Annotated in this window: 53 protein-coding genes (2 of these 53 only partly in view); 15 read left to right on the top strand and 38 right to left on the bottom strand. The window is 63.2% G+C overall.

Going from position 1 to position 56782, the window contains the following annotated elements:
• The 4 genes from FNZ07_RS31255 to FNZ07_RS31240 form a co-directional block, all read right to left on the bottom strand.
• Positions 1 to 515, bottom strand: the start of a protein-coding gene (locus FNZ07_RS31255; RefSeq protein ID WP_091019797.1) for a TIGR03862 family flavoprotein. The gene continues 757 nt to the left of window position 1, outside the view; the window shows 515 of its 1272 coding nt (coding positions 1-515); it begins with the start codon at positions 513 to 515; its stop codon lies off the left edge, out of view.
• 147 nt (positions 516 to 662) lie between these two features.
• Entirely contained in the window at positions 663 to 2222 is a 1560-nt protein-coding gene (locus FNZ07_RS31250; protein WP_091019799.1) for a UxaA family hydrolase, read from the bottom strand.
• A gap of 41 nt (positions 2223 to 2263) precedes the next feature.
• Positions 2264 to 3547: an MFS transporter gene (locus FNZ07_RS31245; RefSeq protein WP_091019801.1), complete on the bottom strand. Its 1284-nt coding sequence runs from the start codon at positions 3545 to 3547 to the stop codon at positions 2264 to 2266.
• A 576-nt stretch (positions 3548 to 4123) separates the two neighbouring features.
• Entirely contained in the window at positions 4124 to 4444 is a 321-nt protein-coding gene (locus tag FNZ07_RS31240) for a type II toxin-antitoxin system HicA family toxin (RefSeq protein ID WP_091019804.1), read from the bottom strand.
• 392 nt (positions 4445 to 4836) lie between these two features.
• Here FNZ07_RS31240 and FNZ07_RS31235 point away from each other — a divergent pair, with 392 nt between their 5' ends.
• Positions 4837 to 5667, top strand: a complete 831-nt coding sequence (locus FNZ07_RS31235) for a class I SAM-dependent methyltransferase (protein ID WP_091019806.1) — start codon at positions 4837 to 4839, stop codon at positions 5665 to 5667.
• A gap of 26 nt (positions 5668 to 5693) precedes the next feature.
• On the opposite strand, the gene FNZ07_RS31230 is transcribed toward FNZ07_RS31235, so the two are convergent.
• Both FNZ07_RS31230 and FNZ07_RS31225 read right to left on the bottom strand, forming a co-directional pair.
• On the bottom strand, positions 5694 to 6257 hold the full coding sequence (locus FNZ07_RS31230) for a DUF1415 domain-containing protein (RefSeq protein WP_177228344.1): 564 nt from the start codon (positions 6255 to 6257) through the stop codon (positions 5694 to 5696).
• Positions 6258 to 6259: 2 nt separating this feature from the next.
• On the bottom strand, positions 6260 to 6934 hold the full coding sequence (locus tag FNZ07_RS31225; protein ID WP_091019810.1) for a TetR/AcrR family transcriptional regulator: 675 nt from the start codon (positions 6932 to 6934) through the stop codon (positions 6260 to 6262).
• Positions 6935 to 7104: 170 nt separating this feature from the next.
• Here FNZ07_RS31225 and FNZ07_RS31220 point away from each other — a divergent pair, with 170 nt between their 5' ends.
• Both FNZ07_RS31220 and FNZ07_RS31215 read left to right on the top strand, forming a co-directional pair.
• On the top strand, positions 7105 to 8388 hold the full coding sequence (locus tag FNZ07_RS31220) for an MFS transporter (RefSeq protein ID WP_091019812.1): 1284 nt from the start codon (positions 7105 to 7107) through the stop codon (positions 8386 to 8388).
• Positions 8389 to 8524: 136 nt separating this feature from the next.
• Complete coding sequence (locus FNZ07_RS31215; RefSeq protein ID WP_091019815.1) at positions 8525 to 9127, top strand: nitroreductase family protein; 603 nt, start codon at positions 8525 to 8527, stop codon at positions 9125 to 9127.
• A 75-nt stretch (positions 9128 to 9202) separates the two neighbouring features.
• Here FNZ07_RS31215 and FNZ07_RS31210 read toward each other — a convergent pair whose 3' ends face one another.
• Positions 9203 to 10681: an MFS transporter gene (locus FNZ07_RS31210; RefSeq protein ID WP_091019817.1), complete on the bottom strand. Its 1479-nt coding sequence runs from the start codon at positions 10679 to 10681 to the stop codon at positions 9203 to 9205.
• Positions 10682 to 10836: 155 nt separating this feature from the next.
• Here FNZ07_RS31210 and FNZ07_RS31205 point away from each other — a divergent pair, with 155 nt between their 5' ends.
• Positions 10837 to 12090: an Hsp70 family protein gene (locus FNZ07_RS31205; protein ID WP_091019819.1), complete on the top strand. Its 1254-nt coding sequence runs from the start codon at positions 10837 to 10839 to the stop codon at positions 12088 to 12090.
• Between the two features lie 75 nt (positions 12091 to 12165).
• Here the strand turns inward: FNZ07_RS31205 and FNZ07_RS31200 are convergent, their stop codons facing one another.
• On the bottom strand, positions 12166 to 12369 hold the full coding sequence (locus FNZ07_RS31200) for a cold-shock protein (protein WP_091019821.1): 204 nt from the start codon (positions 12367 to 12369) through the stop codon (positions 12166 to 12168).
• A 461-nt stretch (positions 12370 to 12830) separates the two neighbouring features.
• On the opposite strand from FNZ07_RS31200, the gene FNZ07_RS31195 reads away from it, so the two are divergent.
• Entirely contained in the window at positions 12831 to 14423 is a 1593-nt protein-coding gene (locus FNZ07_RS31195; RefSeq protein ID WP_091019823.1) for an APC family permease, read from the top strand.
• A 133-nt stretch (positions 14424 to 14556) separates the two neighbouring features.
• Here the strand turns inward: FNZ07_RS31195 and FNZ07_RS31190 are convergent, their stop codons facing one another.
• The 6 genes from FNZ07_RS31190 to hemA form a co-directional block, all read right to left on the bottom strand.
• On the bottom strand, positions 14557 to 15342 hold the full coding sequence (locus FNZ07_RS31190) for a DODA-type extradiol aromatic ring-opening family dioxygenase (RefSeq protein WP_091019825.1): 786 nt from the start codon (positions 15340 to 15342) through the stop codon (positions 14557 to 14559).
• Positions 15343 to 15520: 178 nt separating this feature from the next.
• Positions 15521 to 16135 carry a UbiX family flavin prenyltransferase gene (locus FNZ07_RS31185; RefSeq protein ID WP_091019827.1) on the bottom strand — a complete coding sequence of 205 codons (615 nt, stop codon included), beginning with the start codon at positions 16133 to 16135 and terminating at the stop codon, positions 15521 to 15523.
• Between the two features lie 34 nt (positions 16136 to 16169).
• A complete protein-coding gene (gene grxD / locus FNZ07_RS31180; RefSeq protein ID WP_091019829.1) occupies positions 16170 to 16481 on the bottom strand; it encodes a Grx4 family monothiol glutaredoxin in 312 nt (103 codons plus the stop codon).
• A gap of 81 nt (positions 16482 to 16562) precedes the next feature.
• On the bottom strand, positions 16563 to 17399 hold the full coding sequence (gene prmC / locus FNZ07_RS31175; protein WP_091019831.1) for a peptide chain release factor N(5)-glutamine methyltransferase: 837 nt from the start codon (positions 17397 to 17399) through the stop codon (positions 16563 to 16565).
• 12 nt (positions 17400 to 17411) lie between these two features.
• Positions 17412 to 18494, bottom strand: coding sequence for a peptide chain release factor 1 (prfA, locus tag FNZ07_RS31170; protein WP_091019834.1), 1083 nt, complete (start codon positions 18492 to 18494; stop codon positions 17412 to 17414).
• A gap of 143 nt (positions 18495 to 18637) precedes the next feature.
• The gene (hemA, locus tag FNZ07_RS31165) at positions 18638 to 19924 is read right to left on the bottom strand and encodes a glutamyl-tRNA reductase (protein WP_091019837.1); all 1287 of its coding nucleotides are present in this window, start codon (positions 19922 to 19924) and stop codon (positions 18638 to 18640) included.
• A gap of 625 nt (positions 19925 to 20549) precedes the next feature.
• Between hemA and FNZ07_RS31160 the strand changes: the two genes are divergently transcribed.
• From FNZ07_RS31160 to FNZ07_RS31145, 4 genes are all read left to right on the top strand, one after another.
• Positions 20550 to 20804 carry a hypothetical protein gene (locus tag FNZ07_RS31160; protein WP_091019839.1) on the top strand — a complete coding sequence of 85 codons (255 nt, stop codon included), beginning with the start codon at positions 20550 to 20552 and terminating at the stop codon, positions 20802 to 20804.
• A gap of 19 nt (positions 20805 to 20823) precedes the next feature.
• A complete protein-coding gene (locus FNZ07_RS31155) occupies positions 20824 to 22638 on the top strand; it encodes an aminopeptidase P family protein (RefSeq protein ID WP_091019937.1) in 1815 nt (604 codons plus the stop codon).
• 62 nt (positions 22639 to 22700) lie between these two features.
• Entirely contained in the window at positions 22701 to 23252 is a 552-nt protein-coding gene (locus tag FNZ07_RS31150) for a cysteine hydrolase family protein (protein WP_091019842.1), read from the top strand.
• Complete coding sequence (locus FNZ07_RS31145) at positions 23249 to 23872, top strand: HAD family hydrolase (RefSeq protein ID WP_091019844.1); 624 nt, start codon at positions 23249 to 23251, stop codon at positions 23870 to 23872. Before FNZ07_RS31150 ends, FNZ07_RS31145 begins: the two co-directional genes overlap by 4 nt.
• A gap of 165 nt (positions 23873 to 24037) precedes the next feature.
• Here FNZ07_RS31145 and FNZ07_RS31140 read toward each other — a convergent pair whose 3' ends face one another.
• From FNZ07_RS31140 to ychF, 11 genes are all read right to left on the bottom strand, one after another.
• Entirely contained in the window at positions 24038 to 24850 is an 813-nt protein-coding gene (locus FNZ07_RS31140; RefSeq protein WP_091019846.1) for an IclR family transcriptional regulator, read from the bottom strand.
• Between the two features lie 37 nt (positions 24851 to 24887).
• Positions 24888 to 25616 (bottom strand): SDR family NAD(P)-dependent oxidoreductase, encoded by a 729-nt coding sequence (locus FNZ07_RS31135; RefSeq protein ID WP_091019848.1) that lies wholly within the window; start codon positions 25614 to 25616, stop codon positions 24888 to 24890.
• A gap of 42 nt (positions 25617 to 25658) precedes the next feature.
• The gene (locus FNZ07_RS31130) at positions 25659 to 26960 is read right to left on the bottom strand and encodes an MFS transporter (protein WP_091019850.1); all 1302 of its coding nucleotides are present in this window, start codon (positions 26958 to 26960) and stop codon (positions 25659 to 25661) included.
• Between the two features lie 67 nt (positions 26961 to 27027).
• A complete protein-coding gene (locus FNZ07_RS31125) occupies positions 27028 to 27555 on the bottom strand; it encodes a 2,4'-dihydroxyacetophenone dioxygenase family protein (RefSeq protein ID WP_091019852.1) in 528 nt (175 codons plus the stop codon).
• A gap of 123 nt (positions 27556 to 27678) precedes the next feature.
• Positions 27679 to 28815 (bottom strand): DUF748 domain-containing protein, encoded by a 1137-nt coding sequence (locus tag FNZ07_RS31120; RefSeq protein WP_091019940.1) that lies wholly within the window; start codon positions 28813 to 28815, stop codon positions 27679 to 27681.
• A gap of 156 nt (positions 28816 to 28971) precedes the next feature.
• Positions 28972 to 30636: an energy-dependent translational throttle protein EttA gene (gene ettA / locus FNZ07_RS31115; RefSeq protein ID WP_091019854.1), complete on the bottom strand. Its 1665-nt coding sequence runs from the start codon at positions 30634 to 30636 to the stop codon at positions 28972 to 28974.
• A gap of 263 nt (positions 30637 to 30899) precedes the next feature.
• A complete protein-coding gene (locus FNZ07_RS31110; RefSeq protein WP_091019857.1) occupies positions 30900 to 31988 on the bottom strand; it encodes a sn-glycerol-3-phosphate import ATP-binding protein UgpC in 1089 nt (362 codons plus the stop codon).
• Positions 31989 to 32073: 85 nt separating this feature from the next.
• Positions 32074 to 32919, bottom strand: a complete 846-nt coding sequence (gene ugpE, locus FNZ07_RS31105; RefSeq protein ID WP_091019859.1) for a sn-glycerol-3-phosphate ABC transporter permease UgpE — start codon at positions 32917 to 32919, stop codon at positions 32074 to 32076.
• Positions 32916 to 33800, bottom strand: coding sequence for a sn-glycerol-3-phosphate ABC transporter permease UgpA (ugpA, locus tag FNZ07_RS31100; RefSeq protein WP_091019861.1), 885 nt, complete (start codon positions 33798 to 33800; stop codon positions 32916 to 32918). Before ugpA ends, ugpE begins: the two co-directional genes overlap by 4 nt.
• Before the next feature lie 114 nt (positions 33801 to 33914).
• Positions 33915 to 35240, bottom strand: coding sequence for a sn-glycerol-3-phosphate ABC transporter substrate-binding protein UgpB (gene ugpB, locus FNZ07_RS31095; protein ID WP_091019863.1), 1326 nt, complete (start codon positions 35238 to 35240; stop codon positions 33915 to 33917).
• 275 nt (positions 35241 to 35515) lie between these two features.
• Positions 35516 to 36610 (bottom strand): redox-regulated ATPase YchF, encoded by a 1095-nt coding sequence (ychF, locus tag FNZ07_RS31090; protein ID WP_091019866.1) that lies wholly within the window; start codon positions 36608 to 36610, stop codon positions 35516 to 35518.
• A 298-nt stretch (positions 36611 to 36908) separates the two neighbouring features.
• Between ychF and FNZ07_RS31085 the strand changes: the two genes are divergently transcribed.
• The 4 genes from FNZ07_RS31085 (at position 36909) to FNZ07_RS31070 (ending at position 41747) form a co-directional block, all read left to right on the top strand.
• Positions 36909 to 38081, top strand: coding sequence for a UbiH/UbiF family hydroxylase (locus tag FNZ07_RS31085; RefSeq protein WP_091019868.1), 1173 nt, complete (start codon positions 36909 to 36911; stop codon positions 38079 to 38081).
• Between the two features lie 153 nt (positions 38082 to 38234).
• Complete coding sequence (locus FNZ07_RS31080) at positions 38235 to 38960, top strand: DsbC family protein (RefSeq protein WP_091019870.1); 726 nt, start codon at positions 38235 to 38237, stop codon at positions 38958 to 38960.
• A gap of 158 nt (positions 38961 to 39118) precedes the next feature.
• Positions 39119 to 40909, top strand: a complete 1791-nt coding sequence (locus FNZ07_RS31075) for a M61 family metallopeptidase (RefSeq protein ID WP_091019872.1) — start codon at positions 39119 to 39121, stop codon at positions 40907 to 40909.
• A gap of 238 nt (positions 40910 to 41147) precedes the next feature.
• Positions 41148 to 41747: an FMN-dependent NADH-azoreductase gene (locus FNZ07_RS31070; protein WP_091019874.1), complete on the top strand. Its 600-nt coding sequence runs from the start codon at positions 41148 to 41150 to the stop codon at positions 41745 to 41747.
• A 179-nt stretch (positions 41748 to 41926) separates the two neighbouring features.
• Here the strand turns inward: FNZ07_RS31070 and FNZ07_RS31065 are convergent, their stop codons facing one another.
• From FNZ07_RS31065 to rpe, 8 genes are all read right to left on the bottom strand, one after another.
• Positions 41927 to 42745, bottom strand: coding sequence for a uracil-DNA glycosylase (locus FNZ07_RS31065; protein ID WP_091019876.1), 819 nt, complete (start codon positions 42743 to 42745; stop codon positions 41927 to 41929).
• A 62-nt stretch (positions 42746 to 42807) separates the two neighbouring features.
• Positions 42808 to 43434, bottom strand: coding sequence for a CYTH domain-containing protein (locus FNZ07_RS31060; RefSeq protein WP_091019878.1), 627 nt, complete (start codon positions 43432 to 43434; stop codon positions 42808 to 42810).
• Positions 43435 to 43472: 38 nt separating this feature from the next.
• Entirely contained in the window at positions 43473 to 44258 is a 786-nt protein-coding gene (gene trpC, locus FNZ07_RS31055) for an indole-3-glycerol phosphate synthase TrpC (RefSeq protein ID WP_091019881.1), read from the bottom strand.
• A gap of 18 nt (positions 44259 to 44276) precedes the next feature.
• Positions 44277 to 45308 (bottom strand): anthranilate phosphoribosyltransferase, encoded by a 1032-nt coding sequence (gene trpD, locus FNZ07_RS31050; protein ID WP_091019943.1) that lies wholly within the window; start codon positions 45306 to 45308, stop codon positions 44277 to 44279.
• Between the two features lie 17 nt (positions 45309 to 45325).
• Positions 45326 to 45919 (bottom strand): aminodeoxychorismate/anthranilate synthase component II, encoded by a 594-nt coding sequence (locus FNZ07_RS31045; protein WP_091019883.1) that lies wholly within the window; start codon positions 45917 to 45919, stop codon positions 45326 to 45328.
• 13 nt (positions 45920 to 45932) lie between these two features.
• Positions 45933 to 47426: an anthranilate synthase component I gene (trpE, locus tag FNZ07_RS31040; protein ID WP_091019885.1), complete on the bottom strand. Its 1494-nt coding sequence runs from the start codon at positions 47424 to 47426 to the stop codon at positions 45933 to 45935.
• 399 nt (positions 47427 to 47825) lie between these two features.
• On the bottom strand, positions 47826 to 48554 hold the full coding sequence (locus tag FNZ07_RS31035) for a phosphoglycolate phosphatase (protein ID WP_091019887.1): 729 nt from the start codon (positions 48552 to 48554) through the stop codon (positions 47826 to 47828).
• Positions 48554 to 49237 (bottom strand): ribulose-phosphate 3-epimerase, encoded by a 684-nt coding sequence (gene rpe, locus FNZ07_RS31030; RefSeq protein ID WP_091019890.1) that lies wholly within the window; start codon positions 49235 to 49237, stop codon positions 48554 to 48556. The genes FNZ07_RS31035 and rpe overlap by 1 nt, the downstream gene beginning before the upstream one ends.
• 230 nt (positions 49238 to 49467) lie before the next feature.
• Between rpe and apaG the strand changes: the two genes are divergently transcribed.
• Both apaG and mltA read left to right on the top strand, forming a co-directional pair.
• Positions 49468 to 49842, top strand: coding sequence for a Co2+/Mg2+ efflux protein ApaG (gene apaG, locus FNZ07_RS31025; RefSeq protein ID WP_091019892.1), 375 nt, complete (start codon positions 49468 to 49470; stop codon positions 49840 to 49842).
• 100 nt (positions 49843 to 49942) lie between these two features.
• Positions 49943 to 51172, top strand: coding sequence for a murein transglycosylase A (gene mltA / locus FNZ07_RS31020; protein WP_091019945.1), 1230 nt, complete (start codon positions 49943 to 49945; stop codon positions 51170 to 51172).
• A 79-nt stretch (positions 51173 to 51251) separates the two neighbouring features.
• On the opposite strand, the gene paaK is transcribed toward mltA, so the two are convergent.
• The 5 genes from paaK to paaN form a co-directional block, all read right to left on the bottom strand.
• Positions 51252 to 52556: a phenylacetate--CoA ligase PaaK gene (gene paaK / locus FNZ07_RS31015; RefSeq protein WP_091019894.1), complete on the bottom strand. Its 1305-nt coding sequence runs from the start codon at positions 52554 to 52556 to the stop codon at positions 51252 to 51254.
• Positions 52557 to 52621: 65 nt separating this feature from the next.
• Positions 52622 to 53089: a hydroxyphenylacetyl-CoA thioesterase PaaI gene (paaI, locus tag FNZ07_RS31010; RefSeq protein WP_091019896.1), complete on the bottom strand. Its 468-nt coding sequence runs from the start codon at positions 53087 to 53089 to the stop codon at positions 52622 to 52624.
• 1 nt (position 53090) lies between these two features.
• Positions 53091 to 53882, bottom strand: coding sequence for a 2-(1,2-epoxy-1,2-dihydrophenyl)acetyl-CoA isomerase PaaG (gene paaG / locus FNZ07_RS31005; protein WP_091019898.1), 792 nt, complete (start codon positions 53880 to 53882; stop codon positions 53091 to 53093).
• Between the two features lie 29 nt (positions 53883 to 53911).
• On the bottom strand, positions 53912 to 55114 hold the full coding sequence (pcaF, locus tag FNZ07_RS31000; protein ID WP_091019901.1) for a 3-oxoadipyl-CoA thiolase: 1203 nt from the start codon (positions 55112 to 55114) through the stop codon (positions 53912 to 53914).
• Positions 55115 to 55229: 115 nt separating this feature from the next.
• Positions 55230 to 56782, bottom strand: partial view of a phenylacetic acid degradation protein PaaN gene (paaN, locus tag FNZ07_RS30995; protein WP_091019903.1) — the 3' portion only. It continues 139 nt past the right edge of the window; 1553 of the gene's 1692 nt are visible here — the last part of the coding sequence; the start codon falls outside the window, past its right edge; it ends in the stop codon at positions 55230 to 55232.

Here is a 56782-nt window from a genome sequence, read left to right as displayed (position 1 = left end):
AGGACGAGCGCATCGGCGGTGATGTTTTGCGCGCCCTCGGGTGTCGTGAAGCGCAGCGCGTGACGTGCTCCGTTCGTAGCACCGTCCTCGCTCCAGCCAACCCATTTGTGCCGCATATGAAAACGCACGCCGCGTTCCTTCAACCTATGCAGCCAGGCACGCAGCATCGGCGCGGCTTTCATATCGGTGGGGAATACGCGGCCCGAACTTCCGACGAAGGTCCCCACGCCGAGATCGTAGAGCCACGCACGCAGCGCATCGGGACCGAAGCGGTCGAGCAGCGGCGCGATCTGTGCGCGTCGTGCACCGTAACGCTCGACGAAGCGTTCGAGCGGTTCCGAGTGCGTGATGTTCATGCCGCCCTTGCCGGCCATCAGGAATTTGCGTCCCGCCGATGGCATCGCGTCATACACGTCGACCTGCACGTGCTCGCGGCTCAGCGCTTCGGCGGCCATGAGACCAGCCGGGCCAGCGCCGATGATGGCAACAGAAGTGGAATCGTGGGGAGCGGGCATGGGCGGTATCGAGGGGAGGGAAGGAAAGCGGCGGCGGGCAGCGTGCGCCAAGGCTCGCCGCGGTTCGCCATTGTCACACCCATACCGGTGCACAGCAAACCTTGCGATACAGCGCTTCGTCAACGAACCGTTGTATGTGCTACCGCTTCAGGTAATCACGCCAACCTGCCACGGCACAAACTCGCTTTGCCCATAGCCATGCAACTCGCTCTTCGAGCGCGTACCCGACGCGCAATCGAGCATCATCTGGAAGATCGCCTCGCCGAGTTCATCGATGTTCGCCGTGCCGTCGATCACCCCACCGCAATTGATGTCGATATCGTCCTGCTGCCGCTCCCACAACGCCGTATTGGTTGCGAGTTTCAGCGAAGGCGATGGCGCACAGCCGTAGGCCGAACCGCGGCCGGTCGTGAAGCAGATCAGGTTCGCGCCCGAAGCTACCTGGCCGGTCGCCGACATCGGATCGTAGCCGGGCGAGTCCATGAAAACGAAGCCTTTCGCGTCGATTGGTTGAGCGTATTCGTAGACGTCGACGAGATTCGTCGTGCCGCCTTTCGCGACCGCGCCGAGCGATTTCTCGAGAATCGTCGTGAGACCGCCAACCTTATTTCCCGCCGACGGATTGTTATCGAGCGCCGCGCCATTGCGTGCGCAGTAGTCCTGCCACCACGCAATGCGCGCAAGCAGCTTCTCGCCGACCTCGCGGCTTACCGCACGGCGCGTCAACAGATGTTCTGCGCCGTAGATTTCCGGTGTTTCCGACAGGATCGCAGTGCCGCCGTGTCGCACGAGCCGGTCGACTGCCGCGCCGAGCGCCGGATTGGCCGAAATGCCCGAGTAGCCGTCGGAGCCGCCGCATTGCAAACCGACCATCAGATGCGATGCGGGAACCGGTTCGCGGCGCACGCGGTTTGCATCGGCGAGCATTTCGCGGACCGTCGCGATGCCGTGTTCGATCGTTCTGCGTGTACCGCCGCTGTCCTGGATCGTGAAGCTGCGCAGTCGCTTCGGGTCGTCGCCGAATCCGCCTGCTTCGAGCACGCCGCCGATCTGATTGGTCTCGCAACCGAGACCGACGAACAGCACCGACGCGAAATTCGGATGGGCGGCGTAACCGGCGAGCGTGCGACGCAGGATCGCGAGGCCTTCGCCGTGCAGATCGATTCCGCAACCGAGGCCGTGCGTGAGCGCGATCACGCCATCGACGTTCGGGTAGTCGGCTAGCGCCTCCGGGTGCACGTCGCGGCGGAAGTGATCGGCGATCGCGCGCGCAACCGTGGCCGAGCAGTTCACGCTCGTCAACACGCCGATATAGTTGCGCGTGGCGATGCGCTCGCCGTTCTTCGCGGCAGCCGGTCGACGGATGCCCATGAAATGCGCGGGCTGCGCGACGTATGCCGTCGGATGCAGGTCGATACCGAACGCATGCTCGCGTGCGAACTCGGCCATGCTCAGGTTATGGACGTGCACATGCTGGCCCGGCGCGATGGCATCGCGTGCCACACCGATGATCTGGTTGTAGCGCTTGACTGGCTCGCCTTTCGCGATCGCGCGCGTTGCGAGCTTGTGCCCTGGCGGGATCAATCCCGCGACGACAACGCGTTCGGACTCGATCGCCGTACCGGATACGAGCTGACGCGTGGCGATCACGACATCGTCGTGGGGATGCAGCCGGATCGCGGCGTGAGCGGCGGTGAGAGTCGACATGGGTTCCTCGAATGCAAAAATGAGCACGTCCGTTAGAGCGGTCAGACCGGCGAACGCACCGGCTCCGGATCATCGCGATGCGCGGAGTCGCCAGACAGCGGCTCGATCCGTCCGACGATCACCAGATAGCTGAACGCGCCGAGAAAGCAGAAGCCGCCCGCGACGATCAGTGGAATCGTGAACGAGCCTTTCGTCATCGCGACCATCACGCCAGTGAACGTCGTGATGACGATGCCCGCCAGGTTGGACGCGAAGTTCTGGATACCGCTGATCGAAGCGACGTGGCGCGGCGAAGGCGCGACATCGGCGGGCAGCGACCAGATACTGGCGGCGGCAAACGCGAGGCTGCCGTACGCGATGCCGAAGAACGCGAGCATCAGGTAGATGTTCGACGTGAACGCAGACAACGTGATCACCGACGACATCAGCATGCCGCCCACCATGCACGTCTTGCGCGACGCGGTGAGACTCCAGCCGCGCCGGTAGAGCGCATCGGAGATGTAGCCGCCGAGCCAGCCGCCCGGGATCGAGATCAGCGCCGGGACCATACCGAGCGTGCCGAGCGATTTCAGCGAGAAGCCGCGCGTCTGCACGAGATAGCTCGGAAACCACGTGATGAAGAAATAGATGACGAAGTTCAGGCAGAAGAAGCCGATCATCATTCCCCACATCGTGCGGTGGCGGAACAGCGAAGCCCATGTTGCATCGCTGGCGCTGCGTACGTGCGGCTGCGGCACGACGTCTTTCTCGCCGGTCATGTCGCCGTGCGCTGGGCTGCGATAGATCGCAAACCAGCCGAGCATCCACACCGCGCCGATCAACCCGGTGATCACAAACGAAGCCTTCCATCCAAGCGTACCGATGATCAGCGCGACGACGGGAATCGACAGTGCGGAGCCGACTCGCGAACCGCTATCGAAGATGCTGGTCGCGAGCGCGCGCTGCGCCGGCTTGAACCACTGGCTGACGAGCTTCGCACACGATGGATAGGCGCCCGCTTCGCCGATGCCGAGCATCAGCCGGCAGCCGAACATCCCCGCCACGCTCGAGGTTGCCGCGGTCGCGGCGGTGAAGAGCGACCACCAGCCCACCGCGAGCGGCAGCGCGATGCGTGCGCCGACCCGGTCGATGAACCAGCCGAACGGCATCTGCATCAGTGCGTAGGTCCAGAAGAAGCCGCTCAGGATCAGGCCCATCTCGGCGGGGCCAATGCCGAGCGCCTTTTCGATCTGCGGTGCCGCGACAGCGAGATTCGCGCGATCGATGTAGTTCACCGCGATCGCGAGGAAGCAGAACAGGATCACCACCCAGCGCATTTTCCTCATGCTACGTCTCCTCCAGTGGCGGCATCGATTGTATGGATCGTGCCGTCCGCTGCGATGCCAGGCAGGCGGGCGGTCTGTCCTGTGCGTTCCGCTCTGGTGGCGGAACTGCTTTGGGGCTAGTGCGCTACGTTCAGGCGACAGTGGTCTCAGGCCGCGCGCGACACGGTGGTGTGCCTAATCGGACCTCGATGCGGTGAAGAAGACGTTGACGTCAGGAGTCATGGCCCGCCACCTTGAGCATGTTTCTGTTGTTGGAGCCATCGACGTTGGCAAGGAGGCCGCCCTTGCGCGTCGTTTTCATGTCGAGCGGCTCTCCTTGATGTCGATACGGATTCACGCATCATAGCGGATGCCGACTTCGGAGTTTCCCGCAATCATGGGGCTGTGAACAGGCAATTGGGAGGGGGCTACAGCGCGCCGCGTTGGCGACGAGCGGATGTGGAGCGGCGTGCGGGCGCAAGCCGCCGTGCAGCGTCACCTAAAGGTGTCACACGCGCAGTACATGAGACAACTGCGCCACTGGGCACAACCCAGCGCCCACCCGGGCACCTGGCGCGCAGTCAGCCCGCGAACCAGCTACCCCGGATAAGCCTCATCAACCTTCAACCCCGCCAGCTTGAAAATCACCCGCAAGGTCTGCGGCTTGATATCGCGCCGCGACGCGAGCGTCGTCATCACGAAGTCGAGCACCTTCGCGTACTTGAGCAGCGTCAACGAGCTTTCGAGGTCGACGCTGCCATCGCGCATCGCCTCGGCGAGCCGCAACATCTCGGTGGAAATGTCGCGTGCCATTTCCAGTTCGAGTTGCTGCTTCTCCGTCCATGCTGGCGTCGCCGTCAGCTTCGCAAGCAGTTCCTGAAACTTCTGCTCTGCGCTTCCGTTGGGTATCGCATCCATTGCCGCCTCTTCATCGTCTGAGTGCGCTTCCGGTTGAGATCGCGGCGCACTGCAGGTTACGTAACGTTCGAGCCCGTGTTCCGGGTCCGACCTCCCACACGCTTGACGGTCCGCACGATCGAAAGCGGCGTCCGGCAGCCTGTCCTTGTTGTTCTGCGGGCCTCGACAGGCAGGCCCGCATTCAGCATGACGGCGCGGCGATTGCCCCGCGCCGCGCCTGGCGTAATCAAGAGCAGGAAGTATTCCAGGTTGCTGCGTCTGCGGCCGCTTGTACCGCTAAAAGTGCCGGTAAAAAACTCGCTCGCTCGCGCTTTCGGTAAACTGGCAGCAACTTTTCTCTTTTTCCGTCGCCTGTCGCACGTTCGCGATGCAATCGGCGGCGGTTTCAATCGATGTCCGGCAAAACTCACGAAATCCGTCCCAACCAGTCCGTCGAACTGCTGAAGGAGCTGCATATCCTGACGCGCGACGGCAAGATGAATCAGGACAGCCGTCGCAAGCTGAAGCAGGTCTATCACCTGTTCCAGTTCATCGAGCCGCTGCTGAAAGAATTGAAAGCAGCGCAGGGCGACATGACGCTCGTCGACCACGGTGCGGGCAAGTCGTATCTCGGCTTCATCCTCTACGACCTGTTCTTCAAGGAACAGCATGACGGGTCGCACATCTACGGCATCGAGACGCGCGAAGAACTGGTGGTGAAATCGCAGGAGCTGGCGACGCGGCTGGGCTTCGGCGGGATGTCGTTCCTGAATCTGTCGGTGGCGGACTCGATCGTGTCGGACCGCCTGCCGCCTTCGATCGACATCGTCACCGCGCTGCACGCCTGCGACACCGCCACCGACGACGCCATCCGCTTCGCGCTGCAGAAGCAGGCGAAGTACATCGTCGTGGTGCCGTGCTGTCAGGCCGAAGTGGCCGGCGTTCTACGGCGCAACAAGGGGAAGTCGCTTGGGCAGGCGCTCGCGGAGATGTGGCGCCATCCGCTGCACACGCGCGAATTCGGCAGTCAGATCACCAACGTGCTGCGCTGTCTGCAACTGGAGGCGCACGGGTACCAGGTGAGCGTGACCGAACTGGTCGGCTGGGAACACTCGATGAAAAACGAGCTGATCATCGCCCAGTACAAGGACTTGCCGCGGCGCCGTCCGGCGGAGCGGCTCCATGAAGTGATGGATACGCTGGGTATCGCCGAGATGCGCGAGCGGTTTTTCGCGCCGGCCTGAACTTCGTTGTGCGGGCTGGCGCAGCCTTAGTCCTGCGCGGGTTCATTCATCCAGTCGAGCCAGCCCGCGTGACCCAGGCGCCGGAGCGTTTCCTGATTGCGTTCGTAGATATCGGCGGCGTCGGGAAACGCATCGACTGCACGCTCGATGCTCGCCTCGCGCAGCAGATGCAGGATCGGATACGGCGCGCGGTTCGTGTAGTTCTCGATATCGTCTGCTTCGCTGCCTTCGAACTGATATCGCGGATGAAAGCTCGCAATCTGCAGTTCGCCTTCGAGGCGCAACTGCCGCAACAGCCGGTCCGCGAAGAACAGGCAGTCGTTGTAGTCGGTGAAATCGGCGAGCGCGTGCGGGAGGATTAGCAGCGTTGTGTCGATTGTGGCGGGATCGGCGGCGGTGAGGATTTGCAACTCCGCTTCGAGATCGCTCAGCACGCCTTCAAGGCTCGTGGCTTCGCTGATCGCGTAGCGGATCTGCTGCTTCACATGCACGGCCTTGGCGAACGGACACAGGTTCAGGCCGATCACCGCACGCGTGAGCCAGTGGCGGGTAGCGGCCAGCACGTCGTCGTGCGAGAGAGGCAACGCCATCGTCACGGCTGTGGTTTCGATTGCGACGGCGACGAGAACGATGCGGCTGGTGTCCCCGCGCAAGCCGCGGCGATCAACAGTGCCGCCACGCGCGGCGCCGTGCGTATCGGTCCACAACCCGGACCGTAGGTCTGGCTCGCCGCATAGATTCCCTCGATCAACAACCCAAGCGCATCGGCGAGCGCTGCGGGATCGTCCGCGCCAGCTTCGCTCGCGAGTTCATTCAGCCGCGCCATCAGCTTTGTTTTATTGCGCAGCACGCAGAGTCGCGCCGGGTGCGATGCATCCGGGAATTCCGTCGATACGTTGACGAACGGGCAGCCGCGATAGTCATCGACGGATGCACGCCCCGAAAGATCTTCGAAGTACTGCACGAGTTGCTTTGCCGGCTCACCGGGGTGGCGGGCGACACTCTGTTCGAAGCGCCGGAAGAACCCTTCATCCGACCGCTCGAGGTAAGCGACGACCAGATCGTCCTTCGACGAAAACTGCCGGTACAGGCTCATCTTGTTGACGCCCGCGAGTTCGACCACCGCGTCGACGCCGACGGCCCGCACGCCTTCCCGATAAAAAAGCTCCTCGGCCGCATTTAACAGATGTTCCTGCGCCTCGGCGCCGGCCATCTGCGTACGGCTGCGGCGAACCGCTTCGGGCTTGACGGTCGTGCTATCGGTCATGGCATTCCACCTTCGGTTCATCAATGGCTTGACATGTTACCGACCAGTCACTAAGATCGCAACTCCATTGTGACAGATCGGTCACAAGTCCTTTACCGGATCGGTAACAATCCGGCACTCATTGAAAGCGGCGTCCCGTCCATGGCGGAAGCAGGCCGACTGGAGAACCGATGAACTGGGCAGCAAGAAGAATCGGCGGGCGTTTCCATTACGGGTGGCTCACGGTCGCCGTCGTGTTTCTGGTGTTGCTGGCCGCGGCCGGCACGCGCGCCACGCCGAGCGTGATGATGGTGCCGCTCGAACATCAGTTCGGCTGGAGCCGTGCGACGATCTCGCTGGCGATCTCGGTCAACATCGCGCTCTATGGCTTGATGGGGCCGTTCGCAGCCGCGGCGATGCAGCGCTTCGGCATACGACCCACCGTGCTGGTGGCGCTTTCGACGATGGCCGCCGGCGTGGCACTGTCGTCGCTGATGACGGCGCCGTGGCAGATGATCCTGATCTGGGGCGTGATGGTGGGCGGCGCGACGGGTGTCGCGGCGCTGTCGCTGTCGGCAACCGTGGTGAACCGCTGGTTCACGACCCATCGCGGTCTCGTGATGGGCATCCTGACCGCCAGTTCGGCAACCGGCCAGCTCGTGTTCCTGCCGCTGCTCGCATCGATCGCGGAGCATCACGGCTGGCGTCAGGTCGTGTGGGTCGTCGCGGGGGCCGCGGCAATCGTCCTGCCGCTCGTCGCATTCCTGCTGCCCGAGCGCCCTGCCAGCGTCGCACTGCGCCCGTTTGGCGAAGCACCTGGCGCACCGGTCGCCACTCGCATCGAGACGAAGAATCCGTTGCAGATTGCATTCGGCACGCTTGCGTCGGCAAGCAAGACGCGTGACTTCTGGTTGTTGTTCTTCAGCTTCTTTATCTGCGGCGCGAGTACCAACGGCTATATCGGCACCCACCTGATCGCGATGTGCGGCGACTACGGCATGACCGAAGTGCAGGGCGCATCGCTGCTCGCCGCGATGGGTATCTTCGATCTGTTCGGCACGACGCTGTCGGGCTGGCTGTCGGACCGCTTCAACAGTCGCGTGCTGCTGTTCTGGTACTACGGGCTGCGCGGCCTGTCGCTGATGTACTTGCCGCACGCATTCGGCATCGACTTCTACGGCCTGCCGATCTTCGCACTGTTCTATGGGCTCGACTGGATCGCGACCGTGCCGCCGACCGTGCGCCTCGCTACCGATGTCTATGGCAAGGAGGCCGCGCCGGTCGTGTTCGGCTGGATCGTCGCGGGCCATCAACTCGGCGCGGCATTTGCGGCACTGGGCGCGGGCATGCTGCGCTCGAGCCTCGGCACCTACACTGTTGCATCGATGATTTCGGGCGGCTTGTGTCTCGTCGCATCGGTGCTGGTGTTGCGCATCAACCGGCGCGACCGGCCGGTCGCGGCACAGGCAGCGTGAGTGCGTTCGCACCGGCATCGACGACGTTCGTTGCGTTGAACAAGCGAGCGCTCAAGCGCGTTTTGCGATGCCCGGGTTATGCTATGTGCCCCCGGGCGTTCGCCCGTCGACATATAACCTCGACTGAGAGAAGCGCATGACCACCAAACACGCACCGACCGACGTTTCCATTCACGAGTTGCTCGCTGGGCGCTGGAGCCCGCGGGCCTTTTCGAATGAGCCGGTGAGCCGCGAGCACTTGCATTCGGTTCTCGAGGCCGCGCGCTGGGCGCCGTCGTCCTTCAACGCACAGCCGTGGCGTTTCCTTGTATTCGATCGCAGCACCGACGAAGCCGCATTCAAGCGCGCCTTCGCAACGCTCGTGCCGTTCAATCAAGGCTGGAATGGATCGGTGCCGGTGTTGATCGCCGTGACCACGCAGACGCTGACGAGCAAGGGTGAAGTCAATCGTTGCGCACCCTACGATGCAGGTGCGGCCGCGATGGCGCTGGTGCTGCAGGCTCATGCACTCGGCCTCGCTGCGCATCAGATGGCTGGCGTCGACGTCAATGCATTCCGCAGCGCGTTTGCGATTCCGGACGATGTCGAAGTGATCGCGATGATCTCGCTCGGACACTATGGCGATGCGGCGAAACTCGACCCGGCGTTGCGTGACCGCGAGAAGGCTGGGCGTACGCGTTCGCCGCTCGGCGAAATTGCCTTTGCCGGCGCGTGGAAGAAGCCTTTCGTGGCAGCTTGAGTACGCGGTAGGGCAACATGTGGCGCGCGGCTTTTGCCGCGCGTTTTTGTTTATGGCGTCGATTGCGCAACAGCCTCAATCGTCATCGGCGACTGCCGACAGCGGTGTCGCCACACTTTCCAGCGATTTCCTTTCCGCATCGACACCCCAGATCCCCGCGATTACCGCCGCAACGAGCATGAGCGCCGAGCCGAGCAGGTAACCCGCGAAGACTTCACTGCGCTGCTGCGTGTCGATCAACCGGCCGAACAACGCCGGTCCTGCAATGCCTCCGAGCGCGGTGCCAAATGCATAGAACACCGCGATCGCAAGCGCGCGGATTTCGAGCGGAAACGATTCGCTCACCGTCAGATATGCAGAACTCGCCGCCGCCGAGGCAAAGAAGAAGATCGTCATCCACGCCAGCGTCTGTGTCGTCACGGTAAGCCACTGCTGTTCGAACAGATAGCCGCTCACGGCTAGCAGGATGCCGGATAGCGCATAGGTCGTCGCGATCATCACGCGACGGCCGATCACATCGAACAGCCGGCCAAGCACGAGCGGTCCGAGAAAGTTGCCGAGCGCGAACGGCAGCAGGTACCAGCCGATGTGGTCGCCTGGCACGTGATAGAAATCGCTGAGGACCAGTGCGTAGGTGAAGAAGATCGCGTTGTAGAAGAACGCCTGCGCGGTCATCAGCGAGAGGCCCACTAGCGAGCGCCGTCGATGCAGCCTGAACAGCGTATCGAATACTTCGCTGAGCGCCGTATGTTTGCGCACGCGCAACCGCAGCGGGCTCGCGGTTGTATCGACGGGCGGCAGCGTGGCGCCGTTGTGGTGAAAACGCGCTTCGATACCCTCGACGATCGTGCGTGCCTCGTCGGCTTCGCCATGCGTCAGCAGCCAGCGCGGACTTTCCGGCACCCATGCGCGCATCGGCAGGATGGCGAGGGCGAGCACCGCGCCGATCAGGAAGCACGCGCGCCAGCCCCAGTCCGCCGGCAGCAGGCCCGGATCGAGCAGCACCAGCGAGCCCGTCGCACCGAGCCCCGCGCCCACCCAGAACGTCCCGTTGATCGCGAGATCGGTCCAGCCGCGCACGCGTGCGGGCGTGAACTCCTGGATCGTCGAGTTGATCGCCGTATACTCGCCGCCGATGCCAGTACCGGTCAGGAAGCGGAACACGATGAAGCTCGCGAGATTCCACGACAGCGCGGTGGCGGCGGTCGCGGCGAGGTAGAGCGTGAGCGTAATGAAGAAGAGCTTGCGGCGCCCGAGCCGGTCGGTGAGCCAGCCGAAACCGAGCGCCCCAAGCACCGCGCCCGCAATGTAGGCGCTGCCTGTCAGCCCGACGTCCGCGTTGGAAAAATGCAGCGCCGGACTCGTCTTGAGCGCGCTCGCGACGGCGCCCGCCAGCGTCACTTCGAGCCCGTCCAGCAGCCAGGTGATCCCGAGCGCCGCGACGATCAGCGAGTGGAAACGACCCCACGGCAGGCGGTCGAGCCGCGCAGGCAGGTCGGTGACGACGATCGCGGGCGATGTATCGCGCGGTACGGCGGTGGACGGCCCGGTCATTTCGGCTTGTCTCCTGGCGTGGCGTGATTGGATGGTATAACCGCCTATCGCGAGCAATTTCCGTTCTGCGCACCGGTTGCCGTGCGCGGCGCTTCGTGATAAAAAGCCCGTCCTCTCTTTCTGTCAGCGCCCGCCGCGAGCGGCGACTCCCTGCGATGACTTATTGTGCGATTGACTTCGGCACGTCGAATTCGGCGGTCGCGTTGCCTGACGCCGCTGGGGCGATGCGCCTCGCGCCCGTCGAGCGTGACTACACGACGCTGCCCACCGCCGTGTTCTTCAATGTCGACGAGAATACCCGCGAGTTCGGCCGCGCGGCGCTGGAAGCGTATATCGACGGCTTCGACGGGCGTTTGATGCGCTCGATGAAGAGCATTCTTGGGTCATCGCTGGCAGAAACCACCACCGATCTCGGCGACGGGTCTGCGATCCGCTATACCGATGTGATCGCGCTGTTCGTCGAGCATCTGAAGCGCTCTGCGGAAGCGGCCGCGGGCGCGCCGATTCATCGTGCGGTGCTCGGCCGGCCGGTGTTTTTCGTCGACGACGATCCCCGCGCCGACCAGCTTGCGCAGCAGCAGCTCGAGGCGGCGGCGCGCTCGGTCGGCTTGCGCGAGATCCACTTCCAGTACGAACCGATCGCCGCCGCATTCGACTACGAATCGCATCTCGAGGCGGAAGGGCTCGTGCTCGTGGCCGATATCGGCGGCGGTACGTCGGACTTCTCACTGGTGCGCGTCGGGCCGCAGCGCATGCATCGGCTCGAACGGAAAGACGACGTGCTCGCGCATCACGGCGTGCACGTGGCCGGGACCGATTTCGACCGCCGCGTCGAACTCGCGACGATCCTGCGAGAACTCGGCTATCAGACGTTCGACCCCGAAGGTCGCGAGATCCCGAACCGCGTGTATTTCGATCTGGCTACGTGGCATCTGATCAACACCGTCTATTCGCCCAAGCGCGTGAGCGAACTGTCGCTGATGCGGCATCTGTATCCGGATCTGCGGCATCACGACCGGCTGATGCGGGTCGTCGAGCGGCACCTTGGGCACGCCTTGGCCGCGCATGCAGAAGAAGCGAAGATCGGCGTGGCGGCGGGCGGCGAGACGGTGATCGACCTCGATGAAGTGGAGGACGATCTGCGGCTTGCATTCGACGAAGCCCAACTCGTCGAGGCAGGACTGGAAGAGACGCGGCGCATCGTCCTCGCCGCACGCGATACCGTGCAGGCCGCAGGCATCGCCCCACGCGATGTGACCGCGGTCTACTTCACCGGTGGATCGACGGGACTGCGGTTCTTGTCGGGCGCGCTGGCAGCCGCATTTCCGGATGCACAGCCGGTGTTCGGCGATCGCCTCGCGAGCGTCGCGACCGGGCTCGGCATTCACGCGCAACGTCTATTCATTTGAAATAAACCCCCGCGCTAAAAACAAAAAACCCCGCCAAGGCGGGGTTTTGTGCGTCCAGAAAAGGAAGCGTGCAGCTTACACCGGCTTGATGTTCGCAGCTTGCTTGCCCTTCGGGCCGGTCTTCACTTCGAAAGACACTTTTTGGTTTTCTTGCAGCGTCTTGAAGCCTTCCGTGCGGATTTCCGAGAAATGCGCGAACAGATCTTCGCCGCCGCCGTCGGGAGTGATGAAGCCAAAGCCCTTTGCGTCATTGAACCACTTGACGGTACCGGTTTCCATATTACTTGTTCCTAAAGATGATGAATAAGGCCGAAGCCCGTGGGGTGCATGAAAATCAAGGAAGGGGGTAATGGGACCAACCGGAGTACCGTTGATGGGCGAACTACGAAAGACCAATTCACTCGCCGCTTGAAATCCTGCCCGTCCGTTATACGGACATTTCGAGAGAAGGTCAATCGAAACCCACGGCGGCGCAAGGTTTTTGGCACCTGGCCCAAGTATTGCTTACAAAGCTTTCTATTCTTCGGGATTTTTTCCAGGGACAACCCGCATTTTCACTGCAATGATCCAGGGCAACCGTTAAACTACGCGCCGCGTGATGGTTGCGCCCGGCCCCGGGTTCGCACACCACGCACGGCGGTCGGTCGCCGTTAAGAACAAATCCCGCTTCAACAGCTCTTTTTGCAGGGCGCCGCGGCGATACGATAGAGACCGGCAGGCTCTCGAACACAGGAGAAGACGTGAAAAGTTCTATTCAACGGAACATCGGGCCGGTGGCGCTGATGCTGACCGGTCTCGGTTCGATCATCGGTTCGGGCTGGCTGTTCGGCGCGTGGAAAGCGGCAAAAATTGCAGGTCCGGCGTCGATTTGTGCATGGATTATCGGTGCGGTCGTGATTCTCGCTATTGCGCTCACTTATGCCGAACTGGGTGCGATGTTTCCGGAGTCGGGCGGCATGGTGCGCTACGCGCGCTACTCGCACGGCGCGCTGGTCGGTTTTATCAGCGCATGGGCCAACTGGATCGCCATCGTCTCGGTGATTCCGATCGAAGCCGAAGCGTCGATCCAGTACATGAGTACCTGGCCATACCAGTGGGCGCACGATCTATTCGTCAACGGGTCGCTAACCACGTTAGGGTTACTGCTTTCCGCAGTGCTCGTGATCATCTACTTCCTGCTGAATTACTGGGGCGTCAAACTGTTCGCCCGCGCTAATTCGGCGATCACGGTCTTCAAGTTCCTGATTCCCGGCGCTACGATCCTGGGCCTGATGCTGACGGGCTTTCACCACGAGAACTTCGGTGAAGCCAGCACGTTTGCTCCGTACGGCTGGTCGGCGGTGTTTACCGCGGTCGCGACGAGCGGCATCGTGTTCGCGTTCAACGGTTTCCAGAGCCCGATCAACCTGGCGGGCGAAGCGCGCAATCCGGCGAAGAGCGTGCCGTTCGCGGTGATCGGCTCGATCCTGCTGGCACTCGTGATCTATGTGCTGCTGCAGATCGCCTACATCGGCGCAGTGAATCCGACCGATGTGCTGAAGGGCTGGAGCCATTTCAACTTCGCCTCGCCGTTCGCCGAACTCGCGCTCGCGCTGAACCTGAACTGGCTCGCCATCCTGCTGTACGTCGATGCATTCGTTAGCCCGAGCGGTACCGGCACGACGTACATGGCGACGACGACCCGCATGATCTACGCGATGGAGCGCAACAACACGATGCCCAAGATGTTCGGCAACGTGCATCCGCTCTATGGCGTGCCGCGTCAGGCGATGTGGTTCAACCTGCTCGTGTCTTTCATCTTCCTGTTCTTCTTCCGCGGCTGGAGTTCGCTGGCGGCGGTGATTTCGGTGGCGACGGTGATCTCGTACCTGACGGGCCCGATCAGCCTGATGTCGCTGCGCCGCGCGGCAACCGATCTCGACCGGCCGCTGCATATTCCCGGCATGAAAGTGATCGCGCCGTTCGCCTTCGTCTGCGCATCGCTGATCCTGTTCTGGGCAAAATGGCCGCTGACCGGCGAGATCATCCTGCTGATGATCGTCGCGCTGCCGGTGTACTTCTACTACCAGACGAAGGCGGGCTTCGCCGGCTGGGGCCGCGATCTGAAGGCGGCGTGGTGGCTCGTCGCGTATCTGCCGGTGATGGCGATCCTGTCGCTGATCGGCAGCAAGCAGTTTGGCGGTCACAACATCCTGCCGTACGGCTGGGACATGCTGGTCGTGATCATCTGCTCGCTGATCTTCTATTACTGGGGTGTGCATACCGGCTATCGCACCGACTACCTCAACGAGCGTGAGAACCCGGACGAGATTCTCGAAGGGATCGGCGCTTGAGGTATCGCATGCACGGTCTGCGCGCCTGAATGGTGGCAGACCGCGTAGTACAACAGACGCGGTAAACGACAAGGCCCGCCTTGACTGATTCAGGTCAAGGCGGGCCTTGTCGTTTGCAGCTACGGCGTTGCCGTTATGCGCTGCCGAATACGTAGTTCGTCATCGCCAGGGTGCGCTGGTACGTGCCCAGCGACTGGACCGATAGCGTGTAGTCGTCGTCCGCCGCGCCCAGGGCGGCGAATACCGGCAGCAGGTGCTCGTCGGTGGGATGCATCAACACCGCGTGCGGCGCGCGGCTGCGATAGTCGAGCAACGCATCGATATCGCGTGCGGCCAGCCGCTCTTCGAACCAGTCGGTGAATTCGGCGACACGTGGATCGGCGTCGTTCGGGCCCGCCGAGAAATCCGCGCTGCGCAGGTTGTGCGTGATCTGGCCGGAGCCGATCACCATCACGCCGTCATCCTTCAGCGCGCGCAATGCCCGGCCTACACGGAAGTGATGCGCGGCGTCCATGTGAGGCTGGATCGACAACTGGGCGACGGGGATGTCGGCGGCGGGGAACATCAGCAGCATCGGCACCCACGCGCCGTGATCGAGCCCGTGCGACTGCGTCGTCGCGAGCAGGCCCTGCTCGCTCAACTGAGCGGCGGCGCGGCGTGCCACGTCGGGTGCACCGGGTGCCGGATAACGGATCTCGTAGAGCGCGCGCGGAAAGCCGTAGAAGTCGTGGATCGTCTCGGGTTGTTGCGCCGTGCTAGCCACCGGCGCTGCCGTGCCCCAGTGGGCGGAGAGCATCAGGATCGCGTTGGGGCGCGGCAACTGGGTCGACAACGCCGCGAATTCGCCCGACGGCATGGACGGATCGATCGGCAGGGTTGGCGCACCGTGCGAGAGGAAAAGAGCAGGTAGACGGGTCATCGCAGCGAGGCCGCGGCAAAAGCGGCTGGAAGGTTTCGTTGCGTTGAATATAGAGGCGAACCAGCCGTGGATAAACACGCGGGCGCGGATTTAACTGCGTCGCCGCTGTTGCTAATCGATCTGGCGCGGAGTGGCCTGCGCGACCCCACTGAACCCAGGCCGGTGCAAACGCCGCAGATCACTCTTCCGTACTACGCAGCCCGCCCCAGACCGGTGCGAGACCCGGCCCGCCGAGTGCGAACAGGTCCAGCACGCGCGCCACCGTGTGATCGACCATTTCGTCGATCGATGCCGGCGCGTTGTAGAACGCCGGCAACGGCGGAAAAATCACGCCGCCCATTTCGGTCACGGCCGTCATGTTGCGCAGATGCGCGAGATTGAGCGGCGTCTCGCGCACCATCAGCACCAGCCGGCGCCGCTCCTTCAGCGTGACGTCGGCCGCGCGCGTGATCAGGTTGTCGGAGAGCCCGTGCGCGATACTCGCGAGGGTTTTCATCGAACACGGCGCGACGATCATGCCGTCGGTGCGAAAGGACCCGGACGCGATGGTTGCGCCGACATCGCGCACCGAATGGACCACATCGGCGAGCGGATGAATGTCTTCTCTCGACAGCTGGAGTTCGTGCCGGATATTGAGCCAGCCGGCGCTGGAGATCAGCAGATGGGATTCGACGCCACCCAGCCGCCGCAGCGTTTCAAGCAGCCGGATGCCGTACACAGCACCGGTCGCGCCGGTGATCGCGACGATCAGCCGGTGCGGTGCCGCCGCACGTGGGTCGAGGGAGGGCGGCACTATCGTACGGACGAGCGGTTCGTGAGGATGCCGCTCAGGCGGCAGCGAAGAGCTGCTGCAGCTCGCCCGACTGATACATCTCCATCATGATGTCCGAGCCGCCGACGAACTCACCCTTCACGTACAGCTGCGGGATGGTCGGCCAGTTCGAGAATTCCTTGATGCCCTGACGGATGCCGTCGTCCTCGAGGACGTTGACGGTCTTCAGTTCGTCGACGCCGCACGCCTTCAGGATCTGGATGGCGCGGCCCGAAAAACCGCACATCGGGAATTGCGAGGTGCCCTTCATGAAGAGCACGACGGTGTTTTCGTCGACGATTTGCTTGATGCGTTGTTGCGTGTCCATGAGGCTGACCTTGCGGTTCCAGAGTGATGTGGGGATAGGTTGAAATGATAGCGGATTTCGCGTAAGGCGGCCTTGCGGGCCTCAGCCGGGCATCTGGGCGCCGCTGATACGCTCGATGCCGGCAAGATCGCGGGCCGAACTGGCGGCGAGCAAACCGCGCTCCGTGAGCAGTGCGCGTACGGCGGCTGCCTGGTCGTAGCCGTGCTCGATCCAGAGCGCGCCGCCGGGCACGAGGTGGCGCGGGGCGCCCGCGACGATCGTGCGGATCGCCGCCAGGCCGTCGGCCTCGTCGGTTAATGCACCGCGAGGTTCGAAGCGGAGATCGCCCTGGCTCAGATGCGGATCGCCGCTGGCGATATACGGCGGATTGCTGACGATGACGTCGAAGTGCAGCGCGGTATCGAGCGCCGCGTACCAGTCGCCCTGTGCGAACTGTAGCGGCCCGCCGGGACGCGCCGGATCGAGCAATCGAGCGGCGTTGCGCGCCGCGACGCCGAGCGCTTCGGCCGAGCGGTCGGTGGCCCAGATGCGCGCATCGGGCCGCTCCGAGGCAATCGCGACAGCAATTGCGCCGGTGCCGGTACCCAGATCGAGGACACGCGGCACCCGGCGCCCAACGAGTGCCGCCAGCGCCGTTTCAACCAGCAGTTCGGTTTCAGGCCGCGGAATCAGCACGTCCGGTGTGACCTCGAAGTCGAGCCCGAAGAATTCCCGCGAGCCGATCAGTTGCGCCACCGGCTCGCCCGCGACGCGACGTGCTTCGAGCGTACGGAAACGCGCGACAAGTGCTGCATCGAGCGGCTCATCGCTGCGCGTAATCAACTCGGTACGGCGCCAGCCGAGCACATGCCCGAGCAGGATGCGCGCTTCGAGTGGCGCTAGTGGCGAGACACGCAACAGGGCGGCGACGGTATCCATGCGAGCCTGCCGTCAGTCAGCGTCGCCCAGCGACGCCAGCAGTTCCGCCTGATGCTCGCTGACGAGCGCCGCGATCAGTTCGTCGAGATCGCCGTCCATGATCGAGTCGAGGCGGTACAGCGTCAGGTTGATCCGGTGATCGGTCAACCGCCCCTGCGGAAAGTTGTAAGTGCGGATACGCTCCGAGCGGTCGCCGGAGCCGATCAGGCTCTTGCGCGTCGCCGCTTCTTTCGCCTGCTGCTCGTGAGATTGCTTGTCCTTGATGCGCGCGGCCAGCACCTTCAGCGCGCGATCCTTGTTCTTGTGCTGCGAGCGATCGTCCTGGCACTCGACGACGATGCCGGTCGGCAAGTGAGTGACACGCACCGCCGAGTCGGTCTTGTTGATGTGCTGACCGCCCGCCCCGGACGCGCGGAACGTGTCGATGCGAAGATCCGCCGGATTGATTTCGACTTCGCCGATCTCATCCGCTTCGGGCATCACGGCGACGGTGCAAGCAGACGTGTGAATGCGGCCCTGCGTTTCGGTAGCCGGCACGCGCTGCACGCGATGACCACCCGATTCGAACTTGAGCTTCGAATACGCGGCTTCGCCCGCAATCCGCACGATCACTTCCTTGTAGCCGCCAAGATCGGATTCGCTCGCCGACATCATCTCGACCTGCCAGCGGTTGCGTTCCGCGTAGCGCAGGTACATCCGCAGCAGATCGCCTGCAAACAGCGCCGATTCGTCGCCGCCCGTGCCCGCGCGGATTTCGACGAAGATGTTGCGCTCGTCGTTCGGGTCTTTCGGCAGCAGCATCTTCTGCAGTTCGGCGGCGAGCTGTTCCATGCGCTCGCGTGCCGCGCGGATTTCTTCTTCCGCGAAGTCGCGCATCGACGCATCGGCGAGCAGTTCCTGCGCGGTCGCCGCATCGCCGGCCGCGTGGCGCCACTGCGCGTACTGCTCAACCACCGGGCCGAGTTCGGCATGCTCGCGGGTGAGCTTACGGTATTGGTCGAGATTCGCCGTGATGTCTTCGCGGCTCAACAGATCGTTTAGTTCGGCCAGTCGGGTAGTGAGCTGGTCGAGCTTGCTTTGCATGCTCGTTTTCATCGGTCGGTCGGAGCGTGTTCCGGAAAGGACGGCGGGATAGATAAGGATCGGAGGAACGGACTGGGCGCGAGCCCTGAGGCGGGCGCCGGGCGGGCTCGCGGGGAAACGGCAAGCGGGCCCGGGGCGCGGTGGCGGCAGTGCCGCTAACGCTCCGTAGAACCGGAGTGTTTGTAGAAGCCGCCCATCAGGTCGATGAGCGCGTCGCGGTCCGGACCGCTCGCGCGATTGAGCGCATGCGTGGGGCCGTGGATCAGCTTGTTGGTGAGCGCCTGCGACAGCGCTTCGAGCACGGCAGCGGGATCTTCGCCGCGCGCGAGCATCTTCTGCGCGCGCTCCACTTCAGCGCGACGCAATGCATCCGCCTGGGTGTGCATGTGGCGAATGACCGGCACGATGCTGCGCGCATCGAGCCACTGCATGAAGTTCTGTACGCGCGTTTCGATGATCGCTTCGGCCTGGGCGACCGCGGCCTGGCGCGAGGCATTGCCTTCGCGGACGATCGCGCCGAGGTCGTCGACGGTGTACAGGAACACGTCTTCGAGCTTGCCGACTTCGGGTTCGATGTCGCGCGGTACCGCGAGGTCGACCATGAAAATCGGCCGGTGGCGGCGGGCCTTCACGGCGCGCTCGACGGCGCCGAGCCCGATGATCGGCAGCGTCGATGCCGTACACGACACGACGATGTCGAACTCGTGCAACCGCGTGGGCAGCTCGGCGAGCGGAATGGCGCGACCGTTAAAGCGTTCGGCGAGCCGCGAGCCGCGTTCGGCGGTACGGTTCGCGACCACCAGTTCGCGCGGCTGCTGGGCGGCGAAGTGGGTCGCGCACAGTTCGATCATTTCGCCGGCGCCGATAAACAGCACGCGCTGGTTCGCGATCTTGTCGAAAATGCGTTGCGCGAGCCGCACGGCGGCGGCGGCCATCGAGACCGACTGCGCGCCGATTTCAGTGGTGCCGCGCACTTCCTTCGCCACCGCGAAAGTGCGCTGGAACAGCTGGTTCAGGTAAGTCCCGAGCGCGCCGGCTTCCGATGCCGTGCGTACCGCGTCTTTCATCTGCCCGAGAATCTGCGTTTCGCCGAGCACCATCGAGTCGAGCCCCGACGCAACGCGAAACGCGTGGCGCACCGCTTCCGACTGCGGCAGCGCATAGACGTGTGGCGCGAGTTCGTCGACGGGGAGGTTGTGGTACTTCGACAGCCAGTGGATGGCGGCTTCGCGGGCGGCCTGGTCGTCGGTGGCGCAGTAGAGTTCAGTGCGGTTGCAGGTGGACAGGATCGCGGCTTCGGGGGCGGTGGGGGCCATGCGCCCCAACCAAAGGTCCTTGAACGTCGCGAGGGCGGGCTTGATCTGTTCGAGCGGAAACGCCACACGTTCGCGCAAGGCGACGGGTGCGGTGTGGTGATTGATTCCGATCGTTAGAAGCTGCATATGCGGGGCTATGGTTGCGGCCAATATTATAGCGTTTTCACGATTCTTTCAGTCCGTCCGGCATATTCGGGCTATTACGTACGGCCCGGGGCGGCCGGCACCGTGGGGTTGTCGTGCGGCTTCAGGGGTCGCAGCCGGGGTGGCAAAGCGGTGTCGGGCAACGGTGAGGAGGCCGCTTTCTGGCAGTCTGGCCGGTGAATATGGCAGATGAGGGGAGGTCAGAGCGGACATCTGTACGTTTCCGCACCCGCGACCTTACGCCACGGCGCGATTTTGTCCGTCCGCTTCGGGCGCGGCGGGCCGAGTGACAAACTGGACTGGTTACCGGAGCGCCGGTCGTGTAAAAATCACGGGTGCGCGGAATAAACGGTAAATAAAAGCCAGACAACTTACCGTAATTCCGGCTTCGCGCGACCGAAACTGATTCGTAGAACCATAGCCGTCCGAATGGTCAAAACGTAGGCAGAATGCGGATTACGCGGCTTGCCATAGATTATTGTGCCCCGTAAACTCAGTCGACGGACCCAGGCAGCAATGCCGGTTCTCAGTAAAACGGAATAAAAATGCTCCTTGGGGAAACGATTTTCGCCCACACAATTAATCTGATTCATGGCGAGGTCGACTGATGGGTTGGTTCGGCATTATCGTGCTGGGCGCCGCAGTCGGTCTGGCGGGTGCATGGTTGCATCCCCTGCGGCGCGCAACCCGCGCTCGCTGGTGGCTCGCTGTCGTGGCCGGTATCGCCGGCGCGGCGCTGGGTCTGATGGCCGGCAATGTGACCGGTCTCTTTCATGACGGCGACACGCTCGAATGGCCCTTTTGCACGGCCTTCGCGTTCATCGCCGTCGCCCTGACGGTCGGCTTGTTCTCCCGTCGCTGAATGTTTGCAGGTGAATCTGATGAATGCCCGTCTTCCTGAAACCTCCACGATCCCCGAGCGGATCGCCGCCCTGCGCGCAGCGATGTCTCGCGAGGGACTGGCCGCGTACCTCGTGCCGTCGGCGGATCCGCATCTGTCCGAATACCTGCCGGGCCGCTGGCAGAGCCGCGAATGGCTGTCCGGCTTTACCGGATCGGCCGGCACACTGGTGGTCACCGGCAGCTTTGCCGGCTTGTGGACCGACAGCCGCTACTGGTCGCAGGCCGAAGCGCAACTGGCCGGCACCGGCGTGCAATTGATGAAAATGCTGGGTGGCCAGCAAAGCGCGCCGCATTTCGAATGGCTTGCGCAGAACGTGGCAAGCGGCAGTGCGGTTGGGGTGGATGGCGCGGTGCTCGGCATTGCCCCAGCGCGCGCGCTGACCGACGCGCTGACCGCGCGCGGCGTGCAACTGCGTACCGACGTCGACCTGCTCGATACGATCTGGCCACAGCGGCCCGCGTTGCCCGTCGATGCCGTCTATGAGCACATCGCGCCGCACGCGAGCGTCACCCGTACCGACAAGCTCGACCAGGTGCGTCGCGCGATGCAGGAAAAGGGCGCGCAGTGGCATTTCATCTCGACGCTCGACGATCTCGCGTGGCTGTTCAATCTGCGCGGTGCCGACGTCAGCTATAACCCGGTGTTCGTTGCGCACGCACTGATCGGTCTGGACAGCGCCACGCTGTTTGTCTCGAACGGCAAGGTGCCCGAGGCGCTTGCGGCATCGCTGGCTCGCGACGGCGTGCGCGTCGAACCGTATGCGCATGCGGTACCCGCGCTCGTCGCGCTGCCCGCTGGCACCACGCTGCTGATCGATCCGCGTCGCGTCACGCTTGGCGTCATGAAGTCGTTGCCGTCGACGGTGAAGGTGATCGAGGCGGTCAATCCGTCGATCTTCTTCAAGTCGCGCAAGACCGAAGCCGAAGCCGAACACATTCGCGCGACGATGGAGCAGGACGGTGCGGCACTGGCCGAATTTTTCGCGTGGTTCGAAGGCGCGCTCGGCCATCAGACGATCACCGAGCTGACCATCGACGAACGTCTCACCGCAGCGCGCGCGCGGCGCCCTGGTTTCACATCGCTGAGCTTCGCGACGATTGCGGGGTTCAACGGCAACGGTGCGATGCCGCACTACCGAGCGACCGAAGCATCGCATGCGACGATCGAAGGCAATGGTTTGCTGCTGATCGATTCGGGCGGCCAGTATCTGAGCGGCACGACCGACATCACACGCGTCGTGCCGATCGGTACGATTAGCGATGCACACCGGCACGACTTCACGACAGTGCTGAAGGGCACGATGGCGCTGTCGCGTGCGCGCTTTCCGCGCGGCATTCGCTCGCCGATGCTCGACGCGATCGCGCGCGCGCCGATCTGGGAAGCAGGCGCCGATTACGGTCACGGCACCGGTCACGGCGTCGGTTACTTCCTGAACGTGCATGAAGGTCCGCAGGTGATCGCGCATTACGCCGCCGCCGAATCGTGGACCGCGATGGAAGAAGGCATGATCACGTCGATCGAGCCGGGCCTGTACCGGCCGGGCAAGTGGGGCGTGCGGATCGAGAATCTCGTGCTGAACCGTGCCGCGGAGCAAACCGAGTTCGGCGATTTCCTGCGGTTCGAGACGCTCACGCTGTGCCCGATCGACACGCGCTGCCTCGCGTTGCCGCTGCTGCGCGACGACGAGCGTGCGTGGTTGAACAGTTATCACGAGACGGTGCGCGCGCGCGTGTCGCCGCATGTATCGGGCGATGCGAAGGCGTGGCTCGAGGCGCGTACGCAGCCGGTTTGATGGCGCGTTAACGCGTGTGCGGGACGATTGATCTGCCTTCGATGTGACAGCGGAGACACGGTATGGCGGGCGTAGCGGTTGTGGTCATCGATGTGCAGCGGGCCTTCTTCTTCGGCCCCGACGCAGCGTATCGCGGTGACGAAGTGGTCGCAGAGATCAACCGGCTGACCGGCGCCGCGCGTGCCGCCGGTGCGCCGGTGTTCTTCGTGCAGCACGACGGCGAAGCCGGCGACGAAGTCGAGCCGCACACCGAAGGCTGGCAATTGCATCCGGGGTTCGTGCGCAGTGATACGGACGTTGTCGTTAACAAAGCGGTCGGCGATTCGTTTCACGAGACGCCGCTCGCGGACATGCTCGCGCGGCGCGATGTCGACAGCCTGCTGATTTGCGGCTACGCGACCGAATTCTGCATCGACGCCACCGCGCGCCGCGCGGCGTTTCTCGGCTATCGGACGACGGTCGTCAGCGATCTGCACACCACGCAGCACACGTCCTCGCTCACGCCGCAGCAAATCGTCGATCACTACAACCAGTTGTGGCCACGCGCTTCGCTGTCCGGCAACCGCGTCGCCGTGCGCCCGCTCGCCGACGTGCTTGCCGCGGAGTTTGCATGACCATCAAGGCGGTCGTGTTCGATTTCGGCGGTGTGCTGATCGACTGGAGTCCCGAGCATCTGTATCGCAAGCTGATTCCGGACGAGGCCGAGCGCCGCTGGTTTCTCACCCACGTCTGCACGATGGACTGGGTGGTTCGCCAGGACGGTGGCCAGCCGCTTGCCGAAGGCACCGCCGAACTGGTCGCGAAGTTTCCCGAACACGAGGCGCTGATCCGCGCGTTCTACACGCGCTGGCACGAGATGATCGGCGGGCTGCACGAAGACACGATGGCGATCGTCGAGACGCTCGAAGCCGCGGGCGTGCCGCTCTACGGGCTCACGAACTGGTCGGACGAGACGTTTCCGTATGCATGGGAGCACTTCCCGATGCTGCGGCGTTTCCACGATATTGTCGTGTCCGGTCGCGTGAAACTCGTCAAACCCGATCCGGCGATTTTTGCGGCGATGCGCGAACGGATTGAAGTGCGCTTGCCTGGTATTGCACCGGGTGAACTCGCTTTTATCGACGACAACCGGAAGAATGTCGAAGCGGCAACCGCACTCGGCTGGCACGCCATTCATCACACGAGCGCTGCCATAACAGCCGCAGCGTTGCGTGAACTAGGCCTGCCGGTCTGACACTGTCGCAAGACGCGATCTTAGTGCTCCCTCAAACCTTTAAGCTCCGCTGAGCGACATCGCCGCGGGCCGTTCTGCGACTACGTGGCAGGCGTCTCGCAGTTGAACTCCACCGCACGACATCGGCATAGGTCTTTCCGCGACTCCGCGGCAGGTGTCACGCATTTAAACCCCACCGCGCGACATTGGCGTGAGTCTTTCCGCAACCGCGCGGCACGCATCGCGCAGCGGTGCAATGTAGGTTTCCTGCGGCGTCGCGCTACGGCGAAACAGCGGAATACTCACGCTGATGCACGCAACAGGCCGACCATCCGGGTCCGGAATCGCACAGCCGTAGCAAAATATCTGCGCCTCGTTCTCTTCGCGATCTTCCGCGTGGCCGCGTTCGCGTGTCGTCTCGAGTTCGGCGGCGAGTACTGCGGGCTCGACAATCGTGTTCGGCGTCAAGCGTTCGAGCGCGACACCGCGCAGCAGCGCAGTGCGCGTGCCGGTATCGAGCGCGGCGAGGTACGCCTTGCCCACCGAACTCGAATAGAGCGTCACGCGTGTCCCGATGCGCGACGCCATCCGCACCGCATGCGGACTTTCCAGTTTCTCGATGAAGACCATTTCCGAGCCGCTACGCACTGCGAGATGCACGGTTTCCTGTGTGATGTCGCGCAGCGTCTGCAGCGCATCGATGGCGGCGACGCGCAGGTCGGAGCGCTCCCAGCTGCGACTCGCGAGAGTAATCAGCCGCGGACCGAGTTCGAACGTGCTGCCGCGCAGACTATCGACGACGAGACCTTCCGCGATCAACGCGCCGACGATCCGGTACACCGTCGGCCGCGGATAGCCGCTTAGCGCGGCAAGCTGCGCGATGCCCAGTGGCGAGGCGGCGTCGGCGATCAGTTGCAGCACCGTCATGAACTTCGAGAACGCCGCGGTGCCGGTGGCGCGGGCGTCATGGTTATCGGCGGTATCGGCGGAAATCGTCATGGTGTCGATCAGGAGGTAACGGTAGAGCGGATGCAGTTCACGCGGCGAGATAGCCGCCGTCGACAGGCACGATCGTTCCGGTGATGAACGCGGCGGCCGGCGAACACAGAAAAGCGACGGCCTGCGCGATATCGTCGGGCTCGCCCCAGCGGCCGAGCGGCGTGCGTTCGAGAATCGCCCGCGAGCGGACGTCGTCGTCTTGCAGCGCCTGCGTGAGCGGTGTCGCGATCCAGCCCGGCGCAACCGCATTCACGCGAATGCCATCGCGCGCGTAGGCCAGCGCAAGCGACTTGGTCAATTGCGCGATGCCGCCTTTACTCGCGCTGTAGGCCGGTACGAGACCGCCGCCGAAAAAGCTCAACATCGACGCGGTATTGACGATCGTGCCGCGGCTCGCCGCGAGCAGCGCACGCGCGACCGAACACGCGCGCATGGTGCCGGTCAGGTTCACATCGATCACCTGCTCGAACACCTCGATCTCGTGTTCGTCGCCGCGGCGAATCATGCCTGCGCAGTTCACGAGAATATCGAGCGACGTCAGCGGAGCGAACAGCGCGGCGACTTCGTCGTTCGAACTGACGTCGAGCGCGACGACTTCGATACCGGCGCCGAAACTCGCGCGTTGCGCATCGGTCGGCGTGAGACCGGCTGCGACGACGCGTGCGCCGAGCGCCGCCAGACGATGCGCGATGCCCGCGCCGATGCCTTGAGTACCGCCGGTGACGACGGCCGTTTTACCTGCGAAAAGATCGTGTTGAAAAGTCATGATCGACGAATGAGTGCCAAGCGGACATAAGACGAAGAGTGATCACGCGAGACGAGCCGCAGCGCCCTGATCGACGCGTTCCGCGATCGGCACGCGCACGACGAACATGTACACAAGCGCCGCCACGACCGACACAGCCGCGCTGATCAAAAACGCGTTGACGAACGAATGCGTCCGGTCCACCACAACGCCCGTAATGAACGGCGCAAACGAGCCGCCGAAATAACCGCCGAAGTTCTGGATGCTGCCCAGCGACGCCACCAGATGCCGCGGCGCCGCGACACTGACAAGCGCCCACGCACCACCGCTCGCGAGGTTGATGAAGTACATCGCCAGCGACAGATAGACGATGGCGAGCGTGGTGTTCGGCGTGTACGCAGCGGGCACGGTGAAGATCGCCGCGAAGATGAGTCCGGTGCAGATCGGCCACTTGCGGCTACGGATCGGCGCAACGCCGCGGGCCATCAGACCATCGGCGACGAAGCCGCTCGACAGCATGCCCAGCGTGCCGAACAGATAGGGGATCGAGACGATCCAGCCTGTCCGCGCGATCGACAGATGGCGCTCGTGTTCGAGGTAAGCGGGCAACCACGTCAGGTACAGCCACACCATGTAGACCACGCCCATGAAGCCAAAGATCAAACCCCACGTAGTCGGTGCGGCGAACAGGCCGCGCCATTCGGCGAACGTCACCCGTCGTTCGGCGCGCGCATGCGGTTCTTCTTCGGTCAGATGCACGAGTTCTTCGGGAGCGAGTGCGACTTCGCTGCGGTTCCGGTAGACCGCATACCAGCCGAGCGCGACCGCGATGCCGAGCACGCCCATCACGATGAACATCCAGCGCCAGCCGAACACGAGCAGCAGCGAGGTGAGGATCGGCGGCGCGAGGGCGGGGCCGATCGTCGACGACGCGACGAAGATACCGCTCGGTCGGCCGCGTTCGCGCAGCGAGAACCATTCGCTGACGACTTTCGCTCCGGCCGGAAACTGCGGCGCCTCGCCGATACCGAGGCAGATTCGCGCGGCGAGAAATTGCGGCAACGTGTGCACGAGCCCGCCGAACAACTGCGCCACCGACCAGACGAGCATCCCAAGGCCGAGCATGATCCGCGCGCCGAAGCGATCGAGCAGCACACCGACTGGCAGTTGCGAGAACGCGTAGGAAAACGAGAACGCCGACAGCAGCAAACCCATCTGCGATGCGCTCAGTCCGAGTTCGCCGCTGACCGAATGATTGGCGATGGATAGCGTGCTGCGGTCGAGGTAGTTGACGATACCCGCCAGCATCAGGAATGCGAGCGCTACCCACTGGATGCGCCTGAGGCGCGGTGTTTTTGCCTGCATGGTTGTCTCCTCCGATGCTCTTTTGAGTCTATGGATGGATGCGGCGGCGTGCAGCGGCGTGTTGTGGTTACCGCACGAACTGATCGACGAAGCCGCCGCCTAACCCGACCCGTTCGAAATGCGCGCGGCACATCTCCAGCTTGGTGAACACGTCTTCGTAGCCGGTGAAGTTGCCGTAGGGGTCGCAGTAGTACATCACGCCGTTCACCTGGAAGTAGGTGATCATTTCTTCGACGTCTTCGGGAACGTACAACGTGTGCGTTTCGCCGGGCGGCTCGAAGACGTAGCTGCCTTCGGTCGCGACCCAGTCGTGCTCGAGGTAGCGCCATTTGCCTTTCAGCACCATGCCGTGCACCGCCTGCGGATGACGGTGGCGGCTCAGCACACCGGACTTGCGCACACGCAGCAGGTTCATCCAGTAGCCGCTTGAGACGTTCAGGCACAGCGGCCGGAACCAGACGTTCTCGGCTTGCGGTACCCACAGACGTTCATCTTTTGGAACCGCGGATTCGACGACGATCTCGCGCAGCGCTTCGGGCGGATTGGGGAGTTGATAGGGCGTCAGTGCATCGGCGCCTGTGGTGGGAGCAGCCATTGTGTCTCCGATCCCATGCAACGCAGTTGCACAGTGTCCATTATGTGGATTTTTACTTCGTATTATGGACAAATCGTCGTGCTTTATGCGGCACGTGTCAAGCTCGCCCACCTTGTCGCGCGACTACTGCCCGATCAGATTCAGCAGCGCGTTACCGAGTCCCTTGACCGTCTGCCCGGCACCCTTCGCCACGCCTTCGGCGCTGACGCCGAGCACCTTGGCCAGACCTGCGCGCAGCTCAGTCGCGAAGTTGTCGTCGAGCGTGAACTTCGGATCCTTCAGATTGCCGTCGAGCACGAAGTGCAGCGTGATAGCGCCGCTGTGCAGTTTGAGTGCGGCAATCGCGACGCGCGTGGGAATCGACATGAACGTGTCGAGCGGATCGTCGCTCGGTGCGATCTGCAGGTCATGCAGTGTCAGCGTGCCGGGCGCGTGTAACTGGTAATCGCGTACGGTCGAATCGATGGAGAGGTCGAGCGTGCCGCCATTTACGCGCGCCTTCGCGCCGGCTTTCTTCAACAGATAGGGATCGAGGGTGACGACGTCGACGCCGCGCAGCGTGGTGGTGGTCTGCGAATCTTTGCTCGCGATCTTGATCCAGCCGCCGAACGACACCGTACCGGTGTGCTGCGGACCCTTGATCGAACCGGTGACGGCGACTGTCGTCGGCTCGGACAGCGCGGGCAGATGCAGGTGGTCGACGGTTGCGTTCGCGTCGCTGACGGTGACGCGGTAAGCCGGGTCGCTGACCGACAGATCGTAGAACTCGAACGTGCCGTGTTCGAAGACGATGTGATCGATGAGTTTTTCGGCGGATGGGCTCGGCTTGGAAGATGCGGATGTGCTCGCTGCTCCTGCTGCCTGCGCATTACTGGAGGATTGCCGCAGGTTCGGCAGCAAACGCAGCTTGCCGTCCTTCGTGCGCAGTACCGTCAGATCGAAGCCGCTCACGACGATATCGCGCAAATGCACGCGCCGCGCGAGCAGGTCGCGGATGTCCGGTGTGAGTGTGATCTGGTCTGCACGCAGCACGTCGGGTGTGGGCCAGCCCGATGGCGCCTTGAGCCGCACCTTGACGAGTCGAACTGAGGACAGTCCAACGTCGATACGCTCCGCGCTACCGAGCGGTCCAAGCACTTCGACGATACGCGCCCGGACTTCGCGTTGCACGAAGTACAAGCCGGCAAGTGCAATGCCGGCCAGTGCCGCCACCACGCATACCGCCGCAATGACTACACGTTTGCGGATCGATGTCGCCATGCCTGGATCCTCGTCGTCGTGCCTCTTGCGCGGTGTTGCCGTGCGCATCGTACCGATCGCATGACCGCCGTCGCGATGGTCTTCGCGATAGCCGCCGAACACCCGCTCGCGAGGTACACAGCAAGCCGCGTACCTCGACCACAGCGCTTAGCCCGTTTAACGAGCGATCGGCTTGTAACGCAGACGCTTCGGCCGTGCCGCTTCTTCGCCGAGACGCTTGATCTTGTCGGCCTCGTATTCCTGATAGTTGCCGTCGAAGAACGTGATCTGCGAATCGCCTTCGAACGCAAGGATATGCGTCGCGATACGGTCGAGGAACCAGCGATCGTGCGAGATCACCATCACAGAGCCCGCGAATTCGAGCAACGCGTCTTCGAGTGCACGCAGCGTTTCGACGTCGAGGTCGTTCGACGGTTCATCGAGCAGCAGCACGTTGCCGCCCGCGATCAGCGTCTTCGCGAGATGCAACCGGCCGCGCTCACCGCCCGACAGATTGCCGACGTTCTTTTGTTGATCGCCGCCCTTGAAGTTGAAGCGGCCGATATACGCACGCGACGGCGTTTCGTATTTGCCCACCGTCAGCACATCGGCGCCGCCGGAGATTTCCTCGAACACCGTCTTCGAACCGTCGAGCGCATCGCGGCTCTGATCGACATAGGCCAGCTTCACAGTCGGCCCTTGCACGATTTCACCCGAGTCCGGCTGCTCCTTGCCGGTCAGCATGCGGAACAGCGTCGACTTACCGGCGCCGTTCGGCCCGATGATCCCGACGATCGCGCCCGCAGGCACCTTGAAGCTCACGTTATCGAGCAACAGACGATCGCCATACGCCTTGCTGACGTTCTTGAATTCGATCACTTCATTGCCGAGCCGATCGCCGACCGGAATGAAGATTTCCAGCGTTTCATTGCGCTTTTGATAGTCCTGGCTGTTCAATTCCTCGAAGCGCGCGATCCGTGCCTTCGATTTCGCCTGACGGCCCTTCGGGTTCTGCCGCACCCACTCCAGTTCCTTCTTGATCGCTTTCTGGCGGGCCGATTCCGACGATTCTTCCTGCTTCAGGCGCTCTTCCTTCTGATCGAGCCAGCTGCTGTAGTTACCCTTCCACGGAATGCCATGGCCGCGGTCGAGTTCGAGAATCCATTCGGCGGCGTTGTCAAGGAAGTAGCGATCGTGGGTGACGGCGACAACAGTGCCCGGAAAGCGCGTCAGGAACTGCTCGAGCCATTCCACCGATTCCGCGTCAAGGTGGTTGGTCGGCTCGTCGAGCAGCAGCATGTCCGGCTTTTCGAGCAGCAGCTTGCACAGCGCGACGCGGCGTTTCTCACCGCCCGACAGATTTTCGATCTTCGCGTCCCATGCGGGCAGACGTAGCGCATCGGCGGCGATTTCGATCTGTTGTTCGGCGCTGCCGTCGGCGGTAGCGAGGATCGCTTCGTACTTCGCCTGTTCGGCGGCGAGCGCATCGAAATCGGCGTCCGGTTCTGCGTACGCTGCGTAGATTTCGTCGAGCTTCTTTTGCGCGCCGAATACTTCGCCGAGACCTTCCTCGACGGCTTCACGCACGGTCTTCTGCGGATCGAGCTGCGGTTCCTGCGGCAGATAGCCGATGTTCAGGTTCGGCATCGGCGTGGCTTCGCCTTCGATGTCCTTGTCGACGCCCGCCATGATGCGGATCAGCGTCGACTTGCCCGAACCGTTCAGGCCGAGCAGACCGATCTTCGCGCCGGGGAAGAACGACAGCGAGATGTCCTTGAGAATTTGACGCTTGGGCGGCACGATCTTGCCGACCCGGTTCATGGTGAAGACGTATTGGGCCATTTGCTTGTAGTCAGGACGTTGACGCCGCAAGCCGCGCAAGGCGCGGGCGACGTGGGTGGATAGGAAGCCGGGCGGGGCCGGTGCGCCGGCGCGGAGATAGACGGACTGCGCGCGCCGGTGCAGAACGCGTCATTGTACTTCGCTGTGGCGCGCGAGGGCCTGGTGGGCGGGCCCTCGCTGCCGCGGCTGTCCCGGTTAGCCGCCCGGTTTGCCTGCTGGCCGGATCGAAGAAACGTAGATGCTTTACCGGCTGCGGTGCGATATCAGTTCGCCCGTTGCCCGCTGGCCGGATCGAAGAAATGCAGATGCTGTGCCGGCAGCGCAACCTGCAGCGCTTCGCCCGCAGCAGGGCGATGCGTGTGCGGCAGCCGCGCGGTGACGTCGTGCTTGCCCCAACGCCCGTGCGCGAGATTGTCGGCGCCCAGCAGCTCGCACGAATCGACGGTGAGCGTGGTGTGCGCCGCGCCTGGCTGACCTGGCGTCATGTGCTCGGGCCGAATGCCGACGATCCACTCGCGTCCCGCCGCCACCTCGCGACCAATCGACGGTGCGCCTGCGATCGGCAACGCCGGACCGCCTTCTGCGACTTCAAACGTCGCACCGTCGGCGGAAACGCGGCCGTGCAGCAGATTCATCCCCGGCGAGCCGATGAAGCTCGCGACGAAGATCGTCGCGGGTCGTTCGTAGACCTCCGTCGGCGAACCGATCTGTTCCGCGTAACCGCGGTTCATCACGATCACACGCTGCGCGAGCGTCATCGCTTCGACCTGATCGTGCGTGACGTACAGGCTCGTCGTCGCAAGACGTGCATGCAGCCGCTGGATTTCGAGCCGCATCTGCACACGCAGCCGCGCGTCGAGATTCGACAGCGGCTCGTCGAACAGAAACACGGCTGGTTCGCGCACGATGGCGCGACCCATCGCGACACGCTGCCGCTGGCCGCCCGACAACTCGCGAGGCTTACGCTCGAGCAGCGGGCCGAGTTCGAGGATCTTCGCCGCGGTGTCGACGCGCCGCGCGATCGTTGCCGCGTCCGTGCCCGCGATCTTCAGCGCGTAGCCCATGTTCTGCGCGACGCTCATATGCGGATACAACGCGTAGTTCTGGAACACCATCGCGATGTTCCGGTCTTTCGGTTCGAGCCGGTTCACCACCTTGCCGCCGATCGAGATCTCGCCATCGGAGATGCTCTCCAGCCCGGCGACCATCCGCAGCAATGTCGACTTGCCGCAGCCCGACGGACCCACCATCACGACGAACTCGCCGTCGTCGATGTCCACGTCGATACCGTGCAGCACGAACTGTTTGCCGTCGTACGTTTTCTTGACAGCCTTTAGCGTCAGCGCAGCCATTCCACTCGCCCTTCAGTGCAGAGGCGGCCGGCGCGAAATGCGCCACCGCCGTATATGTTCATTGACGAAACCCGGACCGGCCGGCTCATTTTTCCGCATCGACGAGGCCGCGCACGAACCAGCGCTGCATCGTCAGCACGACTGCGAGCGGCGGCAGCATCGCCAGCAGCGTCGCGGTCATCACAAGGTGCCATTCGGTCGCAGTGTCGCCGGACGCGATCATGCTCTTGATGCCGACCACCGCCGTGGTCAGCGACTGCTGGCTCGTGATCAGGATCGGCCACAGGTACTGATTCCATCCGTAGATGAAGGTGATCACGAACAGCGCAGCCAGGTTCGTCTTCGACAGCGGCACCACGACGTCCCAGAAGAAACGCAGCGGTCCGGCACCGTCGATGCGCGCGGCTTCCATCAGTTCGTCGGGCAGCGTCATGAAGAACTGGCGGAACAGGAACGTCGCGGTCGCGGAGGCAATGAGCGGCAGCGTGAGACCCGCGTACGTATTGCTCAGATGCATCGACGACACGACCTGCACGGTCGGGAAGATACGCACCTCAACCGGCAGCATCAGCGTGACGAAGATCAACCAGAACGCGGTGTTGCGAAACGGAAAACGAAAAAACACGATCGCGTACGCGGAGATCATCGAGATCGCGATCTTGCCGATCGAGATGATGAGTGCCATCACGAGGCTGTTGAACAGCATGCGGCCGAACGGGCTGGCCGCGTTACCGCTGCCATGCGACCAGACAGCAGCAATATTTTCGAACAGATGCGTGCTCGGGATCAGCGACAGCGGCACGCTGAACACCTCGTGCTCGCTCATCGTGGCCGCGCAGAACGCGACGTACACGGGGAAGACCACCAGCACGACGCCGATCAGCAGCACCGCGTGGCAGAAGAGGTCGAAACCGCGGCGATTCTCGATCATGAGTATTGAACCCTCCGCTCGATGAAACGGAACTGCACGACGGTCAGCCCGACGACGATCACCATCAGCACGACCGACTGCGCGCCCGAGCTGCCGATGTCGAGGCCCTGAAAACCCTCAGCGAAGATCTTGTAGATCAGCGTGCGCGTGGCTTGTGCGGGACCACCGCCGGTGGCCGCGTCAATGACCGGAAACGTGTCGAAGAATGCGTAGGTCAGATTGACGACGAGCAGGAAGAAACTGGTCGGAGAGAGCAGCGGCAGTGCGATCCCGAAGAAGCGCCGCACCGGACCCGCTCCGTCGATCGCCGCCGCTTCGATCAGCGAGCGCGGAATCGCTTGCAGGCCCGCATAGAAGAACAGGAAGTTGTAGCTGACCTGCTTCCACACCGATGCGAGCACGACGAGGAACATGGCCTGGCCGGCATTCAGTGCGTGATTCCACACGATGCCGTACTTCGCGAGCGCATACGTGACGATCCCGATGCTCGGATTGAACAGGAACGACCACAGCACCGCGGCGATCGCGGGTGCGACTGCGTACGGCCAGATCAGCAGCGTTTGATAGGCTTTGGCGCCGCGCGTCACGCGGTCGGCGCAGGCTGCGAGCAAGAGCGAGATCACGAGACCGAAGACCGTGACGAGCGCGCAGAAGATCAGCGTCGTGGTCAGCGACGACAGGTACAGCGGGTCGGCGAACAACTGCTTGAAGTTCGCGAGACCGACGAATTCGCTCGACGTGCCGAACGCGTCCTGCGATTGCGTCGATTGCCATAGCGCGGCGCCGGCAGGCCACAGGAAGAACACCGCGGTGATCAGGAGTTGCGGCGCGACCAGCAGGTAAGGCAGTACGCCGGTGCCGAAGCGGGAGCGTTTTTCCATCGAGATTTTCCAGCTGCGATGCTTGAGATGCAGGGAGACGCGCGGATTGCTGCGTCTCTACGTCAAGCCTGCGACGACCGGCCGGTGAGGTCGATCGTCGCGGCTCGGGACAGCTTAGCTACCGGCCTTTTCAAAGCGACGCAACAACTCGTCGCCGCGCGACGCCGAGGAGTCGAGCGCATCCTTCGGCGATTTCTTCTGCGCCCATACCTGTTCGAGTTCTTCGTCGATGATCGTGCGGATCTGCGGCATGTTGCCGAGACGCAGGCCCTTCGTGAACGGCAGCGGCGGTTTGTTCAGCATCTGCTTGATCGCCGTGTCGCTGCCCGGGTTCTTGTCGTAGAAGCCCTGTTGCTGCGTCAGCTGATAAGCCGCCGTGGTGACGGGGAGATAGCCCGTGTCCTGATGCCACTTCGCGGCGACAGCCGGCGAGCTCAGATACGCCAGAAACTTCGCGACACCTTTATAGGTAGCGGCGTCTTTGCCCGACAGCACCCACAAACTCGCACCACCGATAATCGCGTTCTGCGGCGCGCCCTTCACGTTCGCGTCGTACGGCATCATGCCGGTGCCGAAGCTGAACTTCGCGTACTTCTTGATCGTGGCAAGCGAGCCCGACGAGTTCGTGATGATTCCGCAATCGCCGCTATAGAACTTCGAGACCGGTTCGTCCTTGCGGCCGACGTAGGTGAACGTGCCTTCCTTCAACATGGTCTGCAGGAACTGGATGTGCGCGATCTGCAGCGGCTTGTTGAATTCGAGCACCGCATCGGCACCGTCGAAGCCGTTATTCTCAGACGCGAACGGCACACCGTGCCATGCACTGTAGTTCTCGAGCTGAATCCAGCTCTGCCAGCCCGACGAGTAACCGCACGACATGCCCGACGCCTTCAGCTTCTGCGCGTCCTGCTGCAGTTCCTGCCAGGTCTTCGGCGGCTTGTTCGGATCGAGGCCGGCTTTCTTGAACGCGTCCTTGTTGTAATAGAGCACCGGCGTCGAGCTGTTGAACGGCATCGAGATCAGCTCGCCGGTCTTCGCGTCGCTGTAATAACTTGCAATAGTCGGTACGAAGGCTTTTTCATCGAGTGGCACACCGGCCTGCTTGAACACATCGGAGACCGGGATCACCGCTTTCTTTGCCTGCATCATCGTGGCGGTGCCGACCTCGTAGACCTGCAGGATGGCCGGTGCATTACCGCTGCGGTACGCTGCGATACCGGCGGCGAGCGTCTGGTCGTAGCTGCCCTTGAAGACCGGAACGATCTTGTAGTCGCTTTGCGACGCGTTGAACGCGGTCGCGATGTCGTTCAGGTGTTCGCCCAGTGCGGCTTCCATGGCATGCCAGAACTGGATCTCGGTGGCTGCGTGCGCGCTCTGCGCCACGCCGAGGGCCAGCACGGCCGCCACGGAAAACGAACGAAACAAGGGTTTGAATTTCATCGATAGGTCTCCAGGGTCTAGATTCGCGCAAGTTGCGAGTACGCGATTGTAGTTGTGGTCGATGACAGAAAATAAAGTGTGGGAGTCCTTTCGAGCGGTCGGACGATGCCACGTTGTTGCTTTGCTGCATTGCACAGGTAAGGTGCATTCGTGGTGCCGTCACCCATTCTTATACCCATTTACACCCATTTCAACACGGCAGAGCACAAACGGACACCCGAAAACAAAAAAGCCCTTGGCAGCAAAGCCAAGGGCTCAGATTCAGCCAGTCACGCTCAAACGTTGAACAGAAAGTTCATCACATCCCCGTCGTGCACGACATATTCCTTACCTTCCGCGCGCATCTTGCCGGCTTCCTTCGCGCCGTGTTCGCCCTTGTACGCGACGAAATCCGCAAAGCCGATAGTCTGTGCACGAATGAAGCCGCGTTCGAAGTCCGTATGAATCACGCCGGCAGCCTGCGGTGCCGTGTCGCCGATATGGATCGTCCATGCGCGCACTTCCTTCACGCCCGCGGTGAAGTAGGTCTGCAGGCCGAGCAGCTTGAAACCCGCGCGGATCACGCGGTTCAGGCCCGGCTCGTCCATACCCATGTCGGCCAGGAAGACTTCCTTGTCCTCGTCGCCGAGTTCGCCGATTTCAGCTTCGATCGCAGCGCACACCGCGACGACCGGCGCATTCTCGGCTTCGGCGTGTTTGCGCACCGCGTCGAGGTGAGGGTTGTTTTCGAAGCCGTCTTCCTTCACGTTCGCGACGTACATCGTCGGCTTGGCGGTGATTAGACAGAACGGTTTGAGCAGCGCGTTTTCGTCGTCCGACAGATCCAGTGCCCGCACCGGTTTCGCCTGATCAAGTTGTGCGCGCACCTTCTCGAGCACTGCGGCGAGCTTTCCCGCTTCCTTGTCGTTGCCCGATTTCGCCGCCTTCGAATAGCGTGTCAGCGATTTTTCGACCGTTGCGAGGTCGGCGAGCGCGAGTTCGGTGTTGATGACTTCGATGTCCGACAGCGGATCGATCTTGCCTGCAACGTGAATCACGTTCTCATCGTCGAAGCAGCGCACGACGTGCGTGATCGCGTCGGTTTCGCGGATGTTCGCGAGGAACTGGTTGCCGAGCCCTTCACCTTTGCTGGCGCCTGCCACGAGCCCCGCGATGTCGACGAACTCGACGATGGCCGGCACGATGCGCTCCGGCTTGACGATGTCGGCCAGTGCCGTGAGGCGCGCATCCGGCACTTCGACGATGCCGACGTTCGGCTCGATCGTGCAGAACGGGTAGTTTTCGGCGGCGATGCCGGCCTTGGTCAGTGCGTTGAACAGGGTGGACTTGCCGACGTTAGGCAGGCCGACGATGCCGCATTTGAGGCTCATGGAATTTCTCTAATAAACGGGTGGTGACGGGGCTTCGTCGCGCGCGGCGGGGCATGCTGCCTTCGGCTCGACGCACGCGCCGGCTACGGCCCGATGGAGAAGGGCGGCAGACGGCACGGTGCAAGCGGTACGTCTTGCCGGTGGTCGTAATCACCGGAAAAGCGTAATTGTAACCCTGTCGGAGGTGCCGGTTCGAGCACCGCAGACCGGTGGTGGGCGGTGCGCATGCCCGTGGCGCACCGATTACAGCACTGGCGGACGGGCCCGGACGGCGTGGCCCCGCGGCTATAATGCCCGCATGAACGCTCACCACCAGACCTTTGACGTCGCCGTGATCGGCGGCGGGCTTGTCGGCAAAACCGCGGCGCTGGCATTGACGCAGGGCGGTCTGCGCGTCGCACTGCTCGCGCAGCCGTGCGTGCCACCGCCCGCCGATGCCGCCTTCGATGCGCGCGTCTACGCGTTATCCGCGAGTTCGCAGGCGCTGCTCGAGCGTCTGCGGGTCTGGCAGGCGCTCGATCCATCCCGTCTGTCGCCGGTCTACGACATGCGCGTATTCGGCGATGCGCACGCCGAACTGCATTTCTCCGCGTTCCAGGCATCGGTGCCGCAGCTCGCATGGATCGCCGAATCGTCGCTGATCGAGCAGGCGCTCGATGCCGCGCTGCGCTTCCAGCCGAATCTGACATGGCTCGACGCCCGCGCCCAGGCGCTCGATGTGAAAGCGTCCGGCGCGACCATCGCGCTCGCAAACGGCCGCACGATCGAAACCGATCTGGTGGTTGGTGCCGACGGCGCCCATTCGTGGGTGCGTGCGCAGATCGGTTCGAAGGTTCTGCGGCGCGACTATCAGCAGACCGGTGTCGTCGCCAATTTCAAGGCGGAGCGCCCGCACGGCGAAACGGCGTATCAATGGTTCAGCGGCGGCGAGATTGTCGCGTTGCTGCCGTTGCCGGACGGTCACGTGTCGCTGGTCTGGTCGGCGCGCACCGAACATGCCGATGCGTTGCTCGAACACGATCCGGCGAAGCTCGCAGCGGAAGTCGAGCGCGTGACGCAAGGCACCTTGGGCGCGCTCGAATGCGTGACGCCGGCGAAGGGCTTTCCGCTCGCGCTGCAAACCGTCGACCGTTTGATCGCGCCGCGCGTCGCTCTCGTCGGCGACGCCGCGCATCTGATCCACCCGCTTGCGGGTCAGGGGATGAACCTCGGGCTGCGCGACGTCATGTCGCTGGCGGAAGTCGTTGCGCAGAAGGAAGCATTCCGCGATCTCGGTGACACGGTGCTGTTGCGCCGCTACGAGCGCTCGCGTCGCGAGGACATCCGCGCGCTGATGCTCGCCACAGATGGCCTGCAAAAGCTTTTCGCCGTGCCCGGTCCGCTTGCCCGCGTAGTGCGCAACGCAGGCATGGCGATGATCGGTGCGCAACCGCTCGTCAAGCGCTGGCTGGTGTCGGCGGCGCTCGGTTGAGCAAGAGGGAAGAAGAAGTGTGCGGTCGTCGCGGATGCCGCGAATGCAAGCCGCAGCGCATTCGGGCACACTCGAACGACTACGCAGTACGCCAGACCACAGTCGAAGCAGGCGCGCGCATCCGGCGCGCGTGAACGAATCAGGGAATCCAGCATGAAAAAGCCTATCCGAATCGTTGCGCTTGTCCTTGCCGTCGCCGCTGCGACGCTCGGTTGCACCGCGCAGGCCGATCAGACCACCGACAAGCTGAAGGCAGCACTGCAAACGCGCCTCGCCGACGCGACGATCAAGAGTATCGAGAAGTCGCCGATCGCCGGGCTGTACGAGGTGAATCTCGGCTCGCAGATCATCTATAGCGACGCTACCGGCGACTACCTGATCCTCGGCGATCTGATCGATGCGAAGAATCACAAGAATCTCACCGAAGCGCGCCTGTCGGAAACCAACCGCATCAACTTCGCGAGCCTGCCGTTCGCGAATGCGGTGAAGGTCGTGAAGGGCAACGGTAGTCGTCAGATCGCGGTGTTCTCCGATCCGAACTGCCCGTACTGCAAGCAACTCGAAAACACGCTGAAATCGGTGGATAACGTCACCGTCTATACGTTCCTGTACCCAGTGCTGTCGCCTGATTCCGAGGTGAAGTCGAAGTCGATCTGGTGTTCGACCGACCGCGCGAAGGCATGGGAATCGTGGATGCAGAACCGTACCGCGCCGACCGCCGCCGGTACCTGCGATACCGCTGCCATCGACAAGAACCTCAAGCTCGGTCATGAGATGAACGTGACCGGTACGCCGACGGTGTTCCTCGCAGACGGCCGGCGCCTGCCCGGTGCAGTTCCCGCCGACGAGCTGAACAAACAGATCTCGGCAGTGCGCTAAACATGCCGGTACGGCGGGCGGCGGCGCGTTGCCAACGGCGGCGCCTCCTTCCGTCGTACCGTTACTCGCGCTGACACGGAACACGGGCGTCGCCCGAACCCGCCCGTTATGCACCGCCCCCTGTCCTCCCTATCCCAGCGCTTACTCGCGCCCTGCAGATGAAGCCGATCCGCTACACCATCGTCCCCAGCCAGCCCGCCGCACACCTGTTCGAAGTCACCGTCACCGTCGCCGATCCCGATCCGGCCGGACAGCGTTTCATGCTGCCCGTGTGGATTCCCGGCAGCTACATGGTGCGCGAGTTCGCGCGCAACATCGTCACGCTGCGCGCGTTCAACGATGCGGGCCGCAAGGTCCGAGTCACGAAGACCGACAAGCACACGTGGCAGGTCGCGCCGGTCAAAGGTGCGCTGACGCTGCGTTACGAGGTCTACGCGTGGGATCTGTCGGTGCGCGCTGCCCATCTCGACGACACGACCGGTTTCTTCAACGGTACGAGCGTGTTTCTCGCGGTGCCGGGTCATGAAGACGCACCTTGCGTCGTCGAAATCCAGAAGCCGGCCGGCGCGCAGTATCGGCAATGGCGCGTCGCGACTGCACTGCCCGAAGCGCGTGGCACGAAGCGCTATGGTTTCGGCGAATATCGCGCGCAGAACTACGATGAGTTGATCGATCATCCGGTCACGCTCGGCGAGTTCGCGCTCAAGACCTTCAAGGCGCACGGCGTACCGCACGACATCGTGATTTCCGGGCGCGTCGTCGGGCTCGACATGGAGCGGCTCGCCGCCGACCTTAAGCGCATCTGCGAAGCACAGATCGCGCTGTTCGAACCGAAGTCGAAGAAAGCACCCGTCGATCGTTATGTGTTCATGACCCAGGCGGTCAGCGATGGCTACGGTGGGCTCGAGCATCGCGCGTCGACGGCGCTGATCTGCAATCGCGGCGATCTGCCGGTGACCGGCCGCGAGCCGATGACTGAAGGCTACCGGACCTACCTCGGCCTGTGCAGCCACGAGTACTTCCATACGTGGAACGTGAAGCGGATCAAGCCCGCTGCGTTCGCGCCGTACGATCTGACGCGCGAGAACTACACGTCGCTGCTGTGGCTGTTCGAAGGCTTCACGTCCTATTACGACGATCTGATTCTCGTGCGCAGCGGCGTCATCACGCAGGACGATTACTTTGGCCTCGTCGGCAAGGTGGTCGGCGGCGTGCAGCGCGGGAGCGGTCGCCTGAAGCAGACGGTCGCCGAAAGCTCGTTCGATGCGTGGGTCAAGTACTACCGGCAGGACGAAAACGCACCGAACGCGATCGTCAGCTATTACACGAAGGGTTCGCTCATCGCGCTGGCATTCGATCTGACGATTCGCGCGCAAACCCGCAACCGCAAATCGCTCGATGACGTGATGCGCCTGCTGTGGCAACGCTACGGCCGCGATTTCTACCGCGGCAAGCCGGTCGGCGTCGAGGAAGCGGATGTCGAAGCGCTGTTTGCCGAAGCGACCGGCGCAAACCTCGCGGAACTATTCACCGACGGCGTGCGCGGCACGGTCGACCTGCCGCTGGCGGCTCTGCTCGCGCCGTTCGGCGTGTCGCTGAAGCCCGAAACCGATGTGGGAGCGAAGCCTTCGCTCGGTGCACGCGTGCGTGGCGGCGCGGATTGCACGCTGGCGGCCGTTCACGACGGCAGCGCCGCGCAGAAAGCAGGGCTGTCGGCGGGCGACGTGCTGGTCGCGATCGACGGGTTGCGTGTCACTGGTGCCAACCTCGATGCGTTGCTCGCGCGCTATCTGCCGGGCGCGAAAGTGGAGGTCCATGCGTTCCGGCGCGACGAACTGCGGGTTGTTCAGCTGAAACTGGATGCCCCGGAGGTCGCGCGCTACGTGCTTTCCGCCGCCGATTCCCGTGCTGCCGGGACCCGTGCTCGTGACCGCTGGCTGAAGGCCTGAAAGCGCAAAGCCCCACCGTGGAACGCGCTGCGACGGAGTGCCCACTCGCTCGCAGGCGCTCCGCAGCTTTCGATTGCCTGTCGGGGTCGATACAATGCGAAGGTTGTATGTCCGCTCAGACAGTCGATTGTTCTACTGATGCAACAATCCGTCGCTGCCGCGCTACTTTTTCGCGGCCCCGCAAAAAAACACAATGGCTCCACTCGCGCAAAGCTGCGCGCCCCAACTGGAGTCAACCATGACCACGATCCTTCAAATCAATTCGGCGGCCCGCTCGCAAGGCGCGCAGTCGACCCTGCTCGCCGACGAACTGACGGCGAAGCTGCAACAGTCGAACCCGGGCGCGCAAGTCGTCGTCCGCCATCTGCACGCTGAACCGCTGCCCCACCTCGACGACGAGATCCTCGGCGCATTCTTCACGCCGGCCGAACAACGTAACGCCGAGCAGCAAGCCATCTCGGCACGCAGCGAAGCGCTGATCGCCGAACTGCAGGCCGCCGACATCGTCGTGATCGCCGCGCCGATGTACAACTTCGGCATCTCGTCGCAACTGAAGACCTACTTCGACTTCATCGCTCGCGCCGGCATCACGTTCCGCTACGGCGCATCGGGTCCGGAAGGTCTGGTGAAGGGCAAGAAGGTATTCATCGTCGCGGCACGTGGCGGCAAGTACGTCGGCACGCCGGGCGATACCCACACGCCGTACCTGAAGACGTTCCTCGGTTTCCTCGGCATGACCGACGTGAACTTCATCTATGCGGAAGGTTTGAACATGGGCCCGGACGCTGCTGCTGCCGCACTGGCCGGCGCACGTGAAGTGATCGCGACCGCTGCCTGATTCGCCGTATTCGCTGTAGATGTTGCGCGGCGCGGTGTGCGCCGCGATGTGCAGATGCAATGCACGGCAAAACGCCACGAAGATTTTCGTGGCGTTTTTGTTTTGGGGCCGGTGTTAGCGCTTGCCGTTTGCCGTGCGCTATTCGGCGCCTGGCAGAGGCGAGGGCGCGGGAGCACACCCTAAGCGAGCGTTCGTGCGATCTCGGGCAATCGCCAGTCGATCGGCTTGCGTCCTGCTTCGACGAGATAAGCGTTGGCGAGCGAGAAATGTCCGCAGCCGAGAAAGCCGCGATGCGCCGACAACGGCGACGGATGCGGTGCTTCGAGCACCTTGTGCGAGCGACCGCCGAGCAGCGCGCGTTTCGCCTGCGCATGCGCACCCCACAGCATGAACACAAGGCCGTCATGACGCTGCGCAAGCTCATGAATCAGCGTGTCGGTGCATTTTTCCCAGCCACGTTTCGCGTGGCTCGCGGCGTTGTTGCGCTCGACGGTCAGCACTGTGTTCAGCAGCAGCACGCCTTGCTGTGCCCAGGCATCGAGACAACCGTGAGCGGGTGCCTCATGTCCGAGGCTGGCGGCGATTTCCTTGAAGATGTTCTTGAGCGACGGCGGCGGTCGCACGCCGGGCGGCACCGAAAACGCGAGCCCGTGTGCTTGCGGCGTGTCGCGATCTTCGCCGTGATACGGGTCCTGGCCGAGGATCACCACCTTGACCTCGTCTGGACTCGTCAGACGCAACGCGCGAAACACATCCGCTGGATAGACGGTCTTGCCGGCAGCGCGTTCTCCATCGACGAAACGGCACAGCGCCGTATAAGCCTCACTGCCGATAAACGGATCGAGCAGCGCGCGCCACGCGGGTGGGAGCGCGTCGAACTGTGCTTCGAGCGGTTGAACACCGGCAGGAATGGCTACGGGAGCAGCAGCGGCAGGTTCGTCGGCAAAGAGCGAAGGCTGCGACGCTTGCGGAGTGCGGGAACGGGAAGAAGAGGTCATGAGGCGCAAGTGTCGCAGCAAACCTGCGGCAGCTCAAGGCGAAGGCGAGCAGAGATTGCTGCCTAGCGTTCCTGCAACCGGTATCCGCGTTGCGCCTTGCTGATGTCGTCGGGAGTAAGGCCGGGGATATGAGCGCGAAGCTCGGCAGCAAGCGTATGCAGCGCGCTTTCGTCGCCGTGCTTCAATTCGAGTTCGATCTCGCACAGCGGCGCCCGGCGTGTTTCGCCATTCACCTGGGCCACGACCTCGCCCTGATCGATCGCGGCTTCGATTGCCGCACCTGTATGGTCGACATGCCAGATCGTGCGCGTGAAGTCGGTGCGAAACAGCTCGACGAGTTCCGGTGCGGCCTCGCGCAGTGCCGCCGCGGAAGGTTCGTCGTCGCAGGCGCGCAGCAGCGCGTCGATCTCGAGCGCCGGGCCGGCTACCGGCATTTCCCATTCGTGCCGACTGTGCAATCCCGCCTGCGATGTGCCCGCTGTCTTGAACGTCTGAAGCCAGCCTTCCGGCGTATGGCGCAGGCGCAGCGCACTTTTCGCGCGTGCAAGCGCGAGCGCAGGCGTGTCGAAGTAGCGATTCGCGAGCGGCACCGCGTGTCCGGCTTGCGCCGTGCGTGCAACAAACCACTGCGTCGCCGCGTCCGTCTGGTCGGCAGGCAACGCCAGTTTGATTTCGCGTTCTATTCCCATGGTGCGTTATCGCTCGCCGTGTCCGTTCTATGCCGCGATCAGAAAAACATACGGGCGAGTTCAACGCCCGGTTCGTCGGCGCGCATGAACGCTTCGCCAACGAGGAACGTATGCACGTCCATCGCACGCAGTCGTTCGACATCGGCACGCGCCAGGATGCCCGATTCGGTGACAACGATACGGTCGTCCGGAACTGAATCGAGCATGCCGATCGTCGTTTCGAGTGTGGTTTCGAACGTACGCAGATTGCGATTGTTGATGCCGATCAGCGGTGTCTTCAGCGTCAGCGCCTCGGTCAGCTCGGCGCGATCGTGTACTTCTACGAGCACCGCAAGCCCCAGCGAATGGGCGAGCGCTTCGAGGTCCTGCATCTGCGGCGTGTCGAGCGCGGCGGCGATCAGCAGGATCGCGTCGGCGCCCATCGCGCGGGCTTCGACGATCTGGTACGGATCGATGATGAAGTCTTTGCGCAGCACCGGCAGATCGCAGGCGGCGCGCGCTTCTTCGAGGTAGGCGGTGCTGCCCTGGAAGAACTGCACGTCGGTCAGCACTGACAGGCAGGCGGCACCGTGCTTCGCGTACGAGCGCGCAATATCGGCCGGCACGAAGTGCTCGCGGATCACGCCTTTCGACGGACTGGCCTTCTTCACTTCGGAAATCACCGCGGGCACGCCGGCCGCGTGCTTTGCGCGCAGTGCGCCGACGAAGTCGCGGTGGTCGCGCGCCGACGCTTCGAGCCTCAGTTCTTCAAGCGGCGCGCTCTGTTGGGCGGCGCGAATTTCCTGGCGCTTGACGTCGATGATGCGGTTAAGAATATCGCTCATGAGAGTTCCGTACAGAAGTTACTGCTTGAATTGCTGGGTGAAGCGAATCAGGTCGTCGACCTTGGCACGCGCACGACCGCTTGCAATGGCCTCGCGCGCCAGCTCGATGCCGGCCTCGATCGATTCGACGACATTCGCCGCATAGAGCGCGGTGCCCGAGTTGAGGACCACGATTTCGCGCGCGACGCCCGGTTTGTTGTCGAGCGCTTCGAGCAGCTTCACTTTCGATTCCTGCGCGTCGGTCACTTTCAACGAGCGGTTCGACACCATCTGCATGCCGAAGTCCTCCGGATGAATCTCGTACTCGCGCACTTCGCCATCGCGCAGTTCGCCGACCTGAGTCGCTGCGCCAAGCGATACCTCGTCCATGCCGTCCATACCGTACACGACGAGCACGTGCTTCGCGCCGAGCCGTTGCATCACGCGGACCTGAATGCCGACGAGGTCGGGGTGGAACACGCCCATCAACTGGTTCGGTGCACCGGCCGGATTGGTCAGCGGGCCGAGAATGTTGAAGATGGTGCGCACGCCGAGTTCACGGCGCACCGGCGCGATGTTCTTCATCGCTGGATGATGGTTCGGCGCGAACATGAAGCCCATGCCCGTTTCGGTGATCGATGCCGCCACCTGGTCCGGTTGCAGATCGATGTTCACGCCGAGCGCTTCGAGTACGTCCGCGCTGCCCGACTTGCTCGACACGCCGCGGTTGCCGTGCTTCGCGACCTTCGCGCCCGCGGCGGCCGAGACGAACATCGTCGCCGTCGAAATATTGAACGTATGCGCACCGTCGCCGCCGGTGCCGACGATATCGACGAAGTTCGAGTTGTCCTGCACCTCGACGTGCCGGGCAAATTCACGCATCACCGTGGCGGCCGCGGTGATTTCGCCGATGGTCTCTTTTTTGACGCGCAGCCCGGTGATGATCGCCGCCGACATCACCGGCGACATGTCGCCGCGCATGATGAGGCGCATCAGATGCAGCATTTCGTCGTGGAAGATCTCGCGATGTTCGATCGTGCGCTGCAATGCTTCCTGCGGTGTAATCGTCATGGTGTCGCTCCCGATCGTCATGCGTGGTGCTGCTGGCTGGCCAGCTTCGACTGCTTGACGAAATTCTCGAGCAGCGCGTGACCGTGTTCGGACAGGATCGACTCCGGATGGAACTGCACGCCTTCGACGGCTAGTTCCTTATGACGTACGCCCATGATCTCGCCGTCTTCGGTCCATGCCGAGACTTCGAGGCAATCGGGCAGCGATTCGCGCTCGATTGCGAGCGAGTGATAGCGGGTGACGATGAAGTGCTTCGGCAGATCGGCGAATACACCGCGGCCGTCGGTTTCGATCTGACTCACCTTGCCGTGCATGATGGTCTGCGCACGCACGACGCGACCGCCGAACGCTTCGCCGATGGCCTGGTGGCCGAGGCACACGCCGAGAATCGGCAGTTTGCCGGCGAACTCGCGCAGCACGTCGAGCGTGATACCCGCATGTTGCGGATTGCTCGGTCCGGGCGACAGGCAGATGCGCGACGGCGCGAGCTTCGCGATGTCGTCGAGTGTGATTTCGTCGTTGCGATAGGTCCGTACGTCTTCGCCGAGTTCGCCGAAGTACTGGACCAGGTTATAGGTGAACGAATCGTAGTTGTCGATCATCAGCAGCATGGTCTGTCTCCGGTCAGAAGTCGCTATCGAGGCCGTCTTGCACTTGCTCGGCTGCGCGCAGCACCGCGCGCGCCTTGTTCTCGGTCTCCTGCCATTCGGACTCGGGCACCGAATCCGCGACGACGCCCGCCGCGGCCTGCACATACAGATTGCCATTGTGGATCACACCGGTGCGGATCGTGATGGCCAGATCCATTTCGCCGGTGAACGATAGGTAACCAACGGCGCCGCCGTACAGACCACGCTTAACCGGTTCGAGTTCGTCGATCAGTTCCATCGCGCGGACCTTCGGCGCACCCGACAGCGTGCCAGCCGGAAAGGTGGCACGCAGCACGTCGAAGTTCGTCATGCCGGGCTTCAGCTTGCCTTCCACCGAGCTGACGATGTGCTGCACGTGCGAATACTTTTCGATCACCATCTTGTCGGTCACCGCGACCGAGCCGATCTCCGCGATGCGACCGACGTCGTTGCGCGCGAGGTCGATCAGCATCACGTGTTCGGCGATTTCTTTCGGGTCGTTCAGTAGTTCGGTGGCGAGTTCGGCGTCGCGTTCCGGCGTGTTGCCGCGCGGCCGCGTACCGGCGAGCGGACGGATCGTCACGATGCGATCCTCGCTGCGCTTTTCCTGGCGCACGAGAATTTCCGGCGATGCACCAACCACATGGAAGTCGCCGAAGTTGTAGTAGTACATGTACGGCGATGGGTTCAGCGAACGCAGCGCGCGATACAGCGACAACGGATTGTCGCGATACGGCTTGGTGAGCCGCTGACCGACCTGGACCTGCATCAGCTCGCCGGCAGCGATGTATTCCTTCGCCTTGCGCACGGCGGCGAGGTAGTCGTCTTTGGCGAACTCGCGGTAGATGTCGGTGCGCACGCTTGCCGACGTGACCGGCGGCTGCACGGTGGTGCGCAGGCGCTGGCGCAGTTCGCGCAGGCGCTGCTTTGCGCGGGTATAGGCTTCGGGGGTAGACGGATCGGCGTAGATGACGAGGTAGAGCTTGCCCGCGAGATTGTCGATGACCGCGACTTCTTCGGTCAGGAGCAACTGGATGTCGGGCAGATTGAGGTCGTCGGGCGGGGCAGAGTGAGCGAGCTTCTTCTCGATGTAGCGGACTGCGTCGTAGCCAAAGTATCCGGCGAGGCCGCCCGCGAAACGCGGCAAACCCGGTCGTAGCGCAACCTTGAAGCGTTTCTGGAACTGCTCGATGAACTCGAGCGGATCGCCTTCATGTGTCTCGACGACCTTGCCGTCCCGCACTACTTCCGACACACCGTTGCGGGTACGCAGCAGCGTGCGCGCCGGCAAGCCGATGAACGAATAGCGACCGAACCGTTCGCCGCCCACTACCGATTCGAGCAGAAACGAATTCGCGCCGTTGCGCTCGGGTTGCGCGAGCTTCAGATACAGCGACAGGGGCGTTTCGAGATCGGCGAGCGCTTCGGCGATCATCGGGATGCGGTTGTAGCCCTCGTTCGCGAGGGACTGGAATTCGAGTTCGGTCATGTTCCGATCCTGTTCATGCGTTCGGCGGCTTAGATGCGCCGGACAATGCGGGGTGTTGCGCTGCTGCCTGGTCGTGCCGCCGGCGGTGTGTGGCCGGGGTTTGCAGGGACGACCTGCGCGAGCTTGACCGGGGGTTGACCGCTACGCGCGCATCGTCCGGTTAGCTGCCGTACATCGTGTTACATCGTGTACACGGCGGCAATCGAAACGGTACAGCGAAGCCAGCAGCGGAAAACCAAGGGAAAGCGCGCAAGCGCAGCGAAGTAAAAAACGGTGCCGAAGCGAAGCTTCAGCATACCTCAGCGAGGTATCAGCGCGACCAGCGACGCCAGGGCCATGCTCCCCGGTCGATGCTGCTCAGACTCCGTTTTTTATTCAGAAACATGAGGAAGGACTTTATTAAGCCGGTGGGTTGTGTGCCGCGATAGCCTTGGCGGCATCGAGCAGCGAGGCAACTATACCATCCGATTTTATCGTTTGTATAGCCTGGCCATGATTGTAGCCGTAGGGGACGGTGAGGGTCGCCGTGCCCGCGGCGCGGCCTGCCAGCGCGTCATTTTCCGAATCGCCGATCGCAACCGTGACTTGCGGCGCAACGCCGAGCGCGGCGCACGCATGCAAGACCGGCAGCGGATCGGGCTTCTTTTTTGGCACGATGTCGCCGCCCTGCACGAGATCGAAGTAGTCGCGCAATCCGTACTGCGTGAGCAGTTCGACGGCGAAGCGGTGCGGCTTGTTGGTCACGCAGGCGAGCTTGAGACCCGCGGCGCGCATCGCGATCAGACCGGCTTCGACGTCCGGATAAAGACGCGTATGGCGACCGTTGATCTTGGCGTATTCGCTCTGATAAATCGCGATTGCGTCGTCGAAGTGTGTTTGCGCGCGTTCTTCGCCGAGGCGCGACGCGAGCACCGTGCGAACCAGATGCTCCGAGCCTTTGCCGATATAGCCCACCACTTCGCTACGCAAGATCGGCGCTGCATCGAGCTGCGCGAGCATGCCGTTCAGGCCGGCGGTGAAGTCGTCGGCGGTATCGATCATCGTGCCGTCGAGGTCGACGATCGCGGCCTGCAGGCGCGGGCCGGTGAAAACCGGCGCGGCATACGGATGGGCTTCGGCGATCGTCATCAACGCGCGACCTTGGCGAGTTCGCTGCGCATGTGGTCGATAACGGCTTTGTAGTCCGGCTTGCCAAATATCGCCGAGCCGGCGACGAACGTGTCCGCACCCGCTGCCGCGATCTCCGCGATGTTGTCGATTTTCACGCCGCCGTCCACTTCGAGAAGAATCTCGCGACCGGTTTTCTCTTTATACGCATCGATGCGCGCGCGTGCTTCGCGCAGCTTGTTGAGCGCTTCGGGAATGAACGACTGCCCGCCGAACCCCGGATTTACCGACATGATCAGCACGAGGTCAACCTTGTCCATCACGTGATCGAGGTAATTGAGCGACGTGGCCGGGTTGAATACGAGCCCGGCCTTGCAGCCATGGTCGTGGATCAGCGACAGCGTGCGGTCGATATGATCGGAGCCTTCAGGATGGAAGCTGATCCTGTTCGCGCCGGCTTTCGCGAAATCCGGCACGATGCGGTCGACCGGCCGCACCATCAGATGCACATCGATCGGCACCTGAACGTGCGGGCGGAGCGCTTCGCAGACGAACGGTCCGATCGTCAGGTTCGGTACGTAATGGTTGTCCATGACGTCGAAATGGATCCAGTCGGCGCCGGCGGCGACGACGTTGCGGACTTCTTCGCCGAGGCGCGAGAAATCGGCGGACAGGATGCTGGGAGCGATGCGGAATTGCGTCATGGCGAGGGGAGACCGACGGAAAACCGCTATTTTACCGGTTCGCGGGCAACCCGGCCTTGTGCGGGGCGGGACAGTCTGGTTGCGGGCATGCGCAGCATCAAGCAGAATGCCAACCCATGAACGAGGTTCCCGCCGACGCGTCGCAAAGCATTGGCGTACGGGCTTCGCGAGGACTTTAACCACACACCATTATCAAACCGGAAATCAGACCGGAAGCGGGCGGAATCAGGATGAGCCAGTACGAATTCAACGTGTCGTCGCAGGTGCAGTATCTGCCCGAAGAGTCGGACCCGGAGCATCGCCAGTATGCGTTTGCCTATACGCTGACTATCCGCAACAGCGGACAGGTGCCCGCGCAACTGATCGCGCGCCATTGGGTGATCACGGACAGCGAAGAGCGTGTGCAGGAAGTGAAAGGGCTGGGAGTGGTTGGCCATCAGCCGCTGCTCAAACCGGGCGAGCAATTCGAATATACGAGCTGGGCGGTGATCTCGACGCCCGTGGGGACGATGCGCGGCGAGTACTTCTGCGTGGCCGAAGATGGCGAGCGCTTCGATGCGCCCGTGCCCGAGTTCATTCTGCGCATGCCGCGAACGCTGCATTGAACGCCGCGGCGCGTTCGTGGTCTGCTAACAGGCTTGCAGCACCTACTGACGCGGCTTGTTGCGCGACGTCTTCTTCTTCCCGGACGCGGTCCAGACCACGATGAAAATGAGTAGCGAGAGCGCCAGAAGCGATTCCAGCGCGAATATGAGCATCGGGTATTCGTCGAGTAGTTCAGACATGGCGGTTTCCATCAAGAGCGAACATTGTATGCGTTTTGTCCGGCGTGCCGTAGCGTGGGCCGGGGCTGTTTCGATGGCAGTCCTGCTTGCTGCGTGCGGTAGTGCGCCGGTTCGACATCCAGTATCGCCGCCCACCGGTGCCGCGATCATTCCGGGGCAGATTGCTCCGGCGCGTCTTACTCCGGTTACGTGGCAGCAGGTGCCAGGTTGGGCCGACGATTCGCTGATCGGTGCGACCGCGGCGCTACGGCAGAACTGCGTGCGGCTTGCCCGCATGGAAAACTGGCAGCGTGCCTGCGCGGCGGCGGCGCAGATCGACGATCTCGATGTGTCTGGCGCGCGGACGTTTTTTGAAGCCTATTTCGCGCCATTTCAGCTCGCTAATAACGATGGCACGCTCGACGGTCTCGTGACCGGTTACTACGAGCCGTTGTTGCGTGGTTCGCGTACACGTCACGGTATTTATCAGACTGCGCTATACCGCTGGCCTGCTGGCTATCGTACGGGTACTGAATTGCCGACTCGCTCGCAACTCGAACGCTCGGGTGTGCTGAACGGCAATGAACTCGTGTGGGTCGACGATCCGATCGAGGCGTTCTTCCTGCAGGTGCAGGGATCGGGTCGCGTCGTGATGGAAGACGGTAGCGTGATGCGTGTGGGCTTCGGCGGAACGAACAATCAGCCGTACCGGTCGATCGGCCGCTGGTTGCTCGATCGCGGCGAAGTCACGCCTGCCCAGGCGACGATGCAGGGCATCAAGGCGTGGGCGCGCGCGAATCCGGGGCGAGTCGATGCGTTGCTCGATACGAATCCGCGCTTCGTGTTCTTTCGCGAGATGCCGAACGCGGAGCCGGCACCGGGCGGCGGCGCGGATGGTCCGATCGGCGCGCTTGGCGTGCCGCTCACACCGGAACGTTCGATCGCCGTTGATCCATCCTCGATCCCGCTCGGCACGCCGGTCTTCCTGCAGACCACACGTCCGCTCACCAACCAGCCGATGAACCGTCTCGTGTTCGCGCAGGACACCGGCAGCGCGATCAAGGGCGGCGTACGTGCCGATTACTTCTGGGGGCTTGGCGACGATGCCGGCGACCTGGCCGGCAAGATGAAGCAGGCTGGCCGGATGTGGTTGTTGCTGCCGAGGTCGTAAAGCGCAGCTTCGTGGTCCATTGCCAGGCAATGCCGCGAAGCTGTGTTTCCTTCTGCGTTTCTTTCTGTGCCTCTCTCGCTCAGGCGCTCGCTTGGCGCTTGTCGATCACCCGCCGCGCCTTACCCACCGACCGCTCGATACCATTCACCGCCAGCACGTTGACCACCGCGCTCACGCCGATCAACGACTTGATGTCGTAGGTCAGCGCCTGTTTCGCTGCATGGAGCGCAGACGTGTCGGGCGCCGATTCGGGGCAGGGCTCGACGTTCAGCGTCAGCACGTCGAGCGGGCCTTCCTTTGTCAGAACGATCTGGTAATGCGGCGCGAGTGCGTGCTGCTTGAGCAGCAGTTCTTCGATCTGCGTCGGAAAAACGTTCACGCCGCGCACGATCATCATGTCGTCCGAGCGACCGGTGATCTTTTCCATCCGTCGCATGGTGCGCGCCGTGCCGGGCAACAGACGCGTGAGATCGCGGGTGCGGTAACGGACGATAGGCAGTGCTTCTTTGGTTAGCGACGTGAATACGAGCTCGCCGAGTTCGCCGTCGGGCAGCACCTCGCCGGTGACTGGATCGATCACTTCGGGATAGAAATGGTCTTCCCAGATGGTCGGACCGTCTTTGGTCTCCACGCATTCCGACGCGACGCCCGGGCCGATCACTTCCGACAGACCGTAGATGTCGACCGCGTCGATACCCATGCGTTGCTCGATCGCGCGGCGCATGTCGTTAGTCCACGGTTCCGCACCGAAGATGCCGATGCGCAGCGAGCACGTCGCGGGGTCAACGCCTTGCCGCTCAAGTTCGTCGGCGATCGAGAGCATGTAGCTCGGCGTCACCATGATGATGTCCGGCCGGAAGTCCTGGATCAGCTGGACCTGCTTTTCGGTCTGGCCGCCGCCGAACGGAATGACGGTGAGACCTGCACGCTCGGCGCCGTAGTGCGCGCCGAGCCCGCCGGTGAAGAGGCCATAGCCGTAGCTGATGTGCACCTTGTCGCCGGCGCGTGCGCCGGCCGCGCGGATCGATCGCGCGACGAGGTTCGCCCATGTGTCGATATCGCGGCTCGTGTAGCCGACCACAGTCGGCTTGCCGGTCGTGCCCGATGAAGCGTGGATGCGCGAAACCTGCTGCTGAGGCACCGCGAACATACCGAACGGGTAGTTGTCGCGCAGGTCCTGCTTCGTCGTGAATGGGAAGCGCGACAGGTCGGCGAGCGTGCGCAGCTCAGCCGGATGAACTCCGGCGTCATCGAACTTACGGCGGTACACAGGCGAATTCTCGTACGCGTGCGTGAGCGACCATTTCAGTCGTTCGAGCTGCAATGCGGCGAGTTCGTCGCGGCTCGCTGTTTCGATCGGGTCGAGCGGGAGCGAGGTGGTCATCGAAGGTCTCCTTGTCTTCTTCATTCAGAATGAGTGCGCGCGTGGGCGAACGACACGGGTACGGGCTAGCCGCCCGCCGACGGAATCACGTTGCCGCGGATCTGTGCCGATTTGCCGCGGAACATCGCGACGGCCTCGCCGGTTTGATTGGTCACACGAATATCGTAGATGCCGGTGCGTCCGCTCAGCGTCTGCTCGACGGCTTCGGCGGTCAGCACATCGCCGCCGGGCACGGGGCGCAGAAACTCGATCGAGCATCCGGATGCCACGGTGTTCACGTTGTACGAGTTGCACGCGAAAGCGAAGGTCGAATCGGCGAGCGTGAAGATCAGACCACCGTGACAGATTTCGTGGCCGTTCAGGAAGTCGTCGCGCACCGTCATCCGCATGCGCGCGTAGCCGGGGCGCACCTCGAGTAGCTCGAACCCGAGTGCTTTGCTGCAGCGGTCGGCGGCGTACATGCTTTGCGCCGTGGCGCGGGCCAGTTCGTCGGGCGTCATGGCAGATGGTTCCGTTTGAGGTTGCGTCGACATGTCAGCGTCCTTCGAAGCGCGGCGCGCGTTTTTCGATGAACGCCTGTACACCTTCGGCGTAATCGTGCGAGTTACCGAGTTCGCGTTGCAGATCGCGCTCGAGGTCGAGTTGCTGGCTGAGCGTGTGCATCTGGCCTGCGCGCATCGCGTGCTTGATTGCCGCTATCGCACGCGTGGGTTGCTGTGCAAGCTGTGTCGCCAGTTGGGTTGCGGTTGCGGAAAGTTCGGCGTCGTCGACGACGCGCCACACCAACCCCCAGCTTTCGGCTTTCTCCGCGCCGAGCTTTTCGCCGGTGAGAGCGAGCCCCAGCGCGCGCGCCATCCCGATGCGTTGCGGCAGGAACCACGTGCCGCCCGAGTCGGGCACTAGGCCGATCTTCACGAACGCCTGGATGAAACTTGCCGAACGGGCCGCGATAACGAGGTCGCAGGCAAGCGCGAGATTGGCGCCCGCGCCGGCGGCGGTGCCGTTGACGGCAGCGATCACGGGTAGCGGGAGCGCTTGCAGCCGGCGGATCAGCGGGTTGAAGTGCGTATCGATTAACTCGCCGAGATCGGTCATCGCACCGGGCGTGAAGTCCAGATCCGCGAGATCCTGGCCGGCACAGAAACCACGGCCCGCACCGGTGAGTACCAATGCGCGGACGCCGGCGGCTTCGATCTGACCGAGCGCCGCGGAGAGTTCGTCGTGCATCGTGCGCGTAAAGCTGTTGAGCTTGTCCGGACGGTTGAGCGTGATGGTGGCGACGTGGCTCGCCGCGTCGATTTCGACTTTGATCGTTTCATCTGACATGGGGTGTCTCCTCCTGTGTCGGTGCGGCGCTAGATGCGCTCGATCGCGAGCGCAATGCCCTGACCGACGCCGATGCACATTGTGCACAACGCGAAGCGACCGCCGCTGCGCTCCAGTTGATACAACGCCGTTGTAATGAGCCGTGCGCCCGATGCGCCGAGCGGATGTCCGAGCGCGATGGCGCCGCCGTTCGGGTTGACGCGTGGATCGTCGTCGCGCAGCCCGAGCGTGCGCAAGACAGCAAGCCCTTGCGAGGCAAACGCTTCGTTCAGTTCGATCACGTCGAACTGCTCGAGCGACATACCGAGTTGCTTCAGCAACTTCTGCGTGGCGGGTGCGGGCCCGATTCCCATGATGCGCGGCTCGACACCCGCGGTCGCCATGCCGATCACGCGCGCGCGGCGCCGCAAACCGTATTGATCCGCGGCTTCCTGATTCGCAAGCAGCAACGCGCACGCGCCGTCGTTCACGCCTGATGCGTTGCCCGCGGTCACCGTGCCATCGGCGCGCACGACACCTTTGAGTTTGCCGAGTGCTTCAAGCGAGGTCTCGCGCGGGTGCTCGTCAAGTGTCACGCGCAATGCATCGCCCTTTTTCTGGGCGATTTCGACCGCGACGATTTCTTCGGCCAGCGTGCCATCGTGTTGCGCACGTGTCGCTTTCTGCTGACTACGCAACGCGAACGCATCCTGATCGGCGCGCGCGATGCTGAATTCGACCGCGACGTTTTCCGCCGTTTCCGGCATCGAGTCCACGCCGTAATCGCGCTTCATCAACGCATTGATAAAGCGCCAGCCGATCGTCGTATCGTGAATGTCGGTCTGACGCGAAAATGCGCTCGCCGCTTTGCCCATGACGAACGGCGCTCGTGTCATGCTTTCTACGCCGCCCGCGATCATCAAACGGGCTTCGCCTGCCTTGATCGCGCGGGCCGCGGTGCCGACTGCGTCCATGCCGGAACCGCACAGCCGGTTGATCGTCGCGCCGGGTGCATCGACCGGCAGGCCGGCGAGCAGTGCCGCCATCCGCGCGACATTGCGGTTGTCCTCGCCGGCTTGATTCGCGCAGCCATAGATCACGTCGTCGAGTGCGCGCCAGTCGACGCCAGGGTTGCGTTCGATCAACGCCTTGATCGGCACTGCGCCGAGATCGTCGGCGCGAACGTCCTTCAGGGCGCCGCCGTAGCGGCCGAAGGGAGTGCGAATCGCATCGCAGATGAAAGCATCGGTCATGTCGGGTTCCTGCTGGGCGCGACCGGTATGGACCGGTCACCTAGGCTTGGGCTCATTTTGTTCGGAGGTCGGTGCGAAGTCGATTCGACCAGACGGCATAGGCCGTCCGGCCGACTTACGCAGTCACCGATCTCGGTTCAACATGCACACGACTCTGCACGACACGGAAGCGGCTCGCGACGAACGCAGCGTCGGCGAGCGCCGCATTGGCTGCCGGGTTGGCGCCGGTGCCGTGAAAGTCTGAGAACGCAGCCGACTGGTTGACGAATACGCCACCCGTCAGATTGATCGACAGTGCGACACCGCCTTGGATCGAGGCTTCGTGGGCAGCTTCGATGACGGCATCGTCGGTGCTGTAGACCGACAGCGTCAGTGCGCCATGCTCTGCAGCGATCGAGCCGGCGAGTTCCAGCGATTGCGCCGTGGAGTCGGTCGCGATGACGAACGAGATCGGGCCGAACCATTCGCGCGTGAACTGGTGGGCGTCGGTAGCGGCGTCCAGTTTCAGCACGAGCGGCGTGCGCACGCGTGCACCGGCAAAAGCAGGATGGTCGATTGCCTGGCTGTCGACCAGGACGTGGCCGAGATGGCGTGCTTCATCGATGCGTTGCACGACGCCTTCGTTCTGGATCGCGCCCAGCAGTTCGACTGCGCGCGCGGGATCGCCAACGAGTTTCTGGACGGCACCCGCCAGCGCTTCGGCGACTGCGTCGAAAGTCAGCGAGCCTTCAGCGGTACGGATGCCGTCGCGGGGTACGTAGATATTTTGCGGAGCGGTGCACATCTGGCCGGAGTACAGCGTAAGCGAGAACGCGATGTTGCGGGCGACGGCCTTGATGTCGTCGACGGAGTCGATGACGATCTGGTTGACGCCGGCTTTCTCGGTGAAGACCTGTGCCTGATGCGCGTGACGTTCGAGCCAGGTGCCGTTCTGCGTGCTTCCGGTGAAATCGATCAGCTTGATTTCCGGGCGTTGCGCAAGGTCCTGGACGAGCGGGCCATCGTTCGGATCGGTTGCAAGAAGCGTGACGACGTTCGGATCGAAACCGGCTTCACGCAGCACGTCGCGGGCAATTCGCACCGTGATCGCGAGCGGCAGGATGGCGCCAGGGTGCGGCTTGACGATAGCAGTGTTGCCGGTGGCGAGATCCGCGAACAGACCGGGGTAGCCGTTCCAGGTGGGGAAGGTGCAGCAACCGAGTACGAGACCGGTGCCGCGCGGCACGATCGTGTAACGCTTCTGCATCGCGAGCGGCGGATTCTTGCCTTGTGGCTTTTCCCAGTGCGCGTCGGCGGGGATGCGGCGCAACTGGTCCCACGCATAGACGACGGCTTCGAGCGCGCGATCCTGCGCATGCGGGCCGCCGGCCTGGAAGGCCATCATGAAAGCCTGGCCGGTGGTGTGCATGACGCTATAGCCGATCTCGAAGCTGGCCCGGTTCACGCGCGCGAGAATTTCGAGGCTTACGCCGATCCATGCCTGCGGGCCGGCGGCGCGCCAGTCGCGTTGGGCTTTTGTAGCGGCGGTGATGAGAGCGTCGGGGTCGGCCTTCGGATAGCGGATGCCGAGCGGGAAGCCGAACGGCGACGTTTCGGCGCCAACGGTTTCTCCGGTACTGGGTTGGTCGAGTTCGAAGGTCGTATGAAGGTGGGCTTTGAACGCAGCCT

The sequence above is a fragment of the Paraburkholderia megapolitana genome, from assembly GCF_007556815.1.
GTDB classification, from domain to species: domain Bacteria; phylum Pseudomonadota; class Gammaproteobacteria; order Burkholderiales; family Burkholderiaceae; genus Paraburkholderia; species Paraburkholderia megapolitana.
The sequence above is the reverse complement of the archived record's forward strand: the minus strand, read 5'-3'. Positions and strand labels throughout refer to the sequence as shown.

Bases quoted from the DNA above. Each gene is read 5' to 3' on its own strand.
- FNZ07_RS31250 (WP_091019799.1), bottom strand. From the start codon at position 2,222: ATGTCGACTCTCACCGCCGCTCACGCCGCGATCCGGCTGCATCCCCAC.
- FNZ07_RS31245 (WP_091019801.1), bottom strand. From the start codon at position 3,547: ATGAGGAAAATGCGCTGGGTGGTGATCCTGTTCTGCTTCCTCGCGATC.
- FNZ07_RS31240 (WP_091019804.1), bottom strand. From the start codon at position 4,444: ATGGATGCGATACCCAACGGAAGCGCAGAGCAGAAGTTTCAGGAACTG.
- FNZ07_RS31235 (WP_091019806.1), top strand. From the start codon at position 4,837: ATGTCCGGCAAAACTCACGAAATCCGTCCCAACCAGTCCGTCGAACTG.
- FNZ07_RS31230 (WP_177228344.1), bottom strand. From the start codon at position 6,257: ATGGCGTTGCCTCTCTCGCACGACGACGTGCTGGCCGCTACCCGCCAC.
- FNZ07_RS31225 (WP_091019810.1), bottom strand. From the start codon at position 6,934: ATGACCGATAGCACGACCGTCAAGCCCGAAGCGGTTCGCCGCAGCCGT.
- FNZ07_RS31220 (WP_091019812.1), top strand. From the start codon at position 7,105: ATGAACTGGGCAGCAAGAAGAATCGGCGGGCGTTTCCATTACGGGTGG.
- FNZ07_RS31215 (WP_091019815.1), top strand. From the start codon at position 8,525: ATGACCACCAAACACGCACCGACCGACGTTTCCATTCACGAGTTGCTC.
- FNZ07_RS31210 (WP_091019817.1), bottom strand. From the start codon at position 10,681: ATGACCGGGCCGTCCACCGCCGTACCGCGCGATACATCGCCCGCGATC.
- FNZ07_RS31205 (WP_091019819.1), top strand. From the start codon at position 10,837: ATGACTTATTGTGCGATTGACTTCGGCACGTCGAATTCGGCGGTCGCG.
- FNZ07_RS31200 (WP_091019821.1), bottom strand. From the start codon at position 12,369: ATGGAAACCGGTACCGTCAAGTGGTTCAATGACGCAAAGGGCTTTGGC.
- FNZ07_RS31190 (WP_091019825.1), bottom strand. From the start codon at position 15,342: ATGACCCGTCTACCTGCTCTTTTCCTCTCGCACGGTGCGCCAACCCTG.
- grxD (WP_091019829.1), bottom strand. From the start codon at position 16,481: ATGGACACGCAACAACGCATCAAGCAAATCGTCGACGAAAACACCGTC.
- prmC (WP_091019831.1), bottom strand. From the start codon at position 17,399: ATGGATACCGTCGCCGCCCTGTTGCGTGTCTCGCCACTAGCGCCACTC.
- prfA (WP_091019834.1), bottom strand. From the start codon at position 18,494: ATGAAAACGAGCATGCAAAGCAAGCTCGACCAGCTCACTACCCGACTG.
- hemA (WP_091019837.1), bottom strand. From the start codon at position 19,924: ATGCAGCTTCTAACGATCGGAATCAATCACCACACCGCACCCGTCGCC.
- FNZ07_RS31160 (WP_091019839.1), top strand. From the start codon at position 20,550: ATGGGTTGGTTCGGCATTATCGTGCTGGGCGCCGCAGTCGGTCTGGCG.
- FNZ07_RS31155 (WP_091019937.1), top strand. From the start codon at position 20,824: ATGAATGCCCGTCTTCCTGAAACCTCCACGATCCCCGAGCGGATCGCC.
- FNZ07_RS31150 (WP_091019842.1), top strand. From the start codon at position 22,701: ATGGCGGGCGTAGCGGTTGTGGTCATCGATGTGCAGCGGGCCTTCTTC.
- FNZ07_RS31145 (WP_091019844.1), top strand. From the start codon at position 23,249: ATGACCATCAAGGCGGTCGTGTTCGATTTCGGCGGTGTGCTGATCGAC.
- FNZ07_RS31140 (WP_091019846.1), bottom strand. From the start codon at position 24,850: ATGACGATTTCCGCCGATACCGCCGATAACCATGACGCCCGCGCCACC.
- FNZ07_RS31135 (WP_091019848.1), bottom strand. From the start codon at position 25,616: ATGACTTTTCAACACGATCTTTTCGCAGGTAAAACGGCCGTCGTCACC.
- FNZ07_RS31130 (WP_091019850.1), bottom strand. From the start codon at position 26,960: ATGCAGGCAAAAACACCGCGCCTCAGGCGCATCCAGTGGGTAGCGCTC.
- FNZ07_RS31125 (WP_091019852.1), bottom strand. From the start codon at position 27,555: ATGGCTGCTCCCACCACAGGCGCCGATGCACTGACGCCCTATCAACTC.
- FNZ07_RS31120 (WP_091019940.1), bottom strand. From the start codon at position 28,815: ATGGCGACATCGATCCGCAAACGTGTAGTCATTGCGGCGGTATGCGTG.
- ettA (WP_091019854.1), bottom strand. From the start codon at position 30,636: ATGGCCCAATACGTCTTCACCATGAACCGGGTCGGCAAGATCGTGCCG.
- FNZ07_RS31110 (WP_091019857.1), bottom strand. From the start codon at position 31,988: ATGGCTGCGCTGACGCTAAAGGCTGTCAAGAAAACGTACGACGGCAAA.
- ugpE (WP_091019859.1), bottom strand. From the start codon at position 32,919: ATGATCGAGAATCGCCGCGGTTTCGACCTCTTCTGCCACGCGGTGCTG.
- ugpA (WP_091019861.1), bottom strand. From the start codon at position 33,800: ATGGAAAAACGCTCCCGCTTCGGCACCGGCGTACTGCCTTACCTGCTG.
- ugpB (WP_091019863.1), bottom strand. From the start codon at position 35,240: ATGAAATTCAAACCCTTGTTTCGTTCGTTTTCCGTGGCGGCCGTGCTG.
- ychF (WP_091019866.1), bottom strand. From the start codon at position 36,610: ATGAGCCTCAAATGCGGCATCGTCGGCCTGCCTAACGTCGGCAAGTCC.
- FNZ07_RS31085 (WP_091019868.1), top strand. From the start codon at position 36,909: ATGAACGCTCACCACCAGACCTTTGACGTCGCCGTGATCGGCGGCGGG.
- FNZ07_RS31080 (WP_091019870.1), top strand. From the start codon at position 38,235: ATGAAAAAGCCTATCCGAATCGTTGCGCTTGTCCTTGCCGTCGCCGCT.
- FNZ07_RS31075 (WP_091019872.1), top strand. From the start codon at position 39,119: ATGAAGCCGATCCGCTACACCATCGTCCCCAGCCAGCCCGCCGCACAC.
- FNZ07_RS31070 (WP_091019874.1), top strand. From the start codon at position 41,148: ATGACCACGATCCTTCAAATCAATTCGGCGGCCCGCTCGCAAGGCGCG.
- FNZ07_RS31065 (WP_091019876.1), bottom strand. From the start codon at position 42,745: ATGACCTCTTCTTCCCGTTCCCGCACTCCGCAAGCGTCGCAGCCTTCG.
- FNZ07_RS31060 (WP_091019878.1), bottom strand. From the start codon at position 43,434: ATGGGAATAGAACGCGAAATCAAACTGGCGTTGCCTGCCGACCAGACG.
- trpC (WP_091019881.1), bottom strand. From the start codon at position 44,258: ATGAGCGATATTCTTAACCGCATCATCGACGTCAAGCGCCAGGAAATT.
- trpD (WP_091019943.1), bottom strand. From the start codon at position 45,308: ATGACGATTACACCGCAGGAAGCATTGCAGCGCACGATCGAACATCGC.
- FNZ07_RS31045 (WP_091019883.1), bottom strand. From the start codon at position 45,919: ATGCTGCTGATGATCGACAACTACGATTCGTTCACCTATAACCTGGTC.
- trpE (WP_091019885.1), bottom strand. From the start codon at position 47,426: ATGACCGAACTCGAATTCCAGTCCCTCGCGAACGAGGGCTACAACCGC.
- FNZ07_RS31035 (WP_091019887.1), bottom strand. From the start codon at position 48,554: ATGACGATCGCCGAAGCCCATCCGTATGCCGCGCCGGTTTTCACCGGC.
- rpe (WP_091019890.1), bottom strand. From the start codon at position 49,237: ATGACGCAATTCCGCATCGCTCCCAGCATCCTGTCCGCCGATTTCTCG.
- apaG (WP_091019892.1), top strand. From the start codon at position 49,468: ATGAGCCAGTACGAATTCAACGTGTCGTCGCAGGTGCAGTATCTGCCC.
- mltA (WP_091019945.1), top strand. From the start codon at position 49,943: ATGAAAATGAGTAGCGAGAGCGCCAGAAGCGATTCCAGCGCGAATATG.
- paaK (WP_091019894.1), bottom strand. From the start codon at position 52,556: ATGACCACCTCGCTCCCGCTCGACCCGATCGAAACAGCGAGCCGCGAC.
- paaI (WP_091019896.1), bottom strand. From the start codon at position 53,089: ATGTCGACGCAACCTCAAACGGAACCATCTGCCATGACGCCCGACGAA.
- paaG (WP_091019898.1), bottom strand. From the start codon at position 53,882: ATGTCAGATGAAACGATCAAAGTCGAAATCGACGCGGCGAGCCACGTC.
- pcaF (WP_091019901.1), bottom strand. From the start codon at position 55,114: ATGACCGATGCTTTCATCTGCGATGCGATTCGCACTCCCTTCGGCCGC.